General features: G+C 73.3%; 43 protein-coding genes (2 of these 43 running past the window's edge). 16 read left to right on the forward strand and 27 right to left on the reverse strand.

Annotated features, from left to right (window positions below; translation table 11 throughout):
• The 3 genes from DDJ31_RS37465 to DDJ31_RS37475 form a co-directional block, all read right to left on the reverse strand.
• Positions 1 to 7, reverse strand: the start of a protein-coding gene (locus tag DDJ31_RS37465) for a ferredoxin (RefSeq protein WP_127175978.1). It extends 194 nt beyond the left edge of the window; only the first 7 of its 201 coding nucleotides appear in the window; it begins with the start codon at positions 5 to 7; its stop codon lies off the left edge, out of view.
• Between the two features lie 104 nt (positions 8 to 111).
• A complete protein-coding gene (locus tag DDJ31_RS37470) occupies positions 112 to 762 on the reverse strand; it encodes a TetR/AcrR family transcriptional regulator (protein WP_127175977.1) in 651 nt (216 codons plus the stop codon).
• A 42-nt stretch (positions 763 to 804) separates the two neighbouring features.
• On the reverse strand, positions 805 to 2,055 hold the full coding sequence (locus tag DDJ31_RS37475) for a cytochrome P450 (RefSeq protein ID WP_127175976.1): 1,251 nt from the start codon (positions 2,053 to 2,055) through the stop codon (positions 805 to 807).
• 152 nt (positions 2,056 to 2,207) lie between these two features.
• Between DDJ31_RS37475 and DDJ31_RS37480 the strand changes: the two genes are divergently transcribed.
• Both DDJ31_RS37480 and DDJ31_RS37485 read left to right on the forward strand, forming a co-directional pair.
• Entirely contained in the window at positions 2,208 to 3,659 is a 1,452-nt protein-coding gene (locus DDJ31_RS37480) for an MFS transporter (protein ID WP_276319289.1), read from the forward strand.
• A gap of 787 nt (positions 3,660 to 4,446) precedes the next feature.
• Positions 4,447 to 7,674, forward strand: a complete 3,228-nt coding sequence (locus tag DDJ31_RS37485; RefSeq protein ID WP_127175975.1) for an alpha-L-rhamnosidase — start codon at positions 4,447 to 4,449, stop codon at positions 7,672 to 7,674.
• A 153-nt stretch (positions 7,675 to 7,827) separates the two neighbouring features.
• Here the strand turns inward: DDJ31_RS37485 and DDJ31_RS37490 are convergent, their stop codons facing one another.
• From DDJ31_RS37490 to DDJ31_RS37530, 9 genes are all read right to left on the reverse strand, one after another.
• On the reverse strand, positions 7,828 to 8,628 hold the full coding sequence (locus tag DDJ31_RS37490) for a YczE/YyaS/YitT family protein (protein ID WP_206280606.1): 801 nt from the start codon (positions 8,626 to 8,628) through the stop codon (positions 7,828 to 7,830).
• Complete coding sequence (metX, locus tag DDJ31_RS37495; RefSeq protein ID WP_127175974.1) at positions 8,625 to 9,866, reverse strand: homoserine O-acetyltransferase MetX; 1,242 nt, start codon at positions 9,864 to 9,866, stop codon at positions 8,625 to 8,627. The genes DDJ31_RS37490 and metX overlap by 4 nt, the downstream gene beginning before the upstream one ends.
• Positions 9,863 to 10,618, reverse strand: a complete 756-nt coding sequence (locus DDJ31_RS37500) for a gamma-glutamyl-gamma-aminobutyrate hydrolase family protein (protein WP_240677935.1) — start codon at positions 10,616 to 10,618, stop codon at positions 9,863 to 9,865. The genes metX and DDJ31_RS37500 overlap by 4 nt, the downstream gene beginning before the upstream one ends.
• An 8-nt stretch (positions 10,619 to 10,626) precedes the next feature.
• Positions 10,627 to 12,063, reverse strand: a complete 1,437-nt coding sequence (locus DDJ31_RS37505; RefSeq protein WP_240677934.1) for an O-acetylhomoserine aminocarboxypropyltransferase/cysteine synthase family protein — start codon at positions 12,061 to 12,063, stop codon at positions 10,627 to 10,629.
• Entirely contained in the window at positions 12,050 to 13,141 is a 1,092-nt protein-coding gene (locus DDJ31_RS37510; RefSeq protein WP_127175972.1) for a fatty acid desaturase family protein, read from the reverse strand. Before DDJ31_RS37510 ends, DDJ31_RS37505 begins: the two co-directional genes overlap by 14 nt.
• Positions 13,142 to 13,919: 778 nt before the next feature.
• On the reverse strand, positions 13,920 to 14,771 hold the full coding sequence (locus DDJ31_RS37515; protein ID WP_127175971.1) for a phosphotransferase enzyme family protein: 852 nt from the start codon (positions 14,769 to 14,771) through the stop codon (positions 13,920 to 13,922).
• Positions 14,772 to 14,978: 207 nt separating this feature from the next.
• The gene (locus tag DDJ31_RS37520) at positions 14,979 to 15,302 is read right to left on the reverse strand and encodes a hypothetical protein (RefSeq protein WP_240677933.1); all 324 of its coding nucleotides are present in this window, start codon (positions 15,300 to 15,302) and stop codon (positions 14,979 to 14,981) included.
• 146 nt (positions 15,303 to 15,448) lie between these two features.
• The gene (locus DDJ31_RS37525) at positions 15,449 to 15,979 is read right to left on the reverse strand and encodes an HAD domain-containing protein (protein WP_127182408.1); all 531 of its coding nucleotides are present in this window, start codon (positions 15,977 to 15,979) and stop codon (positions 15,449 to 15,451) included.
• A gap of 85 nt (positions 15,980 to 16,064) precedes the next feature.
• Positions 16,065 to 17,501 (reverse strand): M14 family zinc carboxypeptidase, encoded by a 1,437-nt coding sequence (locus DDJ31_RS37530; protein WP_127175970.1) that lies wholly within the window; start codon positions 17,499 to 17,501, stop codon positions 16,065 to 16,067.
• Between the two features lie 521 nt (positions 17,502 to 18,022).
• Here DDJ31_RS37530 and DDJ31_RS37535 point away from each other — a divergent pair.
• From DDJ31_RS37535 to DDJ31_RS37545, 3 genes are all read left to right on the forward strand, one after another.
• Positions 18,023 to 18,928 (forward strand): glycoside hydrolase family 16 protein, encoded by a 906-nt coding sequence (locus tag DDJ31_RS37535; RefSeq protein WP_127175969.1) that lies wholly within the window; start codon positions 18,023 to 18,025, stop codon positions 18,926 to 18,928.
• A gap of 329 nt (positions 18,929 to 19,257) precedes the next feature.
• The gene (gene tkt / locus DDJ31_RS37540; RefSeq protein ID WP_127175968.1) at positions 19,258 to 21,483 is read left to right on the forward strand and encodes a transketolase; all 2,226 of its coding nucleotides are present in this window, start codon (positions 19,258 to 19,260) and stop codon (positions 21,481 to 21,483) included.
• A gap of 172 nt (positions 21,484 to 21,655) precedes the next feature.
• A complete protein-coding gene (locus tag DDJ31_RS37545; protein ID WP_127175967.1) occupies positions 21,656 to 24,853 on the forward strand; it encodes an amidohydrolase family protein in 3,198 nt (1,065 codons plus the stop codon).
• Positions 24,854 to 24,877: 24 nt separating this feature from the next.
• Here DDJ31_RS37545 and DDJ31_RS37550 read toward each other — a convergent pair whose 3' ends face one another.
• A complete protein-coding gene (locus tag DDJ31_RS37550) occupies positions 24,878 to 26,680 on the reverse strand; it encodes a flavin-containing monooxygenase (protein WP_127175966.1) in 1,803 nt (600 codons plus the stop codon).
• Between the two features lie 271 nt (positions 26,681 to 26,951).
• Here DDJ31_RS37550 and DDJ31_RS37555 point away from each other — a divergent pair, with 271 nt between their 5' ends.
• Positions 26,952 to 27,122 (forward strand): hydrophobic protein, encoded by a 171-nt coding sequence (locus DDJ31_RS37555; protein ID WP_127175965.1) that lies wholly within the window; start codon positions 26,952 to 26,954, stop codon positions 27,120 to 27,122.
• Positions 27,123 to 27,303: 181 nt separating this feature from the next.
• Positions 27,304 to 27,717: a PRC-barrel domain-containing protein gene (locus tag DDJ31_RS37560; RefSeq protein ID WP_431026684.1), complete on the forward strand. Its 414-nt coding sequence runs from the start codon at positions 27,304 to 27,306 to the stop codon at positions 27,715 to 27,717.
• 108 nt (positions 27,718 to 27,825) lie between these two features.
• On the opposite strand, the gene DDJ31_RS37565 is transcribed toward DDJ31_RS37560, so the two are convergent.
• From DDJ31_RS37565 to DDJ31_RS37590, 6 genes are all read right to left on the reverse strand, one after another.
• Positions 27,826 to 29,127, reverse strand: coding sequence for a Gfo/Idh/MocA family protein (locus DDJ31_RS37565; RefSeq protein WP_127175964.1), 1,302 nt, complete (start codon positions 29,125 to 29,127; stop codon positions 27,826 to 27,828).
• Between the two features lie 65 nt (positions 29,128 to 29,192).
• Positions 29,193 to 30,350: an ROK family transcriptional regulator gene (locus DDJ31_RS37570; protein ID WP_127175963.1), complete on the reverse strand. Its 1,158-nt coding sequence runs from the start codon at positions 30,348 to 30,350 to the stop codon at positions 29,193 to 29,195.
• 90 nt (positions 30,351 to 30,440) lie between these two features.
• The gene (locus DDJ31_RS37575) at positions 30,441 to 31,940 is read right to left on the reverse strand and encodes a glycoside hydrolase family 36 protein (protein WP_127175962.1); all 1,500 of its coding nucleotides are present in this window, start codon (positions 31,938 to 31,940) and stop codon (positions 30,441 to 30,443) included.
• A gap of 44 nt (positions 31,941 to 31,984) precedes the next feature.
• Positions 31,985 to 33,337: an ABC transporter substrate-binding protein gene (locus DDJ31_RS37580; RefSeq protein WP_127175961.1), complete on the reverse strand. Its 1,353-nt coding sequence runs from the start codon at positions 33,335 to 33,337 to the stop codon at positions 31,985 to 31,987.
• Between the two features lie 33 nt (positions 33,338 to 33,370).
• Positions 33,371 to 34,261: a carbohydrate ABC transporter permease gene (locus DDJ31_RS37585; RefSeq protein ID WP_127175960.1), complete on the reverse strand. Its 891-nt coding sequence runs from the start codon at positions 34,259 to 34,261 to the stop codon at positions 33,371 to 33,373.
• A 14-nt stretch (positions 34,262 to 34,275) separates the two neighbouring features.
• On the reverse strand, positions 34,276 to 35,229 hold the full coding sequence (locus DDJ31_RS37590; RefSeq protein WP_127175959.1) for a carbohydrate ABC transporter permease: 954 nt from the start codon (positions 35,227 to 35,229) through the stop codon (positions 34,276 to 34,278).
• 261 nt (positions 35,230 to 35,490) lie between these two features.
• Here DDJ31_RS37590 and DDJ31_RS37595 point away from each other — a divergent pair, with 261 nt between their 5' ends.
• The gene (locus DDJ31_RS37595) at positions 35,491 to 37,485 is read left to right on the forward strand and encodes a DUF4832 domain-containing protein (RefSeq protein ID WP_127175958.1); all 1,995 of its coding nucleotides are present in this window, start codon (positions 35,491 to 35,493) and stop codon (positions 37,483 to 37,485) included.
• A gap of 73 nt (positions 37,486 to 37,558) precedes the next feature.
• Entirely contained in the window at positions 37,559 to 38,188 is a 630-nt protein-coding gene (locus DDJ31_RS37600) for a DinB family protein (RefSeq protein WP_127175957.1), read from the forward strand.
• A 250-nt stretch (positions 38,189 to 38,438) separates the two neighbouring features.
• Here the strand turns inward: DDJ31_RS37600 and DDJ31_RS37605 are convergent, their stop codons facing one another.
• Together DDJ31_RS37605 and DDJ31_RS37610 are read right to left on the reverse strand one after the other, a co-directional pair.
• On the reverse strand, positions 38,439 to 39,938 hold the full coding sequence (locus tag DDJ31_RS37605; protein ID WP_127175956.1) for a carboxylesterase/lipase family protein: 1,500 nt from the start codon (positions 39,936 to 39,938) through the stop codon (positions 38,439 to 38,441).
• A 2-nt stretch (positions 39,939 to 39,940) separates the two neighbouring features.
• Positions 39,941 to 41,350, reverse strand: a complete 1,410-nt coding sequence (locus DDJ31_RS37610) for an FAD-binding oxidoreductase (protein WP_127175955.1) — start codon at positions 41,348 to 41,350, stop codon at positions 39,941 to 39,943.
• 119 nt (positions 41,351 to 41,469) lie between these two features.
• Between DDJ31_RS37610 and DDJ31_RS37615 the strand changes: the two genes are divergently transcribed.
• From DDJ31_RS37615 to DDJ31_RS37625, 3 genes are all read left to right on the forward strand, one after another.
• Positions 41,470 to 43,197: a helix-turn-helix domain-containing protein gene (locus DDJ31_RS37615; protein WP_127175954.1), complete on the forward strand. Its 1,728-nt coding sequence runs from the start codon at positions 41,470 to 41,472 to the stop codon at positions 43,195 to 43,197.
• 104 nt (positions 43,198 to 43,301) lie between these two features.
• Positions 43,302 to 43,904 (forward strand): hypothetical protein, encoded by a 603-nt coding sequence (locus tag DDJ31_RS37620; RefSeq protein ID WP_127175953.1) that lies wholly within the window; start codon positions 43,302 to 43,304, stop codon positions 43,902 to 43,904.
• Positions 43,901 to 45,364, forward strand: coding sequence for a carotenoid oxygenase family protein (locus DDJ31_RS37625; RefSeq protein WP_127175952.1), 1,464 nt, complete (start codon positions 43,901 to 43,903; stop codon positions 45,362 to 45,364). The genes DDJ31_RS37620 and DDJ31_RS37625 overlap by 4 nt, the downstream gene beginning before the upstream one ends.
• Positions 45,365 to 45,412: 48 nt before the next feature.
• On the opposite strand, the gene DDJ31_RS37630 is transcribed toward DDJ31_RS37625, so the two are convergent.
• Complete coding sequence (locus DDJ31_RS37630; protein WP_171480954.1) at positions 45,413 to 46,039, reverse strand: ScbR family autoregulator-binding transcription factor; 627 nt, start codon at positions 46,037 to 46,039, stop codon at positions 45,413 to 45,415.
• Between the two features lie 522 nt (positions 46,040 to 46,561).
• Here DDJ31_RS37630 and DDJ31_RS37635 point away from each other — a divergent pair.
• On the forward strand, positions 46,562 to 47,290 hold the full coding sequence (locus DDJ31_RS37635) for an HAD family hydrolase (protein WP_127175951.1): 729 nt from the start codon (positions 46,562 to 46,564) through the stop codon (positions 47,288 to 47,290).
• A 147-nt stretch (positions 47,291 to 47,437) separates the two neighbouring features.
• Here the strand turns inward: DDJ31_RS37635 and DDJ31_RS37640 are convergent, their stop codons facing one another.
• From DDJ31_RS37640 to DDJ31_RS37660, 5 genes are all read right to left on the reverse strand, one after another.
• Positions 47,438 to 48,277, reverse strand: coding sequence for a carbohydrate ABC transporter permease (locus DDJ31_RS37640; protein WP_127175950.1), 840 nt, complete (start codon positions 48,275 to 48,277; stop codon positions 47,438 to 47,440).
• The gene (locus DDJ31_RS37645) at positions 48,274 to 49,629 is read right to left on the reverse strand and encodes an ABC transporter permease (protein ID WP_127175949.1); all 1,356 of its coding nucleotides are present in this window, start codon (positions 49,627 to 49,629) and stop codon (positions 48,274 to 48,276) included. Before DDJ31_RS37645 ends, DDJ31_RS37640 begins: the two co-directional genes overlap by 4 nt.
• Before the next feature lie 6 nt (positions 49,630 to 49,635).
• Positions 49,636 to 50,964, reverse strand: a complete 1,329-nt coding sequence (locus tag DDJ31_RS37650) for an ABC transporter substrate-binding protein (protein ID WP_127175948.1) — start codon at positions 50,962 to 50,964, stop codon at positions 49,636 to 49,638.
• Positions 50,965 to 51,001: 37 nt separating this feature from the next.
• A complete protein-coding gene (locus DDJ31_RS37655; protein WP_240677932.1) occupies positions 51,002 to 52,648 on the reverse strand; it encodes a glycoside hydrolase family 13 protein in 1,647 nt (548 codons plus the stop codon).
• 186 nt (positions 52,649 to 52,834) lie between these two features.
• Entirely contained in the window at positions 52,835 to 54,094 is a 1,260-nt protein-coding gene (locus DDJ31_RS37660) for an ABC transporter substrate-binding protein (protein WP_127175947.1), read from the reverse strand.
• A 189-nt stretch (positions 54,095 to 54,283) separates the two neighbouring features.
• Here DDJ31_RS37660 and DDJ31_RS37665 point away from each other — a divergent pair, with 189 nt between their 5' ends.
• The 3 genes from DDJ31_RS37665 to DDJ31_RS37675 form a co-directional block, all read left to right on the forward strand.
• Positions 54,284 to 54,796: a PadR family transcriptional regulator gene (locus DDJ31_RS37665; protein WP_127175946.1), complete on the forward strand. Its 513-nt coding sequence runs from the start codon at positions 54,284 to 54,286 to the stop codon at positions 54,794 to 54,796.
• Positions 54,793 to 55,542: an ABC transporter ATP-binding protein gene (locus DDJ31_RS37670; protein ID WP_127175945.1), complete on the forward strand. Its 750-nt coding sequence runs from the start codon at positions 54,793 to 54,795 to the stop codon at positions 55,540 to 55,542. Before DDJ31_RS37665 ends, DDJ31_RS37670 begins: the two co-directional genes overlap by 4 nt.
• A 67-nt stretch (positions 55,543 to 55,609) precedes the next feature.
• On the forward strand, positions 55,610 to 57,671 hold the 5' portion of the coding sequence (locus tag DDJ31_RS37675) for an ABC transporter permease (protein WP_127175944.1). The gene runs 197 nt beyond the window's last position; the window shows 2,062 of its 2,259 coding nt (coding positions 1-2,062); its start codon is at positions 55,610 to 55,612; its stop codon lies off the right edge, out of view.

Raw genomic sequence — 57,671 nt, forward strand, 5'->3', positions numbered from 1 at the left:
CCTTCATGGGGGTGTCTCCTCTGCTCCGGGGTGGAGGTGGGGGTGGGGGACGTGGTGTCCCGGGGTGGGTCAGGTGATTGCCAGTCGGCGGTGATCTGACGTGACTGACCGTCAGTTGCGGGTGGTGACCGGGGCGGTGAGCAGGCCGACGATCGCGTCCGTGAGGGCGTCCGCCGTGCGGTCCCAGCCGCCGTGGCGCACTGGATCGCCCTGGGCCAGGGCGCGTTCCCGCTCCGCGCAGATCTGCGTGATCAGATGCCGGCCCATCTCCCCGCGCACCAGCCGTACCTCGGCGGGAAGTTCGGCGAGGCAGCGGTGCAGTCCGTCGAGCACCTTGCTCAACCAGGGTCTGGCCAGGGCCTCTTCGGTGACCAGCGAGCGCAGCGCGGGATCGGCCATCACCTGGACGGAGAAGCGGGCGTTCCACGACGGGCTGCCGAGTTCCGCGAGATGCTCGGGCACCGGCCTGACCAGGCAACCGACCCAGTCCCTGACCGCGTCGCTGGCGCCGACCGCGCGGACATGGCGCCCGCGGATCAGGTCCACGCGCTCACCGTGGTCGGTCATGATGGCCCGCAACAGGCCGGTCCTGCCGCCGAAGTGGTAGCTGACGGCGGTGACGTTGCGCTGCCCCGCGGCCTCCGCGATCTGCCGGTTGGAGACGGCGCCGAGACCGTGCTCGGCGAAGAGGCGTTCCGCGGCCGCCATCAGCGCGACCCGGGTGTCGAGTTCGAGGTGGCCCGCGGGGGCGGCGGCGGTCATCGGGTCAGCCGGTCCCGGTGCGGCCCGCGGGGGCGACGGCGGTCACCAGGTCACCGGCAGTTCCCGCAGCGGCGCGGTGAGCAGTCCGCTCTGGCTGCGCAGCGCGTCGGTGCCGACGGCGAGGTCGAGCGTGGGCAGCCGGCGCAGCAGGACGGTGAGCGCGGCCTGGATCTCGGTGCGGGCCAGGGGCTGGCCGAGGCAGGAGTGCGGCCCGGCGCCGAAGGCGAGGTGGGGGTTGGGGCTGCGGCCGATGTCCATCTCCTCGGCGTCCTGCCAGGTGCTCGCGTCCCGGTTGGCGGCGGCGAGGCTGCACACCACGGTGGTGCCCGCGGCCATCCGGCCGCCCGGGAGGTCGGTGTCCTCCTCGGTGTAGCGCATCATGCCGAAGTTGCTGCCGTTCGGGTCGAACCGCAGCGCCTCCTCGACGGCCTGCCGCACCAGCCGGGGGTCGGCCGACAGCCGTTCCCAGCGCCGCCGGTCGGAGAGCAGATGGGCGACCGTCAGGCCGATGTAGCCGGCCGTGGTCTCGTGCCCGGCGAGCAGCAGGGCCTGCCCGGTGGCGACCAGGGCGTCCTCGGAGAGCGGCTCGTCGGTCCCGGCACCGTTGTCAGGGTTATCGGAGTTATCGGAGTTGCCGGGGCCGCCGAGCAGCAGGCTGATGAGGTCGTCGCCGGGGTCGGCGCGCTTGCCGTCGACCAGTCGCGACATGTAGGCGGCGAAGTCGCGGTGGGCGGCGGCCGTCTCCTCGCGGGTGTAGCGGGTGGTGTTGAGGAAGATGTCCGACCACGCCTTGAACCGGTCGCGGTCGTCCTCAGGGACCCCGAGCATGCGGCAGATCACGTAGACGGGGAGCGGGAAGGCGAGCCCGGTGACCAGGTCGGCCGGTGCTCCGTCCGCGACCATCCGGTCGACGAGCCGGTCGGCCATCGCCTCCATGTCGGGGCGCAGCGCCATCATCCGCTTCGCGGTGAACCACTTGCCGATCATCCGGCGCCAGCGTTCGTGGCCGACCGCGTTGAGGGTCTTCGCCATGGGGCTGTTGAACACGTCCTCGGAGCCGCCGGCCGCGGCCCGCGCCGCGTCGGGCCTGGCCAGGCCCTCCCGGCTGAAGCGCGGGTCGGACAGCGCCATCCGGACGTCCTCGTACCGGGTCAGCAGGGCGGCCTCGTCGCCGCTGGGCAGGGTCACCCGGGCGACCGGGCACTTCTCCCGCAGCTCCGGCCACTCGGCGGGGGGCCGCAGCGCGGAGGCGCCCTGTAAGGGATAGGGCAGGGGCGTGCGTTCGTCCGGCATGTCGTGTCTCCTCCGGTCGCGGGACGTGACGACGCCCCCAGTCAAACCCCCGCGGTAGATTAAGTCAATCAACTGAATTAAAGTTGCCTCACGCAACGACGGCCGTGTGGCCGGTCCGCGCCCCTGCCCCGCCCGACTGAGATGAGCCCCTCTTGAACGCCTCCGCAGACGCGTCCCGCGCGAGTCGCGTGGTCGCGGTGCTGGCACTCGCCGGCACCACCGCCGCCATCATGCAGACCTTGGTCACGCCCCTGCTGCCGAGGCTGTCCGACATCCTGCACACCGCCCCGTCGAACGCCGCCTGGGTGGTGACCGTCACGCTGCTCGCCTCCGCCGTCTGCGTCCCGGTCACCGGACGCCTCGGCGACATGCTCGGCAAGCGCCGGATGATGCTCGCCTGCACGGTGCCGCTGTTCGCCGGCTCGGTGATCTGCGCGCTGTCGTCGTCCGTGGTCCCGATGATCGTCGGACGCGGGCTCCAGGGCATGGGGATGGGCATGGTGCCGCTCGGCATCGCCCTCCTGCGCGACGTCGTCCCGAAGGAGAAGCTCAGCTCCTCCATCGCCCTGGTCGGCGCCTCCATGGGGATCGGCGGCGGCCTCGGCCTGCCGATCGCCGCCGCCGTCACCCAGTACGCCAACTGGCGTGTGCTGTTCTGGGGTTCGGCCGTGCTGGCCCTCGTGATCGCCGCCCTGATCCGCTCCGTCGTGCCGGCCGTCCCGGCGACCGCGCGGGGGCAGCGCTTCGACGCCCCCGGCGCGCTCGGGCTCGGCGCCGGACTGGTCATGCTGCTGCTCGCCGTCTCCAAGGGCGCCGACTGGGGCTGGGCGTCCGCCACCACGCTCGCGCTCTTCACCGGCTCCGCCGTGCTGCTGGGCGCCTGGGGCGGGTGGGAGCTGCGCGTCGGCTCCCCGCTGATCGACCTGCGCGCCACCGCCCGCCCCCGGGTGCTGCTGACCAACGTGGCCTCGGTCTTCACGAGTTTCTCGATGTACGCCAGCATGCTGGTGCTGCCGCAACTGCTCCAGTTCCCGGCCGCCACCGGCTACGGCCTGGGCCAGTCGGTGCTCGCGGCCGGTCTGTGGATGGCGCCGGGCGGCCTCATGATGATGCTCGTCTCGCCCCTCGGCGGGAAGCTGACCGACGCCAAGGGCCCCAAGTTCACCTTGATCAGCGGTGCGTTGGTGATCGCCGCCGGATACGGGGTGTCCCTCGCGCTGATGGGGTCCGCGGTGGGCGTCATGGTGGCCGTCATGGTCGTCAACAGCGGTGTCGGCCTCGCCTACGGCTCGATCCCGGCGCTCATCATGGGGTCGGTGCCGCAGTCGGAGACCGCCGCGGCCAACGGTTTCAACACGCTGATGCGCTCGCTCGGCACCTCCGTCGGCGCCGCCGTGATCGGCGTGCTGCTCGCCCAGATGACCACCACCGCGGGCGCCCACACCTTCACCTCCGAGACCGGATTCCGCACCGCGCTGGTGGTGGGCTGCGTCGTGGCGCTGGTCTCCGCGGCCATCGCCGCCGTCATCCCGGCCCCGCGCGAGGCGGCCGACGAGCCGACCCCGGCCGACGCCACCGTCCGGGCGGAGCAGCCGGCGGCTTGATCGGGGCGGGCGGCCGGTGGCCCGACGGTGACGGACGGGCGGCGTCGCGACCGGCGCGCGGCGTCGCGGGTGGCCGGCGTCCCGACCGGCGCGCGGGCGCGGCGTCGCGGGTGGCCGGCGTCCCGACCGGCGCGCGGGCGCGGCGTCGCGGGTGGCCGGCGTCCCGACCGCGACCCGGCGTCCGGTCCCGTGCGGTGCCTGTGACGTCCGGGTGCCGGGGCTGAGTGGCCGCCTCGCCCTCCGGGGCCCCTGCCGATGGCCCGCGTTCTCGACTTCCCGCACGCCGTCGAGCAGCCGCCCGGCGGCGTCAGGTCCCGTGCGGTGCCTGTGACGTCCGGGTGCCGGGGCCGAGTGGCCGCCGCCCGCCCTCCGGACCCCTGCCGATGGCCCGCGTTCTCGACTTCCCGCACGCCGCCGAGCCACCGCCCGGCGGCGTCCGGTCCCGCGCGGTGCCTGTGACGTCCGGGTGCCAGGACCGCGTGGCCGCCGCCCGCCCTCCGGACCCCTGCCGATGGCCCACGTCCTCGACTCCCCGCACGCCGCCGAGCCGCCGCCCCGCCCTCCGGGGCCCCTGACCCCACGGTGATCTGAAACCGTTCAATCCCACCCGCGAAGGAGACGCGCCGTCCGTGGTGCGTCCCCTTCGCGCTCGAAGGTCTGTCAGGAAAGTCGCCGCACGCTCATTGACCCCTTCTCGCGCCCGCCTCTACGGTGACGACGCCCACACTGATTGAATCGATTCAAGTCGATCGGTTCGATTCACCCCCCATATGTGCGAGGTGGCGTAGTGATCAGTCGACGAGAGATCCTGGCGGGCACGGCGGCGGCGGTCGCGGTCGCGGCCACGAGTGCCGTCCCGGCCGAGGCCGCACCCGCCGCTCCTCCCGCCCCGGGACCGACAGGCCGCCCGAAACCGCTGACCGTCACCGCCCCCACCGTCGAGTACGTGCGGCACCCGCTCGGCCTCGACACGGCCCGCCCCCGCCTGAGCTGGCCGCTGGCCTCCACCGCATCCGGCGCCCGCCAGAGCGCCTACCGGATCAAGGTCGCCTCCAGCGCCGCGCGCCTTGCCCGCCCCGACGTCTGGGACAGCGGCCGGATCGCCTCCGCCGACTCCGTCCTCGTCCCCTACGCGGGCCCCGAACTCCGCGCCAGGACACGCTACTTCTGGTCGGTCCGGGTGTGGGACGCAGCCGGCACCGCCTCGGACTGGAGCGAACCCTCCTGGTGGGAGACCGGCCTGACCGGCGCGGACGACTGGTCGGCCCGCTGGATCTCGCCCCCCGCCGCCCTCACCGCCGCCCCCACCTTCCAGGGCGCCGACTGGATCTGGTTCCCCGAGGGCGACCCGGCGGTCGAGGCACCGGCCGCGACCCGCTGGTTCCGCCGCACCGTCGACCTCCCCGAGAACATGGCCGCCGCGGCCCTCGCGATCACCGCCGACAACGTCTACGCCGTCTCCGTCAACGGCACCGAGGTCGCCCGTACCGACCTGGACACGGACAACGAGGGCTGGCGCCAACCCGCCGTGGTCGACGTCCTGTCCCGGCTGAAGCCCGGCCGCAACGTCCTCGCCGTGGCCGTCACCAACGCCACCGCCAGCCCGGCGGGCCTGCTGGCCGCCCTGGAGATCGAGGCCGACTCCGGCGCGTCGCGCGTCGTCACGGACACGGCGTGGCGCACCACGGACAGCGAACCCGCCACCGGCTGGCGCACCGCGGACTTCGACGACACCGCGTGGCAGCCCGCGAGGAAGGTGGCGGCCTCGGGCGCGGGACCCTGGGGCACCCTCACCCCGGCGTCCTACGCCGTGACCCGGCTGCGCCGCCAATTCCCGCTGCGCCGCGTCAAGGTGGAGCGCGCCCGCCTCTACATCACCGCACTCGGCCTGTACGAGGCCCACCTCAACGGAGTCCGGGTCGGCACCGACCAACTCGCCCCCGGCTGGACGGACTACGACACCCGCGTCCAGTACCGCACCCATGACGTCACGGAGTTGCTGCGCACCGGCGCCAACGCCCTCGGCGTGTACCTCGCACCCGGCTGGTACGCCGGCAACGTCGGCATGTTCGGCCCCCACCAGTACGGCGAAAGCCCCTCCCTGCTCGCCCAGTTGGAGGTGACCTACGCCGACGGCAGGACCGAGCGGGTCGTCACGGACACCGACTGGCGGGCCTCGGCGGGACCCGTCGTCACCGCCGACCTCCTCAACGGCGAGACGTACGACGCCCGCAAGGAGACCCCCGGCTGGTCGTCGCCCGGCTTCGCCGACCGGTCCTGGCTGCCCTGCCGCGCGGCCGACGCCACCGTCCCGCGGCACGTCGTCGCGCAGGTCGACGGACCCGTCCGGGTGACCGACGAACTGACCCCGGTCGCGGTCACCCAGCCGAAACCCGGCGTCTTCGTCTTCGACCTCGGCCAGAACATGGTCGGCTCGGTCCGCCTCACCGTCCAAGGCGCCGCGGGCACGACCGTGCGGCTGCGGCACGCGGAGGTCCTCGACCCGGACGGCACCGTCTACACCGACAACCTGCGCACCGCGAAGGCCACCGACACCTACACCCTCAAGGGACAGGGCAAGGAGACCTACGAACCGCGCTTCACCTTCCACGGGTTCCGCTACGTCGAGGTGACCGGGTTCCCCGGCACCCCCACCGCGAAGGCGATCACCGGCCGCGTCATGCACACCGACGCGCCCGCCACCCTCACCTTCGAGACCGGCGACCCGATGATCGACCAGCTGCACGGCAACATCACCTGGGGCCAGCGCGGAAACTTCCTCTCCATCCCCACCGACACCCCGGCCCGCGACGAACGCCTCGGCTGGACCGGCGACATCAACGTCTTCGCGCCGACCGCCGCCTACACCATGGAGTCGGCCCGCTTCCTCACCAAGTGGCTGGTCGACCTGCGCGACGCCCAGACCGCCGAGGGGTCCTTCACTCACGTCGCACCCGACATCGCGGGCGTCGGCGACGGCGCGGCCGGCTGGGGCGACGCGGGCGTCACCGTCCCCTGGGCGCTCTACCAGGCGTACGGGGACCGGCAGGTGCTCGCCGACGCGTGGTCCTCGATCCGCGCCTGGCTCGGCTACCTGGAGAAGCACAGCACCGGACTGCTGCGCCCCGCCGACGGGTTCGGCGACTGGCTGAACCTCTCCGACGAGACCCCCAAGGACGTCATCGCCACCGCGTACTTCGCGCACAGCGCCGACCTCGCCGCCCGCACGGCCCGCGTGCTCGACGAGGACCCCGCCCCCTACGACGACCTCTTCGCCCGGGTCCGCACGGCGTTCCGCACCGCGTACGTCGGCGCCGACGGCAGGATCAAGGGGGACACCCAGACGGCCTACGTGCTGGCCCTGTCGATGGACCTGGTCCCCGACGCCCTGCGCACCGCGGCCGCCGACCGCCTCGTCGCCCTCATCGACGCCCGCGACGGCCACCTGTCCACCGGCTTCCTCGGCACCCCGCGGCTGCTGCCGGTCCTCACCGACACCGGCCACAACGACGTCGCCTACCGGCTCCTCACCCAGCGCACCTTCCCCAGCTGGGGCTACCAGATCGACCGAGGTTCGACGACGATGTGGGAACGCTGGGACTCGCTGCGCCCCGACGGTACCTTCCAGGACAAGGGCATGAACTCCTTCAACCACTACGCCTACGGCTCGGTGGGGGAGTGGATGTACGCGAACATCGCGGGCATCTCACCGGCGGCGCCCGGCTACCGCGAGATCACCGTCCGCCCCCGCCCCGGCGGCGGCCTCGACACGGCCCGCGCGACGTTCACCTCGGTGCGCGGCCCGATCTCCACCGACTGGCGGCGGAAGTCCACCGGCTTCGAGCTGACGTGCTCGATCCCGCCGAACACGACGGCCGAGGTGTGGCTGCCGACGGCGGCCGGCGACACGGTCACCCGCGCACCGGGCACACCGCTGCGCGAGGAGCAGGGCTACCGCGTGTACAAGGTCGCGTCGGGCACCCACACCTTCACGACGAGGTCGGCCCGCCACTGAACCGCGCACATCCCAGGCACCCGCATGCGGAGGTGCCTGGGATGTGCGCGACGCGCCGAGGCGGTGACCCGCTGAGGGGGGAAGGCCGAGAGGGAAAGGCCGAGGGGGGAAGGGGCCCCGGACGACGGCCCCTTCCCCCCTCGGTGACGACTCTCAGGCCGCCTCGGCCTCCGTCCCGGCCTCCTGCGCCGCCCGCTTCTTCTCCGTCCGCCGCTCCAGATCGAACATCGGAATGAAGAGTTGCGCGAGGGGACCGATGGCGACGGCGTAGATGATCGTGCCGACGCCGAGGGTGGCTCCGAGGAGGAAACCGATGGCCAGAACGGTCAGTTCGATGAGCCAGCGCACACCCCTGATGGAGTGTCCGCGCGCCGCCCACCCCGTCATCAGACCGTCGCGCGGGCCAGGACCGAGGCCCGCGCCGATGTACGCGCCGGTGGCGACGCCGTTGAGGACGACGCCCGTGATCAGCACCGTCCAGCGCAGCCACAGCGCCTCGGGCGCCGGCGCCCACGTCAGGTAGAGGTCCATGACGGTGCCGACCAGCAGCACGTTGCACACGGTGCCGAGCCCCGGCTTGTTGCGCAGCGGGATCCACAGCAGCAGCACCAGGGCGCCGATGATGTTGGTCCACATGCCGATGCCGAGACCGACCGTGCGGGACAGGCCCTGACTCAGCGCGTCCCACGGTTCGACGCCGAGCCCCGAGTGGATGACCAGCGCGTCGCTGACCCCGTACAGGGCGAGCCCGACGATCAGCTGCGGGAGCCTGCGGGCCGGGCGGTCGGGGATCAGGGGCCGCTGGATGATCGCGCCGATGCCGCGGGCTCCGCGCCGCCCCGGCGCGGTGGCCGTCCGGTCGGCCGTCGCGCCCGACGCTGCGGGGGCCTTGCCCGCCGTCGCGCCGGATTCGTCTGCTCTCTCGGCACCGAGGCTGTCACGCGTCGATGTCATGGGGACTCCTGGGCTGCTCGGTGCCCCTGGCCTGGGCCAGGGTGGGGGGACAGTTCGAACGGGCAGGCGGCGGGGGCCGCACGGGTCTCCTCGGGCAGTGGTCCCGCGAGCCAACGCGCCACCGCGTCAAGGTATCCCGGCACCTCCATCAGGAAGGCGTCGTGACCCGCCCCGGACGTGTCCTCGTGGAAGTGCGCGGCATGGGCGCCCGCCTTGGCGAGCCGGTCCACGATGTGGCGGCTGTGCTCGACGCCGTACAGCCGGTCCGACGCGAAGCTGAACAGCCGTATGTCCGGCGCCGCTTCGGCGACCTGCTCGTACGGCGTCGCGAAGGCGTCGAAGAGGTCCATGGCGCTGGTGAGGCAGAGGTAGCTGTTCGCGTCGAAGCGGGCGACCAGCTTCTCGGCCTGGTACTCCAGATAGCGCTCCACGGAGAACGGGCCCCACGCCGGTACTCCGGCGGTGGCCGGCGCCCCGGGGGCGGGGTGCGGCGGCGTGGCGCGGTCGCGGGCGAACTTCGCCTGGAGGGAGTCGCCCGACATGTAGGTGAGGTGGCCGATCATGCGGGCGATCCCCAGCCCCGCGTCGGGGCCCTCGCCGTGCCGGTAGCCGCCGTCGAGGAAGCGGGGGTCGCTGCGGATGGCGGCGCGTCCGATCGCGTTGAACGCGAGGTTGTCGGTGGTGAGTTGAGCGGAGGTGGCGATCAGGCCGTAGCGCCGGGCGTCGTACGGGTGGCGCAGCAGCCACTCCAGCGCCTGCATGCCGCCCAGGGAGCCGCCGACGACCGCGTGCAGCCGCCCGATGCCGAGGCGGCGCAGCAACTCCCGGTGGACGGCGACCATGTCGGCGACGGTGACCTGCGGGAACGGCTCCCCGACGGCGTCGCGGTCGGCCGGCGCCGGGCCCAGTGTGCCCGAGCAGCCGCCGAGGACATTGGCGCAGACGACCTGGAACCGGTCCGTGTCGATCGGCCTGCCGGGGCCCACCATCGACTCCCACCAGCCCGGGGCGTCCGTCGGCCGGTGCCGGGTGACGTGCGCGTCGCCGGTCAGGGCGTGGCAGACGAAGACGGTGTCGGCGCCGCTCGCGTCGGGCGGCCCGAACCGTTCGAAGACCACCGGGACGTCGGTGAGGGTCCGGCCGCACTCCAGGCGCAGCGGCCGGTCCGCGCCGAACAGCACCAGACGCTCCGCGCGGCCGGCCTGACGGCCCTGCCGGGGGCGGGCGGTGTCCGTCATCCGCGCCCCCGGGCGTGTGCGGCGGCGGCCGCCCCGAAGGCGGTGAACAGCGGCTTGGAGACCGGGTCGGAGGCGGCGTACCACTCGGGGTGCCACTGCACGGCGAGGGCGAACGCCGACGCGTCCGTCACCGACACCGCCTCGACGACGCCGTCGGCGGCCACCGCCTCCACGGTCAGCCCGGTCGCGAGCCGGTCGATCGCCTGCTGGTGAAGGGAATTGACCCGCACCGTGTCCTGCCCGGTGATCTCGCGCAGCCGTCCGCCCGGCGTCACCGCGATGTCGTGCAGCGGCAGGTACTGCCCGTCCCGCGGCAGACTCAGGTCCTCGCGGTGCGCCGCGCCGATCGGCAGGGCGCCGATGTCCCGCAGGGTGCCGCCGTACGCGACGTTCAGCTCCTGGAGGCCGCGGCAGATCCCGAGGAGGGGCAGCCCCGCCTCGATCGCCAAGGGCGCCAAGGAGAGGGCGAGTTCGTCCCGTTCGGGGGCGCGCGGCCCTGGCGCGGGCGGGGCGCCGTACCGCTCGGGCGCCACGTTCGACTCGTGGCCTCCCAGCACGACGCCGTCGAACCGGTCGAGGACCGACGGCAGCCAGGAGGCGGGCCCCTGCACCAGGACGACCGCGCAGCCGGCCACGTCCTCCAGCGCCGACACGTACACCTGGCGGACCGCCGCGTGCGCCACCCCGTCGAGGTCCTCGCGCACACAGGCGAGCGCGACCAGGGGCGTGCGGGAGGCGGACGGGCGTGTCACGGTCGCGTTCATACCGCCTTCAGCGCCTGGTCGAGGTCGGCGAGCAGATCGTCGATGTGCTCGACGCCGATCGCCAGCCGGATGGAGCCCTGCGTGACCCCGGCCGCGATCTGCTCCTCCTCGGGGAGCTGGGCGTGCGTGGTGGACGCGGGATGGGTGGCCATGGACCGGACGTCGCCGATGTTGGTGACGTGCGAGACCAGCCGCAGCGCCTCGATGAAACGGCTGCCCGCCTCCCGGCCGCCGGTGACCTCGAACTGCACCAGCGGTCCGGTGTTCCCGCGCAGATAGCGGCGGACCCGCTCGGCCTCCGCGCCCTCGGCGAGGGCGGGGTGGATGACCTGCTCGACGAGCGGATGGCCGTGCAGGAACGCGGCCACCGCGGCGGCGTTCTCGCCGTGCACCCGCATCCGCAGCGGAAGCGTCTCCAGGCCCTGGAGCAGCAGGAACGCGTTGAACGGGCTCAGGCAGGGCCCGAGGTCGCGCAGCAGCGTCTCACGGGCCTTGAGCAGATAGCCGCTGCGGCCGAGCCCGCCGCCGAGTTCCTTCCCGGTGCGCGTCCACACGGCGCCGCCGTGCGCGGGGTCGGGCGTCGTCATCAGCGGGTGGCGGTCGGCGTGCCGCTCCCAGTCGAAGGTCCCGCCGTCGACGATCAGCCCGCCGAGGCTCGATCCGTGACCGCCGATGTACTTGGTGGCGGAGTACACCAGGATGTGGGCGCCGAGTTCGACGGGCCGCAGGACGTACGGCAGCATCGTGTTGTCGAGGACCAGCGGCACCCCCTGCTCCTCGGCGACCGCGGCCACCTCCTCGACCGGGAACAGCCGCAGCCGGGGGTTGGGCAGGGTCTCGCCGAAGTAGCAGCGGGTGCGTGCGTCGGTGGCGGCGGCGAAGTTCGCGGGGTCCTCGGGGCTCACGAACCGGGTCTCGATCCCGAACCGGGAGAAGGTGTTCGCCAGCAGGTTCCAGGTGCCGCCGTACAACTCGTTGGAGCTGACGATGTTGTCGCCCGCCTGGCAGATGTTGAGCAGCGCGAGGCTGACGGCGGCCTGCCCCGAGGCGACGGCGAGTGCGGCGGCGGCGCCGTCGACGGCCGCCATGCGCTCCTCCAGCACGTCGCAGGTCGGGTTGTTGAGCCGGGTGTAGGCGTGCCCGTCCTGGAGCAGGTCGAAGATGCCCGCGGCGGCGCCGGTGCTGGGCAGTTCGTAGGCGGCCGTCTGGAAGATCGGGGTCACCATCGGCGGGGTGAGGCCGAGCCGCGCCTGCGACCCGCCGTGCACGACGGCCGACTCGGGCCGGGCGAACTCCTTGGCCGTGAGCGCCGCGCGGCGGGCCGCGCCGTCGCTCCTCGGGGCGTCGGAGACGGCGGAGGAGGCGGCGGAGGAGGCGGCGGAGGAGGAGGTGGCGTCGGTGGTGGGGCCGGCCGGCTGATCAGGCTGCGACATCGTTTCCCTCTTGGATCGGCTTCACGGGCGGGGCGTCCTCGGTCCGGCTCATGTAGCGGACGATGGCCGACATGGTGCTCGGCTGCCCTTCGGGCCCGCGATGGAACAGTCCGCCCAACGCCCGGTCCACGGCCGCGTAGTGGGGGTCGCGGAGCCGGATCTCACGCGTCCTGGCCAGGTTCCAGAACGGGGTGCGCGGGTCGAGGTGGTGCTCCAGGTGGTAGTTGTCGTTGTGGATGCCCGTCAGGAACTTCTCCCAGCCGCGGCTCTTGCGGTTGCGGGTCATGTAGAGGTCGACGTTCGAGTCGCGCACCAGCGGGGTGTGCTCGGAGAGTTCGATGTACCAGCCGAGGATCTGGAAGCTGGTCAGATACGGGATCACCCAGAACAGCAGCAGGCCCCACAGCCAGCCGCCCGACCAGGCGAGCGAGACGACGAGCCCCCAGAACAGCCAGAACCCGGCCCGGTCCAGGGCCCGTTTGCGCCGCTGCGCGGGCGTGGACGCCTCGGCCCGCTTCTCGACGCCCTTGAGGACGCGGTAGCGGTTGCGCACCAGGTAGCGCAGATAGGCCCAGGTCTGCGAGCCGAGCAGCGGCAGGATCACCACCCGGCGGACGTAACTGGCCGTGGCCGAACGGCGGTAGGCGCCCTGCTCGATGAAGAACCGCAGATCGGGGTCGCCTTCGGGGCTGCCGAGCTTGGGGTGGTGGGTGAAGACGTGGGAGACCTTGTAGGCGTAGTGCTGCTGGAAGATCGGGTACGCGGTCAGCAGGGTCCCGGCGAACATCTGGAGCCGCTTGTCGGCGACGCCCACGCCGTGCGCGCAGTCGTGCAGCAGCGTGGACAGCCCGCGCTGCCTGGCCCCGATGACGAGGACGGCGAGCGGATAGAACCAGGGCGATCCGTAGACGCAGACGGCGACGGAGAGCGCCATCCAGAGAACGTCCTCGACCCAGGCGAGCAGGACGTGCCAGTTGTCGGGGCGGTTGAGTTCGTTGAGTTCCCGCTGGACGTCAGGGGGGAACCGGTGCATCCGGTAACGGCGGCCGTCGTACGCCCATGAGCTGTCTGTACTCAACAAAGCTCCCTTTCCCCCCGTCGGACGGCGACTCCGGTGCCGTTCCGCAAACACAGCGAGTTTCCTGATCCGGGGAAGTAAGAACAATAGCGTTTTCAGACAGTGCTAAAAGTCGCCACTGTCTCTGCGGCAGAGGTATGCGCGGACGGGGGCGGAGTTCGGCCCTCGCGCGCGCAGGGAGTCAGCCGCCGAACGGCGGCGACCCTGTCGAACTGCTCGTCGATCCGGTCACGGACGGCCGGTACGCGGGCGCGAGAGCCGGCGTGACCCGGACAGCCTGAGGCCCCTCGGCCCGCCCTCAGGACCGGCGCACGCCCGGAAACCGTGGCGCCGCCGGGAACACCGTGTCTCGAACTGTGCGGCGCCGCCCGGCGATGCGCACCCGGTGCGGCCCCGGGACGTGGGACGCGGCCGTCGGCCACGCCCTCCCCGCGACGTGTCGAGCGGCACGCCCGCTCGGTCACACGGGGCTCCTTCGGCCCGCTCGGAGTATTCGCGCTCAGTGTTCCGTTCACGCGCCCGACATAGTGAGAGACGCAATTCCGGTGGGCGCCAGGGGCGGTGATCCCCTCGTCCGGGAGACGCGCCGCGGGTGCGGCGACGGATCACCGGACGATTTCCCCCCGCGGTTCGCGTTCGGGAATTCGGCAGTGCCCGGGAAGTGCCCGGGAACCGGCGCCGGGGTGAATTGACGGAACCGCCGACCCACGATTCGACCGGCGCCGGGCAATTCCGTCGGCCGCCGTCGGCGCGCCGTTCCCGCCGTCGACGGCGGCTCTCAGCCGGGAGTGCCGAAGCCGCCGAGGGCGCGGGCCGCACGGAGCCGTTCGAGCCACTCGGCGGCCAGCCGGTGGCCGTCGGGGAGCTGGTCGTCCCGCTCCCAGCGCCACGTCGTGACCATCGCGAGCACCAGCGTCCGGCACGCGCGCAGCAGCTCCCGATCGACCCCACGGGCGCGGTCGTCGACCTCGTCGGGGGCGTGGGCGAGGTCGAACTCGACGGGACCGCGGCAGCACGTCTCCAGGTCGATGAAGAGCACACCGTCGTCCGTGGCGAGCACGTTGCCGGGGTGCGGCTCGCCGTGCAGCAGCTGCTCGGCGCCGCCCCGCCCCTCGATGAAGCGGCGCGTCGCGCGCAGGGTCTGGGCGAGCAGCTCCCGGTCCGCGCCGGGGAGCGCCGGAGTGCTCTCGCGGTCCGCCAGGAGCCGCTGGGCCCGCTCGACGCGGTCCGTGAAGTGCGGTGCGGGGACGTCGAGTTCGCGCATCCCGGCGTGCAGCCGCTGGAGCGCGTCGGCGTACTCGGCCGGGGCGACCTGGCGCTCCGGCACGGGCGCGTAGTACGTCCACAGCGTGACCACGAAGCCGTCGCGCTCGTGGACGTCCGGTGCCACCCGGGGGTCGGGAACGGCCACCGGGCAGCCGGACGCGGCGAGCCGTAGGGCGAGGTCCAGCTCGAACCGGGCGACCTGCCGCTCCTCGGGCGCCACCCGCGCCAGGACGTCGCACGGCAGCAGCCGCAGCGTGAGCTTGTTGGAGTTGTGCACGACGACCGCGTCGTCGGCCGGCAGACCGAGGGACGAGGCGATCGACCTGGCCGCGGCCACCGCACGCGCGACCTCTGACACGTCCATCGTGGCTCGGCTCCCGTTCCGTGTGCCGTCACCGCCCCGGCGGCGAGACCCGCGCACCGTACCAAGGGGCGGCGGCCGGCCGCGCGGCCAGGAGAGAGCGGCCGGTGCGGCGGCGGCCGTGGCGCGTCGCGGTGCGGCGGCGGCTCGGAGGCGCCGGGCGGCAGCGCGCCCCCGAGCGGGAGTCGTACGTGATCGGCGGGGGAGCGCCTACACCGCGACGACGTCCTCGTCCCCGTCCTTGCCGGCACCGGCCGACCCGTCGCCGTCGGCGGAGCCGTCGCCCGGCTCGTCCTCCAGCATGCCGAGGAAGCGGCGGATCGCCTCGACGGGCAGGTCGAGTTCCTCCGACGCGGCCTGCTCGCCGCCGAACATCTGCACCGCCTCCGAGATGGCGACGGCGAGTTCGGCCTCGGCCTTGCGGACCTTGACCTCGGCCTTGTCCACGGTGTCGACCACCGCAAGCTGGCGGCGTTGCTTCTCCTGGAGTCGCTGCTTGCGGGAAGGTGTCTTTTCAGGGCTCTGCACAGTCATGACCAAGATCATAATCGGCCGCGCGTCCCTTCCTGAAATCGCCAACTCGCGGCTGAAACGGGCGCGTTCGCGAACCCGGTGACCGGCCGCGGGTGTCGTCGGACGCGCTGCGCGGCGGGCCGGCGCGCGGGCCGGCCCCGACTGTCTCAGCCCGCGCCCGGTGGCGGTGCGGTGCGCCCGATCTCCCGCAACCAGCTCTCGACGGCGGCGAGATCCGGGTCGGTCAGCCCCCGGCGCGGATCGACCCGGTGGAGCAGGGCCCGACCGCGGTGATGGTCCGCGACCCAGGCGCGGTCCCGGTCGGTGATCTCGTCGTCGACCCAGACGAAGGGGCGTCCGGCCGCGAGGGCGGTGAGGGTGCGGGTCTTCCAGTGCAGGCCGTCCCGCCCGTCCCCGTCCGACGGCTCGGGCCAGGACACCACCGGCAGTTCGGGCAGCCCGAGCTGCGGCGCGACGCACTCGTTGGCGTCCGCCATCCAGGTCGTCGCCCACACCAGCACGCACGGCAGCGCCGCCAGCCGCCGCCCGATCGCGGGGTCGATCCTCGCCAGCAGCGGATGGGCGCCCGCCGCCTGCCGCGCCGCGTCCGCCACCGGATACGTCGGGTAGCCGCCCGGCAGCTCCCGCGAGGTGGCGCCGAACGGGACGATCGGTCCGTCGACGTCGAGAAAGAGCAGCGGGCGTGGCGCGCAACCGGTCGTCCCCGCGGGGCAGGCCGTCCCGGGGCCGGGAGTGAGCGGGTCGGCCGGCGGGCGCGGGGTGTCAGCCGAGGTCACGGTCGGTGCCGGGGTCGGGCGCCGGCACGGAAACGCGGGCGTGGTCGGCGGCGGCGAGCAGGGCCGCGTACTGGACGCCGGACAGGGTGGCGATCTCGATGGGCTCCCCGGTGGCCGGCTCCGCCGCCCGCTCCCACTCCTCGTACGCGGTCAGCAACTCGGCGTGCCCGCGCCGGACTTCGGGGGTGGCCGTGCCCGCGACGAGTTCGGCGCCCAGGGCCCGCAGCAGCATCCCGCCGAACCGGACGCGGAAGCTGTGCACGCTCGCCTCGCAGTCGTAGCGCTCGGCGACGGTCGCGGCCCGGTCGGGCAGCGTGTCGGCGCGGGCCGCGTCGAGCGCCGCGAGTTCCGGCAGGGACGGCACGAAGTCGCGCACCGCCCGCAGGAACGGCGACGGGATGGTCAGATCCGGGTCGGCCGCCTCCAGCACGGAGCCGAGGAACGCCCCGGTCTCGGCGAGCGCCACGGACCTGCGCCGTACGACGTCCGCGTACCGCTCCTCGGTGGGCGTGCCGTCGTCGGCGTCCGGGTGGCTCCAGTGCGGGACCTCGGTGACGAAGTAGAAGGTGCCGTGGCGCTCGGCGTACGCGGCGCTCGACGCACCCGCGATCTTCGAGGCGGCGTCGACGCCGAGCCCTTCGAGGTGGTCGTAGGCGTCCCGCATGTCGATGCAGCCGTAGACGGCCGGGGCGTAGAGCGGCACATGGGCGGCCTCGGGTTCGCCGGTGGCGAGCGGCAGGCCGACGGAGGCCGGGATCGCCGCGAGGACGTCGTAGAGCGCGGGGGCGGGCCGGTTCATGTAGTAGTAGACGCCGCCCGCCTCGCAGTTGTGAAGCGTGGTGAGGAACCGCGGTCGGACCGCGTCGATCAGCCGCATCAGGGCGTGCGTCTCGGGCAGCACCCGGTCGAACCACGCCTTCTTGTAGGAGAAGGGGAAGGTCCACTCGACCTGCTCCCGGCCCGCCGGCCGGTAGAAGTGCCTGCCGTAGGCGCGCTTGTCGGTCGGGGTGGCGAACCAGCCCTCGTTGAGCCGGGCCCCGTCGGGGTCGACGCACGGCACGATGTGCCAGGCCCCCTCGAAGTGCGCCCGCAGCCCGGCGTCCTCGCAGAGGGCGGTGGCGAGCCGGAGGGCGGTGACCGCGCCGACCGGCTCGTTGGGGTGCACTCCGCCGACGACGACATAGCCGCCCGCCTCGGCCGCGTCCCCGACGGTGAAGCAGTACAGGGGCTCACCGAGGGTGGAGGTGCCGATCCGCCGCTCGCTCACCAGACCGGGGTGGGCGTCGGCCAACGCACGGAAGGATGCCAGGAGTTCGTCGACGCCGGGATAGGCGTCGGTCGGCGGGACCGTGGTGGCGTGCCGGACCCAGGTGCCGGGCGCGGCCGGTACGGGGGCGGATCGCGTGGACGTCGTGGCTGTCATGCGGGTGCGGATCTCCAGGGTCGGGGGAGAGGGCGGGGCGGTACGGGCGTGCGGGAGGGGCGGTCGGTGGCCGTGGTCACCCGGGCGTGCGCCGGGGCGCCGGTCGCGGCCGGGCAACCGGGTCCAGCGGGAGCTGCGGAACGTCAGGCATGAGACGCATCCTCACACGGAGGCGGAAGGCCCGCGGACGCCCGGGTCGGCGGCCCGCGCCCCCGGCACGGCGGCGCCGCCGACAGAGGAAGCCGCGAGGCCGGCGTCGACCGGGCTCGCGGCGGCGGCGCCGAGGGGCGTAGACACCGGTACGCCACCGCGTCGGACCGGTGGCGCGGAGCGAGCGGACAGCCGGCGCGTCGGAGCCAGGGGGTCCGGTTCACGGCCGTCCCGGGGGATGGCGTCAGGCGGTCCCCCGGACGAGGATGGCGCTCCGCGTCCGGGGCGCCCCGGCACCGCCCGCCTCGCGCGCAGCGGCGCCGTGATCCCGTGGACGGCTCCGAACGGCCGCTCCCCGAGGGAGACTTCGGATGGGTTCACACGCAGTGCCGCGCCACCGCCGTCGCCTGCTGCTGATACCGGTGGGTCTCCTGCTGGTCGCCGGGTTCCTCGGCATCCCCCGGGCCGACGGGGCACCCGCGTCCGCCGACGCCTGCCGAACGGCCGCCGTCAGCCTGCCGCGTGGCGACTGCGGCCCCTTCTGGCAGGTGCTCGCCGAGGACTTCAACGGCGAGAGGGTCCCGCTGGGCGGGTTCAGCGACTGCGACCACCACACCGACACCTCCGCCGCGTACTGCGGCGGGCTCACCGGCCGCTACCGCGACAACTGGTGGGCCTACCCGACGGGTTGGCTCGACACCGCCAACAGCCGGGGCCGCGCGGTGGCGGGTGTCTACCACCCGGAGGACACGGTGAGCGTAGGCCGGGCGGCCGACGGCGACGGCCGGATGACCGTACGGATGTGGCGTCCGGCGGACGGCGGTCCCGTGCACTCCGCCGCGGTGGTACCGCGTGCCGTCATGCAGATGAGGTACGGCAAGTTCAGCGCCCGCATCAGGGTCAGCCGGCTCGCGCCCGGCTACAAGTCCGCGTGGCTGCACTACGGCGGCGGCTGCGAGCTGGACAACCCCGAGGGCGAGTGGACCGGCACCCTCAACGCCTTCTCCCACCCCTGCGGCGGCGGCGCCCAGGGCTCCTACCCCGGCACCGACGACTGGACCCGCTGGCACACCGTCTCCACCGAGTGGACGCCGGGCAGCGTCCGGTTCTTCGTGGACGGCAGGGAGACCGGGCACGACACCCGAGGGGTGCCGGACATCCCGCTGTCCTGGGTGCTCCAGAACGAGAGCGCGCTGGAGGGCCCCGGCGCGGCCCCCGGCAGCAGCGCCCAGCTCGACATCACCTGGGTGGCCGCCTACGCGTACGGGTGGAAGTGACCCCCGAGGACCCCCGAGGACCTCCAAGGCGCTCAGGCCGGCGCGCGTCCCGGCGCGGCCCGCACCGCGCGGCCGGTACGGCGACGCGGTGCGGGCCGAGTGGCGTCCGGCCTTCCCGCAGGTGAGGCGCGGCCGGGCCCGCCGCCCCCGTCTCGCGTAGGACGCCGTCACCCGGGTACCCGACCTGCCGGTTCCGGCTTCGCGCGCCGAGCGGCGCCGCGCCGTCGTCCGTGAGGTTCTCGGCCTGCCGGACAGGGCGGAGGCCGGGGTCGCGGCGACAATGCCGGGAGAACATACTGCGCAAATCGACCCTGTGATGAGGAGCCCGCATGACGAGCGAGAAGTCCGGCAACGGACCGGGGACCGCCGGCCGGGACGGCGGCCTTGCACTGCCCGTGGCCGACCGGGCCGGCTGGGACGCGACCGACGTACGGGCCGTCGACACGGTCAGGCTGCTGGCCGCCGACGCCGTGCAGAAGGTCGGCAACGGCCACCCCGGCACGGCGATGAGCCTGGCGCCCCTGGGCTATCTGCTGTTCCAGAACGTGCTGCGGCACGATCCGGGCGACGACCGCTGGCTCGGCCGCGACCGGTTCGTGCTGTCCTGCGGACATTCGAGCCTGACCCTCTACATCCAGCTCTACCTGGCCGGATACGGCCTCCAGCTCTCCGACATCGAGGCGTACCGCACCTGGGGCTCGGCCACGCCGGGACACCCGGAGCACCATCACACCGCCGGTGTCGAGATCACCACGGGACCGCTGGGCCAGGGCCTCGCGAGCGCTGTCGGCATGGCCATGGCGGCCCGGCGGGAGCGCGGCCTGCTCGACCCCGACGCGGCCCCCGGCACCAGCCCCTTCGACCACCACGTCTACGTGATCGCCTCGGACGGCGACCTCATGGAGGGCGTCACCTCCGAGGCCAGCTCCCTCGCCGGGCACCAGGAACTCGGCAACCTGGTCGTCTTCTACGACTCGAACCACATCTCCATCGAGGACGACACCGACGTCTCCTTCAGCGAGGACGTACCGGCCAGGTACGCGGCCTACGGCTGGCACGTCCAGACCGTCGACTGGAACCGCGCCGGCGGCTACGTCGAGGACGTCGACGCCCTGCTCGCCGCCGTCGAGGCGGCCAAGGCCGAGACGGACCGGCCGTCCCTGATCATGCTGCGCACCCTGATCGGCTGGCCCGCGCCCACCAAGCAGAACACCGGCAAGGCGCACGGCTCCGCGCTCGGCGACGAGGAGGTCGCGGCGACCAAGAAGCTGCTCGGCTTCGACCCCGGGAAGTCCTTCGTCGTCGAGGACGAGGTGCTGGCCAGGACCCGGCAGGCCGCCGACCGCGGCCGCGCCGCGCACGCCCGGTGGCAGGAGGGGTACGACGCCTGGCGGGCGGCCCAGCCGGAGCGCGCCGCGCTCCTCGACCGGCTCAGGGCCCAGCGCCTGCCCGAGGGGTGGACCGACGTCCTGCCCGAGTTCCCGGCCGACCCGAAGGGCATCGCGACCCGCAAGGCGTCGGGCGAGGTGCTCTCCGCCCTCGCCGGCACCCTGCCGGAACTCTGGGGCGGCTCCGCCGACCTCGCCGAGAGCAACAACACCACGATGGAGGGCGAGCCGTCGTTCGTCCCGGCCGACCGGCAGACCAAGCAGTGGAAGGGCGGCCCCTACGGGCGCACCCTGCACTTCGGCATCCGGGAACACGCCATGGGCTCGATCCTCAACGGCGTCGCCCTCCAGAGCCTCACCCGCCCCTACGGCGGCACCTTCCTCACCTTCTCCGACTACATGCGGCCCGCGGTGCGGCTGGCCGCGCTGATGGAGCTGCCCGTCACCTACGTCTGGACCCACGACTCCATCGGCCTCGGCGAGGACGGCCCCACCCACCAGCCGGTCGAGCACCTCGCGGCGCTGCGCGCCATCCCCGGCCTCGACGTGGTGCGCCCCGCCGACGCCAACGAGACGACGGCCTGCTGGCGGGCCATCCTGGAACACACCGACCGGCCCGCCGGGCTCGTCCTGACCCGCCAGAACCTGCCCGTCCTCGACCGGCACAGCGGCGCCTTCGCCCCGGCGGCGGGCGCGGCCCGCGGCGGCTACGTCCTCGCCGACGGCGCCGACGGCACCACCCCCGACGTCATCCTCGTCGCGACCGGCTCCGAGGTGTCGATCGCGCTGGACGCCCGCACCCTCCTCGCCGACGAGGGCGTCGCCGTCCGCGTGGTGTCCATGCCGTGCCGCGAGTGGTTCGCCGCGCAGCCCCTGACGTACCAGGAGAAGGTCCTGCCGCCCGAGGTGCGCGCCCGGGTCAGTGTCGAGGCCGCCGTCGGCCAGGGCTGGCGCGAGGTGGTGGGGGACGCGGGCCGCGTCATCAGCCTGGAGCACTACGGCGCCTCCGCCGACTACCAGCGCCTCTACGACGAGTTCGGCATCACGCCCGCCGCGGTGGCCGCCGCCGCCCGGGACAGCATCCGCGACGCCGCCGCGCCGCCCTACCCGGGCGGCCACCGGGGCAAGGCCGCCCCGCCGGACGGCGGAACCGCCGACCGCGCCTGACACCACGCCCCACCGGCCCACGGCCGGAAGGCGACCACCCCCGGGACACCGGCCCGCCGCGGCCGGCGTCCCGGGGCTCGCCGCGCGGACCGCCACGCCCGACCGACATCACCCGTCCGGCGCGAACGGCGCTGTTGCTCCGGTGGCGGTCGGTGCGCGAGCGTGCTGCGTCATGGACCGCGACCGACGCCACCTCGCCGCCTTCTCCCTCTCCCGACGTCACCTGCTCGCCGCCGTCGGTGCCACCGGCGCCGCCGCCGTCGCGACCGCCCCGGCCGCCGCACGGCCGCTCACCGCCGCCGCGTTGTCGTTCACCGCGGCCACCAACGGCGCGGCGACCCTCTCGCCCGCCGGTGACCGGCTGATCGCCGAGGTCCAGAACGTCCTGTGGGCGCTGCCCCGCGCCGGCGGCCGTGCCGTGCCGCTCACCCCGGCGGGACTCGAACCCAACCGCCCCACGTACGCGCCCGACGGCGGCCTCATCGCCTTCTGCGCCTACCAGGGCGGCGGCTACCACCTGTGGACCGCGCGGCCCGACGGATCGGAGCTGCGGCAGCGCACCGAAGGCCCCTGGGACGACCGAGGCCCCGCCTGGTCGCCGGACGGCACCCGGATCGCCTTCGCCTCGGAGCGCGCCGGCGACCCGGTGACCGGCGGCCCCTACCGCATCCACGTCCTGGACCTGCGCACCGGCGCCGTCTCCCGCGTCACCGGGCTCGACGGGCAGGACGGACCCCACCAGGACGGCCCCTGGGAGGACTTCGACCCGAGCTGGACGCCGGACGGCGCACACATTTTGTTCGTCAGGGGCCGGGCCGTCGCCACCGCGACCGGCACCGGGCTCGACGCCCGTACCGTCGCCGCCGTCCCGGCCGGGGGAGCCGGACCGGTCGTCGTCCGCCACACCGAGCCGGCCGCCGCGCAGCTGATGACGCCGGCCCTGGCGCCCGACGGCCGGCGCCTGGCCCTCCTGCGGACCACCCCCGCGCCCGCCGCCTCCTGCACCCTGCTCGTCGACGGCGAACCGGTCACCGTCGGGGGCGACCTCGCCGCCGTCCCCCCGCGCTGGACGGCCGGCGGCGAACTGCTGCTCACCGTCGACGGCCGCTTCACCCTCGTCCGCCCGGGGGAGCCGGGACGGCCGGAGACCATTCCCTTCGAGGGGACGCTCCCCGTCGACCGGCCGCGCTACCGCATCAAGCGCTACGACCTGGGGGAGGGGCGGGTGCGGGCGGTGCGGGGCATCCATCTGCCCGCGCTCTCGCCCGACGGCCGCCGGGTGGCCTTCGCCGCCCTCAACTCGCTCTGGCTGGCCGACACATCGGGCGGCCGGCCCCCGCGGCGGCTGCGCGCCTCGCCCGCGACCGCCTACCCGCTGGGACCGGTGTGGGCGCGCGACGGCCGCTGCCTGCTGTACGCCGACGACCGCGACGGACTCCTCGGCGTGTACCGCCGCGACCTGGCCACCGGCGAGGAGCGCGCGCTCGCGACCGGCGGCCGGGTGCATCCGGCGCTCTCGCCCGACGGCACCAGGCTCGCCTGCCTCGACATGTCGGGGCGGCTCCTGGTCCGCGACCTGGAGCGCGGCACGGAACGCGCCCTCGTCGACGCGCTCGGCGGCGGCGGGCTGCCCGGCCGCCCCAGCTGGTCACCCGACGGGCGCCACCTCGCCCTCTGCGACCGCAACCGGCTCAACCTCCGCTTCAGGGAGGGCTACAACCTCGTCCGGGTGGTGGACACCACGACCGGCGCCGACCGGCTGCACGCCGTCGCACCGCACACCTCGCTCGCCGACCGCTACGCCTCCGGTCCCGTCTGGTCGCCCGACGGACGGTGGATGGCGGTGATCGTGGAGTCCGCGCTCTGCCTGCTGCCGGTCGCGCCCGACGGCACCCCGCGCGGCCCGCTGCGCACCCTCACCGACGAACCGGCCGACCACCCCTCCTGGTCGGGCGACTCCCGCACTCTGCTCTATCTGTCGGGCTCGAAGCTCCGCCTCATCGGCGCCGACGGCGGGCCCGCCCGCACCGTCCGCGTCCCGCTGGAACGGCGCACCCCCGCGCCCGCCGACACCGTGGTGCACGCGGGACAACTCTGGGACGGCACCGGGGAGAGCGCCCGCGACGACGTCGACATCGTCGTGCGCGGCGGCCGGGTCACCGACGTCGCACCGCACCGCGCCGCCCGCCGCGGAGCGTGGCGGCGGATCGACGCCTCGCGGCACACGGTCGTCCCCGGCCTCTGGGACACCCACACCCACCCCTGGCAGAGCACCTACGGCGCACGCCAGACGGTCGGCCAGCTCACCTACGGCATCACCACCGCCGTCTCCCTGGGCGGCTTCGCCCACGAACAGGCCAGGATCCGCGAGGCGGTGGCCGCGGGCCAGCTCGCCGGACCCCGGCTGCTGACCACCGGCGAACTCCTCGACGGCGCCAGGGTCGCCTACAGCATGGGACGCGCCCACCGCACCCGCGCCGGACTGCGCCGCTCCCTGGAACGCGGCGCCGCCCTCGACTGGGACTTCGTCAAGACCTATGTGCGAGCGCCCGGCTGGCTCATGGAAGAGGCGGCGCGCTTCGCCCACGACCGGCTCGGCGTGCGCGCGGGCAGCCATCTGCTGTCGCCCGGTGTGCAGCTCGGCCAGGACCTCACGACCCACCTCCAGGCCACTCAGCGGGGCGAGTCGGGCCACGCGGTGACCGCGACCGGACACGCCTACCAGGACGTGCTGGAGATCTACGGCGCGCGCGGCGTCGGGTTCGGTCTCATCGCCACCCCGTTCACCTCGGCGCCGCTGCTCGGCGCGGACCCGGGGCTCGCCGACGACCCCCGGGTCACCGCCGTGATGCCCCCGTGGGACTCGGCCGCGGTACGCCAGTCGGCCGGGGCGCCGCCCACCCCGGCGCAGCTGGCCACCCTGCGCACGGAGACCGACGTCTACCGGCGGGTCCTCGCGGCGGGCGGCCTGGTCGCGCTCGGCACCGACGCCCCGCTCGTCCCGGTCGGCCTCTCGCTCCACCTGGGGCTGCGCGCCCTGCACCGGGGCGGCCTGTCACCGGCGGCCGCTCTGCGCACCGCGACCGTGATGCCCGCCCGTCTCTTCGGGCTCGACCAGGACCTCGGGACCGTCCAGGCGGGCAGGATCGCCGATCTGACGGTGGTGGACGGCGACCCGTTCACCGACTTCGACACGCTGGTGCGGACCGTGTCGGTGCTGCGGGGCGGGGTGCCGTACACGGCACGGGAGCTGGTCGCGGCGTTCACCACCCGGGCGCGGCGCGCCGCCGCCGATGCCGGGGGCGGCGAGGACTGGCTCGCGGTGGGCCGTCTGATGCGCCGGGAGGGATGCTGCGACCAGGGCGTCTGAGCGCGGCGGAGCGGGCCGTCGCCGTCACTCCGGGCGCAGCAACTGCTCCATGCCCCCGCCGGTCCGCCAGGCGCGCAGCAGCTCGTGGAAGGCCAGCGGGCCGTCCGCGTAGGTTTCGTAGTGCTCCGGCGGGTTCCCGTCGTTGTTGTAGTAGCCGGGGGTGCACCGCGCGTGGAAGGAGTGCAGGTCCACCGCCTTCTCGCGGAGGGTCGCCGCCCACTCCTCCTGCGCCCACTCGCTCGGCTCGACGCGGCGGACCCCGCGCCTGCGGGCCTCGGCGATGATCGCGGCGATGTGCACCGACTGCTCGTCGATGCCGTGCAGGTGGTTCGCCGTGCCCGCCTTCTGGAGCCTGCCCTGGTGGAAGAGGTTCGGGAAGCCGTGGGTGGTGAAGCCGTGCAGGGTGCGCGGCCCGGTCTTGGCCCAGCTCTCCAGCAGCGGGACACCCCCGCGGCCCTCGATCGGGAGGGTGTCGGAGAGCGCGCCGGTGACCACGTCGTAGCCGGTCGCGAGGACGACGCAGTCCACCTCGTAGGCGGTGTCCCCGACGACCAGCGCCGTCTCGGTCATCCGCTCCACGCCCCGGGTGCCGGCCGTGTCGACGAGGGTGACGTCGGGCCGGTTGAACATCTGCAGATAGCTGTCGCTGAACGTGGGCCGCTTGCAGAGGTAGGGGTACCAGGGCTTGAGCAGCTCGGCCGTCGCCGGGTCGTCGACCAGCGCGTCGACGCGGGCGCGCAGCTCCGCCATCTTCGCGAAGTCGGCCTGTTCGTAGGCGTGTTCACGCTCCTCGGGCGGGACGTGGGCGAACCGGTCGGTGGGGATCACCTTCTCGTGCAGGTGCCCGGTGCTGGTCCAGCCGTCGGCGACGAGGTCCTCCTCGACGGGCCGGCCCGCGAGCACCCGGGCGAAGTTCTCCTGCCGCTGACGCTGCCAGCCGGGGCGCAGCGAGGCCGCCCAGCCGGGGTCGGTGGGCCGGTTGCCGCGCACGTCGACGGAGGACGGGGTGCGCTGGAAGACGTAGAGGTGGTCGGCGGCCCCGGCGAGCCGTGGGGCGACCTGGGCTCCGGTCGCGCCGGTGCCGACGAGGGCGACGCGCTTGCCCGCGAGGCCGGTGAGCGGGCCGCCGTCCTCGCCGCCGGTGTAGGCGTGGTCCCACCGGCCGGTGTGGAACATGTGGCCGGTGAAGGTCTCGATGCCGGGGATGCCGGGCAGCCGCGCGTCACCGAACAGGCCGGTGGCCAGGATCACGTGACGGGCCCTGATCCGGTCGTCGCGGTCGGTGCGGACGGTCCACTCCGACTCGGTGTCGTCCCAGCTCAGGCCGGTGACGCGGGTCTGGAGGCAGGCCCTGTCGTAGAGCCCGAAGCGGTCGGCGACGGCGCGTGCGTGGCGCCGGATCTCCTCGCCCGGCGCGTACTTCCACGTCGGCATGGTGCCGGTCTCCTCCAGCAGCGGGAGGTAGACGTACGACTCGACGTCGCAGTGGACGCCGGGATAGCGGTTCCAGTACCAGGTGCCGCCGAAGTCGGCGCCGCGCTCGACGATCCGCACGGACTCCGCGCCCGCCTGCCGCAGCCGGGCGCCGGCCAGCAGCCCGCCGAAGCCGCCGCCCACGATCAGGGTCTCGACGCGGTCGGTGAGCGGCGCCCGGGTGAAGTCCGGGTCGGCGTAGGGGTCGGCGTCGAACGCCCCGGTGGGCGGCAGGTACTGGGCGGCGCCGTCGGGGCGCAGCCTGCGGGCGCGTTCGGCGCGGTAGCGGGCGCGCAGGGCGTCGGCCTCGGCCGGCTGGACGCGGGCGGGGGAGGGAACCGTCGGCTGGGACATGCGAGGACTGTACTGATCGACCGGTTCGCCTGGTTCGCCCGTCTCGGCCACCAACGCCCCGTCCGTGCAGGTGAGTTGCGGCTCCGGCCCGATTCCCGGCCGCCGGTGACCGGGGGGCGTCAGGTTGACGGCGCCGGCCTAGGCGTGAGGGGCACGGACGGGGGCACACGGCGTGCGGCCGAATGCCCCACAGATCGTCAAAGAAACGCGGCTTTTGTATGTTTGTAAAGACGATGTGAGAGCACACGGTGTCCAGGAGGTAGTCAACACAATGGTTCCTTTGATTCTGGTTCTTCTTCTGGCCCTGATCCTCTTCGGCGCGGGTTTCGCGCTGAAGGCCCTGTGGTGGATCGCGGTCATCGTGCTGGTGGTCTGGCTGCTCGGCTTCGTGATCAGGCCGGGCGCGGGAAGCGGCGGCAAGGGCCGCTGGTACCGCTGGTGACGCGAGCCGCCCACGGGAAGCGGCGCCGCCCGGCGCCGTGAGGGCGGCTCAGGACCGCGGATCGCCGCGGATGTTGTTTGGGAAAGCCCGCCCGGGACACCCGGGCTCTGTCGCCGGAACGGACGCACGGTGCGGACCCGCACCGACCGACCGGAAGCGACCGATACACGGAGGTACCACCATGACCGAGAACATCTGGGACTACCCGGCCAGCGCTGGTCACACTCCGGACGTTGACCTGACGGGTTACAAGGTCGAGGCCACCGACGGCCACATCGGCAAGGTCGACAAGCACTCCAACGACGTGGGGTCGCAGTACATCGTCGTCGACACCGGTGTCTGGATCTTCGGCAAGGACGTCCTGCTCCCCGCGGGCACCGTCGTCGGGATCGACGCGGAGTCCAAGACGGTGCAGGTGGCGCGCACCAAGGACGAGATCAAGAGCGCGCCGGAGTTCGACAAGGACAAGCACCTGGGCGACGCCGGCTACCACGACCAGGTCGGCACCCACTACGGGACCACCCATTCGGGCGGCGCCGCGACCCCCGGCACGCCGGGCGCGGACCCCTCGACGCTGGGTCGCCCGATGATCTGAGCGTTCCCCGCTCACCTTCGGGTGCGGCCGGGGCGGACCGCGCACAGCGGTCCGCCCCGGCCTCGTCGTGTCCGCGGCGCCCCGCGGGCGGGCGCGGGGCGAGGCCGCTCACGGACGCGGGTCCCGTGCCTCGCCCCCCGCGCCGCGGCCGGCCTCGGCGACGGCCTGATGGCCACCGAGCGGACGGGGCGCCGGACCGGCCTGGTGGTGGTCGAAGTAGGCGAGGAGCGCCGGGTCGAGCGCGGGCACGTCGACGGGTGTCCCGTGCGCGCGCAGCGAGGTCGTCGCCGCGGCGGCGGCCGCCACCGCCTCCCTGGCCGCCACCGGCGAGGTCTCCGTCGGGCCGCCGGCCGCGGCGAACCGCAGGAACTCCTCGACCAGCGACCGGTCGGCGCCCCCGTGCAGGCCCTCGGCGGCCGCCGCGACCGGGACGACCAGATCGGCGTCGTCGCGGAAACCGGAGCGGTGCCGGTTCCAGACCTTGATGGTGGCCGGGTCGCCGTCGATGCCGTCGCCGAAGTTCTCCAGCCGGCCCTCGTCCCCGATGACGGTGTAGTTGCGCCAGTAGTCGGGCGTGAAGTGGCACTGCTGGTAACTGGTCAGCACCCCGTTGTCCAGCCGCCCCAGCATCATGCTGAGGTCCTCCACGTCGATGACCGGGTTGAGGTCGCGCAGCTTCGACGGCGGCCAGATCTCCGGGTCGAACCAGTCGGGCATCCGCTCGTGCTCGGGCGGCGCCTGCTCCGCCCGGCGCGGATTGCCGCCGTAGACCGCGAGGGTGCCCTGCGCGACGACGTTGCGGGTGTAGCCGCCCGCGAGCCAGTGCATGACGTCGAGGTCGTGCGCGCCCTTCTGCAGGAGCAGCCCGGTGGTGCGGGCCCGTTCGGCGTGCCAGTCCTTGAAGTAGAAGTCGCCGCCGTGCCCGACGAAGTGCCGGCACCACACCGCGCGCACCCTGCCGATCGCCCCGGTGTCGATCAGCGCGCGCACCTGCCGCAGCATCGGCAGGTGCCGCAGGTTGTGCCCCACGTACAGGCGGGTGCGGGTGCGGAAGGCGGCCGACAGCAGCGCGTCGCAGTCGGCGAGGGTGATCGCGAGCGGCTTCTCCACGAACACCGCGATCCCGGCCTCAAGGAAGAACAGCGCGGGCTGGGTGTGCAGATCGTCGGGGGTGAGGACGAACACCGCGTCCAGGTCGTCGTCGAGCATCTCCTCGTACCGCTCGCGGACGGTGACGTCGGCGCCGAACAGCCGGCGGGCGTCGCCTTGGCCCCTGGGGCTCGGGTCGGCGCAGGACACGACCCGGGCGAGCCCCGGCCGGTTCGCGAGCGTGGCCAGGTCGGCGCGCTGTCCGACTCCGACCACCCCGACGCGCAGTTCGCGTTCCTGGGGCTCGGCACGGTCGTCCATGGGTGAGGGTCCTCTCTCGTGGTGCGGCGCGCTGCGGGACGCGGTCGGTCCCGGCGGCCTGACGGTCAGCGGCGCGGAGCCGTGGGGGCCGCGAGCCCGTCGCTGAGCAGGCGGCTGTCGACCTCGTCGAGGGCCAGCCGCACACCGCCCAGGGCCACGCTCTCGTCGCCGAGCGTGGAGGCGCGCAGCTCGGGCAGCCGCAGGCAGTGTTTGGTGAGTTCCTGGCGCAGTGGTTCGAGGACCACGTCCGCCGAGCGGGAGAAGCCGCCGCCGTACACCACGACCTGCGGGTCCAGGGCGAGGACCAGCGCGGCGACGCCGATGGCGAGGTCGCGGGTGTAGCGGCGGACGGCGGTGCGCGCGTCCCGGTCGCCGTCCCTGGCCGCCTGGAACACCCAGGCCGCCGCCTCGCCGGGCGCCGCACTCGCGGGCACCCCCGGGCAGGACTCCAGGTGACCGGGCGCGTTCAGCCAGCGGACGGCCTTGAGGGCGCCGATCTCGCCCGCCGCGCCGCCGTGGCCCCGGCGCAGGGTGCCGTCCAGGATCAGGCCGGCGCCGGTGCGCAGACCGGCGAGCAGGAAGACGATGTCGTCGGCGTCCGGCGCGACCCCCTTCCAGCGTTCGGCGACGGCGGCCAGCTTGCAGTCGTTCTCCACCTGGATCGGGCAGGAGAACCGGGTGCCGAGGTGGGCGACGGGATCGGCCGCGTTCCAGCCGGGCAGCGGGGTGAACAGCGAGGTCCGGCCGCTGGCGTCGACCGGTCCCGTCACCCCCGCGGTGACCGCCCAGATGTCGTCGGGCGTCATCCCGGCGCCCGCCAGCACCTCGTCGATCACCTCGTCGACGGCCGCGAGCCGCGCCTGCGCGTCCGCCTCGGGATCGGCCGGGCGGCGCACGGTGCGGACGAGGTTGCCCTCCAGGTCGCTGAGCATGACGAGGATCTTGTGGACCCCGATGTCGATGCCCAGCACATGACCGGCGTCGGCGCGGAAGCGGAAGCGGCGGGCCGGGCGCCCCACCACACTGTTGGCGCCCGGCTCCTCCACCTCCGCCCAGCCGTCCGCGACCAGGGACTGCACCAGCACATCGACGGCGGGCCGGGACAGACCGGCCCGGCCCGCGAGTTCGGTCACCGTGGAGGGCGCGTTGCCGCGCAGCGCCCACACGATGGACAGCTGGTTCATCTCGCGCATCCGGGACAGATCCGTTCCGGTCGTCGCCATCTGGTGCTCCCTGAAGGGGGCGGGTCCCCGCCGCTGGATATTGCTGAGCAGTTTACTAATTCATGGCCTTGGCCGTATCGGCATTCCGGCTCAGGCGATGGGGTAGCGCTGCTCCGACTCGGGCTCGACGGCCGGCCCGAAATCGACCTCCCGTCCGTCGAGCGTGTAGCGGTAGCGGCTCAGCCGGCGCACCTGCGGTCGGGCGGCCAAGTAGCGGGTCATCTCCTCCAGTTCGTCGGGGTGCAGCCAGCCGGGCGGGTCCGAGACGGCCCGGAAACCGCAGATGTCGGCGAGGTCGCGCAGCCACCGCTGCTGCTGCTCGGTGAGCAGGTTGAGACGGCTGCGGAAGTAGACGACGTCCGGGTCCACCTCGAGCAGCGGGGACTGCCACAGCCGGTGCACGGTGTTGACGACGGCGTTGCGGGCCAGGGCGTCCGAGGGGTCCTGGGTCGCGTAGTGCTCCCACAGCGGCGCCACGTCGGGGCCGCTGCGGATGCCGTCGACCAGGCCGAGCGAGGGCAGCAGCGGGGCGCCGCTGCCGAGCAGGTAGGCGTCGGGGCCCGCCTCCTCGCGGATGATCCGCAGGCCGAGCCGGTACGCCTCCTCGCGGCCGAGGTCCTCGGCGCGCGCCCCGACAGCCGTGCCCGCGCCGATGAAGTCGAGCTTGAGGTAGGTGAACCCCCACTCCCGGGTGACCCGGCGGATGGTCTCGCGCAGATGGTCCTGCGCCGCCGGGTGGGTGAGGTCGAGGGCCCAGTAGCCGGTGCCCCAGTTGTGGCCCGCGACCACCGGCTCGCCGTGCTCGTCGCGCAGCAGCAGCTCGGGCCGGTGCCGGGCGGTCTCGGACTCGGGGTGGAGGATGAACGGGGCGATCCACAGGCCGGGCCGCAGCCCGGCGTCCGTGATCCGGTCGGCCAGCGCCTTCATCCCGGACGGGAATTTGGCGTTGGCCTCCCAGTCGCCCACGGCCAGCTCCCAGCCGTCGTCGACCTGGACGACGTCGAAGGGCAGGCCGCGCAGGGCGGCGATGTCCTTGGTGAGCTGCTGTTCGGTGATGTTCTCGTAGTACGCGTACCAGCTGCACCACACGTTGCCGGCCCGCTTGTCGCTGCGGCCGAGCCGTTCGGCGAGGTGCCGGGCGTAGGCGCCGAACACCTCCTCCTCGCTGCCGAGGGCGAGGAACCACGGTGCGTCGCCGCGCTCGGACCACCCGGCGAGGGTGTCGCGGTCCGCGGTGAGCCGCGGCACGTCCAGGCCGAGCGAGCCGAGCAGCAGCACCTGTCCGTCGGCGCCCTGGAGGGCGGCCACGGCGGACGAGTGGTGACGGGCCGGGTCGTCCCAGACGGTGTCATCGGCGGTGAGACGGCGTTCGGCGCTCTCGATCCGCAGCGGGCTGTCGGACAGGCGACGCCAGCCGCAGGGGCTCCAGGAGTTGTGCCCGTGCCGGTAGAACAACGCGTCGCCCAGACCGTGCAGGACGGCCACGCGGCCGGGGGGCAGCAACAGTCCGCCGTCGACGACCTGGGGCGGGGCGTCGTCCTCGAGGGAGAGGGCGAGGGTGCGACCGCCGAGGTCTGCGAGCTGGGCCATGGAACTCCTTGCGTGTGTGGGGAGTGGGACCGCCGGTGGGGCGGCTACTTGAAGAGACCGTTGACCTTGTCGTTGACCGACTTCAGGGCGGCCTCCGGCTTTGCCTGCCCGAGGATCGCCGACTGGATGGCGTCCTGGACGAGCGGGTTGATCTCGGTGCCGTGCTCGGTGACCGGCAGCTGGAAGGTGCCGCCCTTCGTGGTCGTCGAGTCGGTGAAGGCGCTCACGTCGTGGCCCTTGGCCTGATGGGCGGCGAGTGCCTTCTGGGTGCCGGACTTGAGGGCCGGGAAGACGACGGCCCGCTCACCGACGAGGTTCTGGCACTCGGGGGAGGCGAGGAACTTGACCCACTTCCACGCCTGTTCCTTGTGCTCGGTGCCGGCGTAGATGGCGTCGGAGAGGCCGTTGATGGCGCTCTTGCGCCCGACCGGGCCGGTCGGCAGCGGCGCGAACGCGAACTTCTGCTTCGCCTTCGGGTCGGTGAAGGTGGAGATGGTCCAGGACCCCGCGACCATGATCGCGCCCTTGCCCGCGGCCAGCAGCTCGGAGTTGGCCACCGAGGACTGCTTGTCGAAGCGGGGCGAGTAGCCCTTGTCGATGAGGTGCTTGAACCAGGCGATGGTCTCGGCGAGCTTGGGGTCGTCGTACTTGTAGTGGGTGCCCCACGGGTTCTTGTCGAGGTAGGTGAAGCCGTTGGAGGCGGCCAGGTCGCCCCAGCCGTTCTGGCCCTGGGAGCCGTCGGCCCACTCGGGCAGGAACCCGTACGTCGCCACCTTGGTCTTGTCGAAGTCCGGGTCGAGGCCGTTGCGGCCCTTGGTGTCGACGGTGGCCTTGGCGATGGTCTTCTCGAACGTGCCGCCGTCGGACGGATTCCAGGTCAGGTCGGACAGCGCGGCGGCGTCCACCCCCTGCTTCTTCAGCTGGGTGGTGTTGTAGGCGAGCGCCATGGTGTCCCAGTCCTTGGGCAGCCCGTAGCGCTTGCCGTCCTTGACCCAGGTCTCGGTGAGCCCGTCCTGGTAGGCGGAGAGGTCCACCTTGTCGCGGTCCACCAGGGGCTGCAGGTCGAGGAGCTGGTTGCTGGTGGCGAACTGCGGGTAGTACGACGCCTGGTTCGTCCAGACGTCGGGGGCGTCGCCCGAGGTGAGCTGGGTGGTGAGGTTCTGCCAGTACTGCGCCCACGCGGTCTGGGTGATCTTGACGGTGATGTCGGGGTTGGCCTTCTGGAAGGCCGTCGCGCACTCCTGGTAGGCGGGCAGCTGGCGGTCGTCCCACAGCCAGTAGTCGAGGGTCGTGCGGCCGCCGGCGCTGTCGTCGCCCGAGCCTGAGCAGGAGACGAGGGAGACGGTGGCGGACAGACAGAGCAGAGCGGCGCCGATGCGCAGGTGCTTGGAACTCATCGCGGGACCTCTTTGGCGGGTGCGGTAAGGGAGTTACTTGATGCCGGTGAAGTTGAGCGACTCGACCAGACGGCGGCCGAGCACGATCAGCAGCACGAGAACGGGGAGGACCGAGAGCGTCGAACCGGCCATCAGACCGGTCCAGTCGGGCTGGGTGTTGGGCGACTGCTGCTGGAAGATGCCGAGCGCCACGGTCAGCACCCGGGTCTGGTCCTCACGGCCGGTCAGCAGCGGCCACAGGTAGTCCTTCCAGGACCACACCGTGGTGGTGAGCCCGATGGTGATCAGCGGGCCGCGGCTCATCGGCATCACGATCCGCCAGAAAATGCCCCAGGCGCCGACGCCGTCGAGGGTGGCCGCCTCCTCCACGTCACGGGGGATCGACAGGAAGAACTGCCGCAGGAAGAAGACCGCGAACGGCGTCATCAGCACGCTCGGGGCGACCATGCCGGCGAAGGTGTTCAGCAGGCCGAGGTTCTTCACGAGGACGAAGTTCGGCAGCACGGTGAAGATCGGCGGCACCATCAGCGCGGCGATCAGCACCCCGAAGACCAGGTCCCGGCCGGGGAAGCGCAGCCGGGCGAAGGCGTAGCCCGCCATCGCGCAGAACAGCGTCTGGAGGACGGCGATCAGACCGCTGTAGACGACGGAGTTGAGCAGGTAGCGCAGGAAGTCCACCTGGGCGCCCGAGCCGCCGGCCGCCCGCGCCTCCTCCTCGCTGGTCAGGCCGAGCACCCGCAGGAAGTTGATCATCGTGGGGTGGTCGGGGACCAGCCCGGTGGAGTCGGAGTAGATGTCGGCGGCCGGGGTGAGGGAGGTGCGGATCATCCAGTAGAACGGGAACACGGTCAGCAGCAGCGCGATGCCGAGCAGCGTCCACGCCACGATCCGGCCGGCGGAGAGCTTGGTACGAGGGCGGTTCATGGGGTGCCTCCTCATCAGGCCAGGTCGGAGCGGGAGGCGCGGAGAAGGCGCATCTGGACCGCGGTCAGCGCGGCGAGGATCACCGCGAGCACCACGGCCACCGCCGAGGCGTAGCCCATGTGGAAGTTCGTGAACGCCTGCTCGTAGATGTAGAAGTAGATGACCCGGGTGGCGCTGACCGGGCCGCCCTTCGTGGTCACCGCGATCGTGTCGAAGATCTGGAACGAGCCGATCAGTGACACCACGAGCACCAGGGCGAGGACGGGCCGCAGCAGCGGCAGCGTGATGCGCGTGAACATGCGCCACTCGCCCGCGCCGTCCAACGAGGCGCTCTCGTAGAGGTGATGGGGGATCTGGAGCATCCCCGCGTACAGCAGCAGCGCCGTGTAGCCGGTGTACGCCCAGGTGTTGACCGCCGCGACGGTCGGCATCGCCCAGGTCGGCGAGGTGAAGAAGCCGGTGGTGCCGAAGCCGAGGGCGTCGAGGATGTGGTTGACGAAGCCGAGGTTGGCGTCCAGCAGCCACATCCACAGCAGGCCGACGGTCACGTTCGGCACCAGCCAGGGCACCAGGAGCATCGCCCGCAGCGCCACCGACCGGGTGAGGCGGTGCATGAGCGTCGCCAGCAGCAGGCCCAGCACGGTCTGCGACCCGATGTTGAGCACCACGTAGTAGCCGGTGACCTTCAGGGCGTTGAAGAACTGGTCGTCGCCGATCAGGTCCCGGTAGTTGTCCATCCCGGTGAAGGACGGATCGCTGAGCAGGTTGTAGTCGGTGAGCGAGTAGTAGAACCCGCGCACCGTCGGATACGCGTAGAACAGCGCGAACCCGATCAGCGCCGGGGCCAGGAACAGCCAGGCGGCCTTGCGGTCGTCCCGGCTGCGGCGGGACCTGGCCGGCGCCCGGTCCGCGACCGGATCAGGACCGGCGCCCTTCTGCGGTGGCGCAACTGCGGTGTCCGCGCCCATGGTTCCCCTTCGAAGAGATCTGCGCCGCACCTCTTGTCAGTGGGGCACCGTGGACACATATTGATGAGCAACAGCGAAACTTTGTCAATGCTGGCTCATAACAAATCAGGTGCAGGCCCCCGAAACGCTCACTCCCGACCGGCCGCCGCGACCCCGAAAAAGGTTGCGTCCACGCAGGTCGGAACGGGTGTGAAGGGCCTGTGACGACGTCCGGCCCGCTACCGGACGCCATCTCACCAGTCGACACCGGAGGTTGACACCGTGCGCACCTACGCGCAGCGACGCGGCAGAGGAATCCTGGCCGCTCTCTGCTCCACCGCCCTGGCCCTGGCTCTCGCGGCACTCCCCGGCACGTCCCAGGCCGCGCCCGCGACGACGACCGCGGCATCGGCCGCGCAGGGCGCTCCCGCCCGCCCGGCGCCGGGACCCGACCCCGACCCCGCACTGCCGGTCCACACCCTCACCCGCGCCGACGCCCCGCTCGACAACCCGCTCAAGGGATTCGCCCGCTTCTACCAGCCGGGGGCCGACCAGAACACCGGCTACCCGCACGCGCTGACCTGGAGCTACTTCGGCCTGTCCGAGGTCATGAAGAACTCCTCGAACTGCGCGTCCTACGACTGGACCGTCCTCGACAACGCCCTCAACGAGACCGCGTCCTACGGCAACCAGGCCGCCCTGCGCTTCTACATCGAGTACCCGGGCGGCTCCGGCAGCCACCCCGCCAACGCGATCCCGCCGTGCTTCGCCGGACACGTCGCCAACCGCACCAACGCCTACTGGAACACCACCAGCCCCGACTACGACAGCGCGTACCTCCTCGACGCGCTCAAGAACTTCATCGCCGCCTTCGGCGCCCGCTACGACAACGACCCGCGCATCGGGTTCATCCACATGGGCCTGATCGGCCTCTGGGGCGAGTGGCACACCTGGCCCTACGACACCGACACCTCGGGCGACTCCTACCCGAACTACATGCCGACCGACGCCCACGGCGCCCAGATCGTGCAGGCCTACAACAGCGCCTTCACGCACACGAAGATCGAGGTCAGATACCCGGAGTCGGCGGGCGGCGTCGCTGACGGCCTGCCCGCCGTCGGGTACCACGACGACTCCTTCTGCTACCGCGAGGGCTCTCCGGCGGCCGGCGTCACCCTGCCGGTCTCGATGGGCGGAGCCGGCTACTCCCAGCTGCAGAAAGCCCTCGACCGGGGCGTGGAGAACCGCTGGACCACGGCCTCCATGGGCGGTGAGGTGCGCCCCGAGATCCAGCCCACCGCCTTCGACAACTGGCCGGGCGGCTCCTCAGACGTGGACAACATGAAGGCGTGCCTCGAACTGGAGCACACCACCTGGAAGATGAACGAGGGCAGCGCGAGCTACGACGCGAACAACGCCAAGGTGGGCGCCGCCGTCCGGCTGATGGGCTACGACCTGGGCGTCGACCGCGCCTACTTCCAGGACACCGCGCAGGGCACCACCAAGATCGGCGTCCGGATGACCAACAACGGGGTGGCGCCGTTCTACTACCCGTGGACGGTGAGCCTCGGGCTCAAGAACGCCTCCGGCACCGTCGTCAAGACCTGGACCACCCCCTGGGACCTGCGCAAGGTCATGCCCGCGAAGATCCGCGCCTTCCCCGACTGGGGCGTCGGCTCCGACCCCACCTACCTCGACTACGGCTACGCCCAGTACTTCGACACCTCCGTCGACCTCTCGGCAGTCGCCTCCGGCAGCTACCAGCTCGTCATGAAGGCCAAGAACCCGCTGGAGAACGTCAGTTCCGCCGCCAAGAAGCTCCGCTTCGCCAACGCGACCCAGAACGCCGACGGTTGGCTCGGCCTCGGCTCCATGACGGTGGGCACCTCGGCCGGCGGCTCGCACAGCTACGAGGCGGAGGCCACCGCCAACACCCTCACCGGCACGGCGGTCAGGGCCGGTTGCGCCGGCTGCTCGGGCGGCTCGAAGGTCGGCTACGTCGGCAACGGCGCCACCCTCACCTTCAACGGCGTGGACGGCGGCAGCGGCGGCACCAAGACCGTCACCGTCCAGTACACGACGGCGGAGTCGCGCTCGGCCACCGTCCGGGCCAACACGGGCACGGCCAAGACGGTCACCTTCCCGCCGACCGGTGACTGGACGACCACGGCGACCACGACGGTGACCCTGGACCTGGCCGCGGGAACGGGGAACACCATCACGATCGCCAACAGCTCGGGCTGGGCCCCCGACATCGACCGCATCACGGTCACGTAGGTTCCCGACCCCCGCGGCGCCGGTGACCGACCGGCGCCGCGGGGTGCCCGCCCGCCTGCGCCACACTGACCCCATGAACCCGACGGATCCCAAGGCCGACCTGCGCACCTCCCTCCAGTCGGCCCGCGACGCGCTGCTCTGGAAGCTCGAAGGGCTCACGGAGTACGACGCCCGCCGCCCGCTGACACCCACCGGAACCAACCTCCTCGGTCTCGTCAGACACCTCGCCGGGGTCGAACTCGGCTACCTCGGCGACACCTTCGGCCGGCCGTCGGGCGAACCCCTGCCGTGGCTGGCCGAGGACGCCGGACCCAACGCCGACATGTACGCCGCCGCCGACGAGTCCCGGGAGTCCGTCGTCGCCCTCTACCGCCGGGCGTGGGCGCACGCGGACGCCACCCTCGACGCGCTGGCCCTGGACACCGTCGGCACCGTCCCGTGGTGGCCGCGGGGAGCGGACGAGGTGACGCTGCACCACGCGGTGGTCCGCGTCGTCGCCGACACCCACCGGCACGCCGGGCACGCCGACATCCTCAGGGAACTCCTCGACGGCGCCGCCGGGTTGAACAAGGACAGGCGGAGCCTGCCGCCGGGTGACGCGGCAGCGTGGGAGCACCACCGCGCCCGGGTGGAGCGGGCGGCGGTGCAGGCGCACCGGGCGAAGGACCTGGACGAGCCGGCCACCGGCACCGCGCCGAGCTGACCAGCGCCGCCCGAACCGGCGGACTTGTCAACGGGCTCTATCCGTCAGATAGTTGGAGCTTTCGGGCGACAGTGGGGGCGGACATGGGACGGCGAAGCGACGATTCGACCTGGCGGACCGCCGGACGGCCGAGGGGATCGGCCGTCCGGATCCTGCGGAAGGCCGCGGGAAGGGGAGGACCCGCGCCCGCGGGCGCACCCTCCGGTCAGCGGTGACCTGACCCCGCCGACGGGGGCGGCCCGCCCTGTGCTCAGCGCACACCGCGCCAGAGGTCGCGCTCCGGGCCGTCCGCCGTCTCCGTCAGGCTCCACTCGGTGTCCAGGCGCCGCACCGCCGGACGGCCGGTGGTGAAGCGCGGCCAGCCGGGATCGCCGTCGCGGGCGAACGCCACCCACGCCGCGTGCGTGTCACGGGCCAGCGCCCGCACCCCGCGATCCGCGCCGGGCACACCGAGGACCCCGGTGCCGACCCGGCCCACGATGTCGAACACGAAGGGCAGCTCGATGCCGTGGCAGGCGCCGAGACGGCCGTCGGCGGCGGGGGAGCGCCAGGCGAACTCGTAGCGCCAGGTGCCGCCCGGCCGGCCGGCGTGCGCCTCGGCGAGCCGCGCGGTGGGCACCGCGAACATGTAGTCCGTGCCGATCGCCGACAGCACCTCACCCGGCGTCACGCCCCGGCCCGCCGCCCGGTAGGCGGCGATCAGCCCCTCCGGGTCGGGGTGCAGCCGGGCCGCCGCCGCGCGCAGCATCGGCTCGGTGACGGGCGGCGACGGCAGGGCGACGAGGTAGAGGTTCATCTCCTCGCGGTTGGAGCCCACCAGCAGGTCGACGCCGTCGGCGGCGCCCTCGCGGACCGCGTCCACGGGCTGCCCGGTGAGCAGATCGCCGTCCACCACGGGACCGAATCTGCTCAGGCCCATCAGCGGGTCGCGCACCCCGTCGACGGCGAGGTCGAGGCCGGCCGCCGACACCTCCGCCACCGCCTCGACGAGCGCCTCGTCGGGCAGCGCGGCGAACGCCGGCACCGTGGCCGGCACCCCCAGCCGGTCGGCGACGGCCGCCGTGACCAGGTCGGCCTGGGCCGGGGTGAGCGCGTGCGAGGCGCCGCCGCTCTGGCTGACCGCGCGCCGGAAGAGTCCGGCGGGCGCGGCGGCCAGCAGCGCGCCGACGCTGAGGGCGCCCGCCGACTCCCCGAAGACGGTGACGGCGCCGGGGTCGCCGCCGAACCGGTCGATGTGTGCGCGCACCCACGCGAGGGCGAGGATCTGGTCGCGCAGACCGCGGTTGTCCGGGGCGCCCGGCAGCCGCAGGAAACCGGGCACGCCGACGCGGTAGTTGAGCGTCACGAGGACCACCCCGTCACGGGCGAACCCGGTCCCGTCGTACCCGGCCGCACCGCCCGCGCCGCCGGTGAAGGACCCGCCGTGCACGAACACCATGACGGGCAGCCCGTCAGCGCCGGGGTCGGGCGTCCACACGTCGACGGTGAGGTACTCCTCGCCCGGCACCCAGCCGGGTCCGACGAGGACCGACAGGTCGGGCAGGCCCGGCACGTCGGTGCGCGGCTGCGGCGCGGTGGGCCCGGGGGAGCGGGCGTCCCGCTCGCCGCTCCAGCGCGCCGGGCGCGGCGCCGCGAACCGCCCCGCGCCGAGGGGCGCCTCGGCGTACGGGACGCCGCGGAAGACGGCGACGCCGTCCGCGCGGGTGCCCCTGACCGACCGGCCCGCTCCGAGGTCGACGACGGCATCCATGGTCAGGAGTCCTTCCGGGACGACGACACGACTTTGCCGGGGTTCAGGATGTGCATCGGGTCGAGGGCGTCCTTGACCGTGCGGTTCAGGGCCAGCACGGCGGGCCCGAGTTCGTCGCGCAGCCCGTCCCGCTTGAGCAGCCCCACGCCGTGCTCCCCGGTGACGGTGCCGCCGAGGGCCAGCGCCTCCGCGATGATCTCGACGAAGGCGGCCTGGGCGCGGTCCCGGGCCCGCTCGTCGCCCGGCGGGGTGATCAGCAGGGGGTGGAGGTTGCCGTCGCCCGCGTGCGCGATGTTCGCGATCAGGGTGTCGTGCCGGGCGGCGATCGCGTCGACGCGCCCGAGCATCTCCGGGACGGCGGCCTTCGGCACGCAGATGTCCTCCGTCAGGACGGGACCGAGCCGTTCGAGCGCCGGGTAGGCGAGCCGCCGCGCCTCGAACAGGGCCTCCGCCTCGTGCTGGTCGGTGGAGCGGACCGCGTAGGTGGCGCCCGCGCCCTCGAAACAGGCGAGCATCGTGTCCGCCTCCAGCTCACCGGCCGGGCCCGGGGCGTCGGACCGGCCCAGCAGCACCACCTCGGCCTCCGTCGACAGACCCATGTGCTTCCACGCGTCGACGGCCGCCAGGCAGTGCCGGTCGATCAGTTCGAGCGCCGACGGCGTGACGCCCGCCTCGGCCACCGCGGCGACGGCCCGGCCCGCGTCCACGACGGACGCGAAGTGCCCGGCGACCGTGTGCTCGGGCTCACGGCGCGGCCGCAGCCGCACGGTGACCTCGGTGATGACACCGAGCGTGCCCTCCGAGCCGACCAGCAGGGACGTCAGGTCGTACCCGGCGACGCCCTTCGCGGTCCTGCGCCCCACCCGCACCAGTTCCCCGGTCCCGGTGACGAACTGCAGGCCGAGGACGTAGTCGCGGGTGACGCCGTACTTGACGCAGCACAGCCCGCCCGCGTTGGTGGCGACGTTCCCGCCGATCGTCGACCAGCGGGCGCTCGCCGGATCGGGCGGGTACCACAGCCCGTGCTCCGCGCAGGCGGTGCGCAGATCCTCGTTCACCACACCCGGCTCGACGACGGCCAGCCGTTCCAGCGGGTTGATCTCGGTGATCGCCGTCATCGCCTCGGTGGAGAGCACCACACACCCGTCGACGGCGTTCGCCCCGCCGGACAGGCCGGTGCCCGCGCCCCGCGTCACCAGCGGCACCCCGTGGTCCAGGCAGACCCGCACCACCGTCCGCACCTCCTCGGCGGTGCGCGGCCGCACCACGGCGGCCGGCAGCCCGTGCGGCGCCCACTCCGCCTCGTCGTGGGCGTAGCTCCCGGTCACCTGCGGGTCGGTGAGGACCCGGCCGGCGGGCAGCAGCCGGTTCAGTTCGTCGGCCGGCTCACGCGGCCCCGCATCGTTGCGCATGCCAACGACCCTACGGATGATCACGTCCCCCGCTCAATGGACGGGATGCCTACCATGGGGCCATTCCGGTGGTGGAACCATCCATCCCGGCCAGCCCACGGCGGTGAGGGACGGCGGGCATGACGGGCGGAACCTGGCTCGACCTGCTGCTGCGCGACGCGGCGGCCGAGGACCTGCTGCGCCACGGCGCCGACCTGGCCCGCTCCAGCGGCACGGGCACGGCCGACCGGGAGACGGCGAGCGCCCTGCGGCTGCGGACGCTGCTGCACCAGCGGGCCGGGCGGGCGGCCGACCTCGGCGCGCTCAACGACATCGCGATCCGGCTGGCCGCCCTCACCACCCCGCAGGCGCTGCTGCCGGAGATCGTCGACCAGGCCCGCCGGCTGCTCGGCGTCGACCTGGCCTACCTCGGCCTGGTCGAGGAAGGACTGCTGCGCCTGACGGCGGCCGCCGGCGCCCTCACCCCCGAGCTGACGGACCTCACCGTCCCGCTCTCCCGCGGCCTCGCGGGCGAGGTCCTCGCGCACACCGCGCCCCGCTGGAGCGCCGACTACCGGACCGACCCCCGCTTCCGGCACGACGGACCCGCGGACGCCGCCGCGAGCGCCGAGCACATGCGCGGCCTGCTCGGCGTCCCGCTGCGCCTCGACGGCCGGGTCCTCGGCGTGCTGTTCGCGGGCGACCGGCGGCGCCGCGACTTCGCCGAGCACGAGGTGACGCTGCTGAGCGCGCTCGCCGCGCACGCCGCACCCGCCGTCGGCACCGCCCGCGAGGCCGCCGCCCTGACCGCCGACAACGCCCGCCTCACCCGGCGCTGCGCGGAGCTGGAGCGCGTCCTGCGCTGGGACCAGCGGCTGACCCAAGTAGTGCTGCGGGGCGGCGGGGTGGAGGAACTGCTGCACGAGATCCGCGCCCTGGCCCGCGGCGAGGTCGGCTTCGTGACGTCCCGCCCGCCGCCGCCGCGGGGGCCGGGCGGGACGGTGGTGCCGGTGGTGGCGGGGGAGCGGACCTTCGGGGCGCTCGTCCTCACCGGCTCCGCCGCACCCGACGACCCGCTGCTGCTGGAACGGGCCGCGCCCGCGCTGGCGCTCGCGCTGCTCGCGGAGGGCGCGGTCGCCGAGGCCACCCGCCGCACCCGGGACGTGCTGCTGCTCGCCCTGCTGACCACACCCTCCGAGCGCCCGCAGGACATGCGTCTGGCGGGGCTCGACGCGTCGACTCCGTACGCGGTGCTGGTCGCGGACCCGGCGTCGGCCCGCCCGCGGATCGAGCGGCTGCCGTGGCCCGCGGGGACCGTGATGGCCGAGCACGGCACCCGTCTGGTCGTCGTCGCCCCCACCACCGCCCCCGAACAGCTCCAGCGGGAGTGGCCGCAGGGCCGGGACGCGCCGACCGCGGGCATCGCGGGCCCGGCCCGCGGCGGGCGTGAACTGGCCCGCTGCTTCGTCGAGGCGCGAGGGACCCTGGACGCGCTCCAGACCCTGGACCGGCACGGCCAGACCGCGACGGCGGCCCAGCTCGGCCTCTACCGGATCCTCCTCGACCACACGGGCCGACAGGATCTGGAGGCGCGTTTCCGGCAGCTCCTCGGCCCCGTCCTCGCGGAGGAGGCCCGCCGCAAGGTGCCCCTGCTCGACACGTTGCACGCCTACCTCACCCACGGCGGCCGGGCCCGCGCCACCGCCGACGCGCTCGCCGTCCACGTCAACACCCTCTACCAGCGCCTGTCGACCCTGGACAGCGTCCTCGGCGCCGGCTGGCGCTCCCCGGACCGCGCCCTGGAACTGCACGTGCTGCTGCGGCTGCGGTCGGCGACGCCCTGGCCGGCCGGCGGCGACACCCCCTGAGCGGCGGGGCACGGCAACGGATGCGGTGAGCCGGGGCCGAGGCCACGATGGACGGGGGGCCGCCCCGACCGCGCGCCCCGCCCCGGCCCGACAGGAGGTGCCCCGTGGCAGGCACCGGCTCGACCAGGCGAACGGGCAACCTGTTCTTCGCCTTCGCCCCGTGGATCGTCTTCGACGTCGTGGCGGGCCCCAGCACCTGGAAGTACGCGGCCCTCTCCGCCCTGGTGGCCTCGGTCGTGCTCAACGGTCGCGGCCTGCGGCGGGGCCACTTCAAGATCCTGGAGGCGACCGGCATCGTCTTCTTCGCCGTCCTGAGCGTGCTCGCCCTCGTCCTCGACCACCAGGACCTGGTCTGGCTGGAGACCTACGCGCAGCCCCTGTCCAGCGGCGTCATCGCCGTGGTGTGCCTGGGCTCGCTGGCGTTCGTGCCGTTCACCAGCCAGTACGCCCGTGAGTCGACCCCGCGTGAGCGCTGGGACTCGCCCGCCTTCCGGCACATCAACCTCGTCCTGACGTCGATGTGGTCCGCGGTGTTCGTGGTGACGGCGGTGCTCGGCCTGGTCGCCGTCCACGCCGGGAGCGGCTCGGACTGGCTGAACTGGGTGATCCCGATCGCCCTGCTGGTGATCGCGGTCCGCTTCACCGAGCGCTACCCCGACCGGTACGTCGCACGGCAGCGCTCCTCGCAGCGAGGGAGCGTCCCATGACCACCGACCGCACCGCCTTCGACCCGACCCGCGTCGCCCATCTCTCCGGCCGCTTCGCGCCCGTGACCGAGGAGGTCGACGCGGTCGACCTGGAGATCGAGGGCCGGCTCCCCGACGAGCTGGACGGCCTGTACCTGCGCAACGGGCCCAACCCCCGCTTCACCCCGATCGGTTCGTACCTCTATCCGCTCGACGGCGACGGCATGCTGCACGGCGTGTGGATGTCGGGCGGCCGGGCCCGCTACCGCAACCGGTTCGTCCGCACCCCGGGGGTCCTCGCCGAGGAGAAGGCGGGCCACGCCCTGTGGGGCGGACTCGAATCGATGATCACGCCGGACGCCGAGCAGGTCGGCCCGGACCTCGCGGGCACCTTCAAGGACCTGCCCGACATCAACGTCGTCCGGCACGCGGGCCGGCTGCTCGCCCTGGCGGAGTCCGCCTGCCCGTTCCGGATCTCCCCCGGGCTGGAGACGGTCGGCCGGGAGACCTTCGACGGCGCGCTGCCCGCGGGCATCACCGCCCACCCGAAGGTCGACCCGGTCACCGGGGAGATGGCGGTCTTCCGCTACGACCTCGAACCGCCCTGGCTGACCTGGTCGCTCATCGGTCCGACCGGCACGGTCGTCGCGGGCCCCACACCGGTGCCCGGGGTGGACGAGCCGCTGATGATCCACGACATGGCGCTGACCGCCCGCCACCTCGTCCTGGTGCTGGCGCCCGCCTACTTCGACCTCGCCGCCGCCCTGCACGGCGGCTCCCTGATCGACTGGCGGCCGGAGAGCGGCACCCGCGTCGCGCTCGTCCCGCGCGACGGCGGACCGGTCCGCTGGGCGGGCGACGAGGCCTTCTGGACGTGGCACACGGTCAACGCGTACGACGCGTCCGACGTGTCCCACGACCAGGCCGACCCCCGCGTCGTCCTCGACTACGTCCAGTGGCCGCGCCTCGACCTCGGCCCCTCCGCCGACCGAGCGGGCGCCCGCTCGGGACCCGAGGCCGGCCGCGGTCTGGTCCGTGCCGTCGTCGACCCGGGGACCGGGCGGGTGCACCGCACCCTGGTGGACGACGCCCGGGTGGAGTTCCCGCGCGTGGACGACCGCAGGATCGGGCGCAGGCACCGCCGGATCGCCGTGGCCGCCGACAGCGGCACCACGGAAGGACTGCTGCCGGGGGAGTTCGACGCGGTGCGCTGGTACGACACGGACCACCCGCAGGACGGGCCCGTCGAGTGGCACGGCGGGAACCTCTCCCTGGGCGAGCCCGCGTTCGCCGCCGAGCCAGGCCGGCCGGGCGAGGACGACGGCTACTGGCTGACGTTCGCGACCGACCGCACCGACGGCAGCAGCAGTCTGCTGGTCATCCCGGCGCGGGACCCCGCGTCGGGACCCGTCGCCCGGCTGCGCATCCCGGTCCGGGTGCCGCTCGGACTGCACGGGGTGTGGCTGCCCACGCAGGAGTGAGCGGCCCGAGCGCTGTTCGAGCGGGGCGGCACCGGCTCCGCGCGCCGGTCAGGCGGCTCTGCTCACGGCCTCGGCCGGGTCCGTGCCGCGCTGGAGCGAGGGCAGCGTCAGGCCCCACCAGTCGGTCAGCCGGTCCGTGACGGTCTGCGGCCCCTCCAGCGCCTCGGTGAGGGTGCACAGGCCGAAGAAGGCGCGGACCAGGGTGCGGGCGGTGGCCGCGGGCCTGACGTGGTGCGCGAGATGGCCGGTGGTCCTGGCCTGGGCGAGCAGCCGGGTGGCGGCGGTGGTCCACAGGGCGAACGGGTCGGGCAGCTGGGCGTCGATGGTGTCGCGCTCGGCCCAGAGCCGGGCGCCCGCGCGCGTGACAGTGTCCTCGGCCAGCGCCCGCGCGATCTCGTAGCTGAGCGCGACCAGGCGTTCGAGAGGCGGAACAGCGGGGTCCGTATACGGCGCGGCCAGCGCGGGCCAGGTGGCGAACCGGTCCTTGACCACCGCGAGGGCGAGCCCCTCTTTGCTGGCGTAATGGAAGTAGATGGCACCGCTGGTCCGGCCGGACCGGGCACTTATGTCGTTCACGCTGGTACCGGCGTATCCCTGTTCGGCGAAGAGACAGGCGGCTGCCTCCAGGAGTGATCGGCGGGTTGCCCTGGCCCGTTCCTGCAACGTCCTGTCCACCTTCGCTCAACGTTCCCGTGACGGGCGGAGTGTAGTGCGCCCGCGTACGCCGGGAGCAATTCTCGCCGTCGCTGCGCGATAATTGCTTATTTCTTTCGAAGGTGAATGCTTGCGGGTGATCATCGCCCTTTTTGGCCCCATCCGTGGCAGGGATTTTTATTTTCCTTGACCGAGTGCCGAATTCGGTCCGACCCTTGCATGTGCGACTCAACTGGGCGGCCGGCAAGCGGGGTTGGCCGACGGTCGCCCAGGTGCTCCACCGTCGCGCACGGATCGCTGTTACACCTGCCCAAGACCCCTGTCATCACTCAATGTAGTGATTGCGTCACGCAGAGCGACAGAAATAACGTAGCGGTTGCGATGTTTCCCGTTTGGGACGGAATGCCCCAGGTGCAGACCGCTCCGCCCGGACGACGGCGCCGAAGGACGTAGACGGTCCGCGCGTGTCCGGCACGGGGAACCCCGTACACCCGAACCGCGGTCCCGCCACGAGCACGACCGCCACTCCCCCCAGGAGCCCCCGTGACCACACAGGCATCCTCTCTCCTCCATTGGTCCCCGCAAGCCGTCGTCTTCGACTGCGACGGAACCCTGATGGACACCGAACGGCACTGGCAGGACGCCCGGACCAGGGCCTTCCAGTCGTTCGGCCTGACGACTCCGCCGGGATTCGCCGACCGGGCCAAGGGGGTGCACTACATCGACTGCGGACGCCTGATGGCCGAGGAGGTGCAGAAGCCGGAGTTGACCGACGTCCTGACCAAGGGACTCCTGGACCACTTCCTCGACCTCGTCACGGACGACCCCGCGACGATGCCGGGCGCGGCCGAGTTCGTCCGGCTGCTCTCGGGCCGGCTGCCGCTCGCGGTGGCCAGCAACTGCCCCCTCGAGGTGGTCGAGGAGAGCCTCGGACGGGCCGGCCTGCGCCGCCACTTCGAGCACATCGTCGTCCCCACCGACGCCACCCGCACCCCGGACGCCACCCCCGCGGCGGCCGGTGCCAAAACGGTACGCCCGAAGCCGTGGCCCGACGTCTACGCCACCGCGGCCCGGCTGTGCGGCGCGGCGCCGGAGACGGCCCTGGCCATCGAGGACTCCCTGACCGGCGTCGAGTCCGCGCGCCGCGCGGGCCTGCGCGTCCTCGGGGTGGGGCCGCGCCCCGCCGAGCAGGACGCGGCTCGGGCCGACCTGTGGGTGACGGCGCTCAACGACCCCGACCTCCTCACCTGGGTCAGGGAACACGTCCTGTGACGGACCGGCGGAACCGACGGGCTGACCGACCGACGCGCTGACGCGCTGAAGGACCGACCGGCCGGCGCAGATCCGGTGCGCACGGCGGCGGCCGCGCGGTCCGGACCTGCTCCGGTCCGCGCGGCCGCCGTGGCCCGTCGCCCGGGGCTACTTGACCGAGCCGGCCATGACGCCCTGGACGAAGTGCCGCTGGAAGGCGAAGAAGACCACCAGCGGCACGATCAGGGACAGGAAGGCGCCCGGCGCCAGCACGTCGATGTTGCTGCCGAACTGCCGGGTCTGGGACTGCAACGCCACCGTCAGCGGCTGCGCCGAACTGTCCGCGAACAGCAGCGCCACCAGCATGTCGTTCCACACCCACAGGAACTGGAACACGGCGAGCGACGCGAGGGCGGGCCGGGCGACCGGCAGCACCAGTTGCCGGAAGATGCGCCACTCGGTGCCGCCGTCCATCCGGGCCGCCTCCAGCATCTCCTGCGGTATCTCGGCGAAGTAGTTGCGCAGCAGGAACACCGCGAACGGCAGTCCGTAGGCCACGTGGAACAGCACCACGCCGGGGATCGAGCCGAACAGGCCCAGCTGGCCGAAGAGTTTGGCGACCGGCAGCAGACCGATCTGCACCGGCACCACCAGCAGCGCCACCACGACGAGGAACACCGCGTCGCGCCCGGGGAAGTCCAGCCACGCGAAGGCGTACCCGGCGAGCGCGGCGAGCACCACGACCAGCGCGGTCGTCGGCACCGAGATCAGCACCGTGTTCCAGAACGCCTGCGTCATCCCCGAGTTCTTCAGCAGCGACCCGTAGTTGTCGAAGGAGAGCTGGCCGGGGGCGAGCAGCGCCGTCCACCAGCCGCCCTTCGCGGTGTCCTCGGCGGAGCGCATCGACGACAGGAACAGCCCGCCCAGCGGGGTGAGCCAGATCAGCCCGATGAGGACGAGGAAGGCCTGCACCAGGCCGCTGCTCAGGCCGCGCCGGACGGCGGTCATCGCTGACTCCTTCGGAAACGCCGGACGTTGAAGACCATCGCCGGTACCACAAGCAGCAACAGCAGCACCCCGAGCGCGCTGCCCAGGCCCTGGTCGTTGCCGCCGCCGAAGGACACCAGCCACATCTGGGTGGCCAGCACCGTGGCGTCCTCCTGCACCGGTCCCGGCGCGATGATGTACACGAGGTCGAAGACCTTCATCACGTTGATGACGAGGGTCACGAACACCACCGTCAGCACGGGGGCGAGCAGCGGGACGGTGATGCGGCGGAAGATCTGCCACTCGTTGGCGCCGTCCATCCGGGCGGCCTCCAGCGCGTCCCGCGGCAGGGTGGCGAGCCCGGCCCCGATCAGGACCATCGCGAAGCCGGTCCAGATCCACAGATAGGCGCCGATGATGGCCGGTGTGACGAGGGTCGGACCGAGCCAGGAGATCCCGTCGTAGGGCTGCGCGAAGTTGGCGGCGGGCAGCGCCACGCTGTACGTGCCGGGACCGAGCCCGGTGAGGGCGAAGGAGCCGTCGGGCGCGGTGGTCGTGGACGCGACGGTCCTGCCGTCGCGGACCGCCTCGACCTTCAGGCCGGGCAGTCCCCTCTCACCGCGGTCGATCGCGCCCTGGGTGCCTCCGCCGCCCGGCACGAAGTCCAGGTAGGCGACGCCGCGCAGTTCACCGGGGGCCGCCGCCCGCGCGGCGGCCGGTCTCGCGTCGGAGGGCAGCTCCGCGGGGAGCACCCCGACCAGCGGGAGCGTCACCGTGTCCCCGGGCGACAGGCTCGCCCCGGTGCGGTAGGAGCCGTCCTCGCCGTGGGTCAGGCCCTGGCCGTCGCGGGCGCGGGCGGTGGGATAGGGCGAGGTGCCGGCGAAGACGTCGTGGACGGAGACGACCGCGGCGTTCAGCACACCCCGGTCGGGGTCCTCGTCGTAGGCCAGCCGGAAGATGATGCCGGCGGCCAGGAACGACACCGCCATCGGCATGAACATCAGCAGCTTGAACGCGGTGCCCCAGCGGACCTTCTCCACCAGCACGGCGAGGATCAGACCGAGGCCGGTGAGCAGCACGGGCGCCACCACGACCCAGATCACGGTGTTGCGGACGGCCTTGAGGGTCGCCGGGTCGTGGAACATCTCCGTGTAGTTGTCGGCGCCCACGAACCGGGTGCCCGAGGCGTCGAAGAAGCTGCGCCCGATGGAGAACAGGACGGGGTAGACGACCAGCGCGCCGAGCAGCAGCAGGGCGGGCAGCGCGAACAGCACGGCGACGGCGCGGCCCCGCAGCCCGGCCCGCCGCTTGCGGGCCGCGTCCGGAGGCGGCGGGGCCGGCCGGGACGCGTCGTTGACGAGGGTGGCGGTCATGGCCGGTCAGTCCTTGTAGGCCTTGGCCGCTGCGGTCTCCAGCGCGGCGGCGGTGGCCTTCGGGTCGGACGGGTCGCGCAGGAAGTCCTGGAGCAGCTTCCACTCGCCGACGCCCTTGGTGCCGCCGAACGCGGCCGGCGCCTGGTCGGACATGTCGAAGCGGACGGTGTCGCCCGCCGCGATCAGGGACTTGGCGGTCGCGCGGGTCACGTCGTCGCCGTAGGCGCCCAGGTCGAGCTTCTTGTTCGGGGAGAGGAAGCCGCCCTGCTTCGCCCAGAGGGCCGCCGCCTCGGGGGAGGCCAGGTACTCGAGGAGCTTCATGCCGGCCGCGCGGTGCTTGCCGTCCTTGAGGACGACGGCCGCGTCACCGCCGCTGACCACGGGGGCGGTGTTCCCGTCGACCCCGGGGAAGGGGAAGAAGTCGGCGTCCTTGCCGATCTCCTTGCCGAACTGGTCCTTGGCGACCCCGGCGACGAAGTCGCCCTCGTAGACCATGCCGGCCTCGGGCTTGGGTCCGAAGACCTTCTCCACGGAGCCGGGGAAGTCGGTGTTGAGGGCGCCCTTCTGGCCGCCGGCCAGCAGCTGCTTGTCCTTGAACAGCGTGCCGAGCGTGGTCAGGGCCTTCACCACGCTGTCGTCGGTCCACTTCAGCCGGTGCGCGGCGAGGGCGTCGTACTTCTCAGGTCCGGCCTGCGAGAGGTAGACGTTCTCGAACCAGTCGGTGAGGGTCCAGCCGTCCTGGCCCGCGACGGCGAAGGCGGCGAGACCGGAGTCGGAGACCGCGCGCCCGGCCGTCAGCATCTCGTCGAAGCTGGTGGGCGGCTTGACCCCGGCCTGTTCGAGGGCCGTGGGGCTGTACCAGACCGTCGACTTGTGGGCGGCCTTGAAGTACAGGCCGTACAGGGTGTCGTCGACGCTGCCGTAGTTCTTCCACACGCTCGCATAGTCCGAGCCGACGGACGTCCGCACGCTCTTGGACAGCGGCTGGAGCCAGCCCTCGCGGGCGAACTGCTGCAACACGCCGACCTGCGGGACCATCACCACGTCCGGGGCGTCGCCGCCCTCGATCTTGCTGCCGACGACGGTCGACACGTTGTCGCCCGTGGAGACGAACCGGGTGGCGGCGCCGGTCTTCTCGGTGAAGGCGTCGAGCACCTTCTGGAAGTTCTTCAGCTCGCTGCCCGACCAGACCCCGGCGACGGTGACCGTCTGGCCGCCGAGGGACTTGTCGCCGCCCCCGGCGGAGACGTCCCCGCCACCGCCGCAGGCGGTCGCGGCGAGGGCCAGCGGCAGGAGGACACTTCCGGTGAGCAGGGGAACACGTCGTCGCATCATCGTTGATGACCTTTCAGCGGGTGAGGTGCCGGGCATGTCAGACGGCGGTGTCGCCGGTGATCCACCAGGCGGTGGTGGAACCGGCGAGGACGCCGGGGGAGCAGGGGCCGCTGGCGAGCAGCGGGGTGCCGGCGACGGGCGCGGGCGCGGGGGCGGTGGTGAAGTTGACGGCGCAGACCAGGCCGTCACCGCGGACGAAGGCGAGGACGCCGGGCGGTGTGTCCAGCCAGCGCAGCGTGCCCTCGCCCAACTGGGGCAGCGAGGCGCGCAGTTGGAGGCCGTCGCGGTACAGGTGCCAGAACGAGCGGGTGTCCGCGAGGGCCCGGTCGGTGGCGTGCTCGGCGAACCACTCGGGCTGCGGCAGCCACGGCTTGGCGCCCTCCATCGCGGAGGTGAACCCGAACGGGGAGGCCTGGCCCGACCAGGGCAGCGGCACCCGGCAGCCGTCGCGGATCCGGGCGCGGCTGCCGGTGCGGCGGAAGATCGGGTCGGTGAGCACGTCGTCGGGCAGGTCGACGACCTCGGGAAGGCCCAGTTCCTCGCCCTGGTAGATGTACGCGGCCCCCGGCAGCGCCAGCATCAGCAGGGCGGCGGCGCGGGCCCGCGCCGACCCGAGGCCGCTGCCCTCGGTGGCGGGCTCGCCGTAGCGGGTGACGGTGCGGACCTGGTCGTGGTTGTTGAGGACCCAGGTGACGGTGGAGCCGGTGCCCGCGATGTCCTGCATGGCCTCGGAGATGACCTTGCGGAACGCGTCGACGTTCCAGGGGGCGCTGAGCAGGTCGAAGAAGAAGGCCTGGTGCAGCTCGTCGGGGCGGACGTAGCGGGCGTGCTCGCGGGCGGTGGGCACCGACACCTCGCCGACGAGGAGCCGTTCGCGGCCGTCGCGCCCGGTGTACTCCTCGCAGACGGACCGCCAGCGCCGCCACACGTCGTGCACCTCGGGCTGGTTCCAGGCGAGCGGGTTGACGGAGTCGCGGGCGCGGGCGTCCGCCTCCGGGTCGGGCGAGTCGGGCAGCCGCGGGTGCTTGAAGAGTCCGGCGGCGACGTCGATGCGGAAGCCGTCCACGCCCCGGTCCAGCCAGAACCGCAGGACCTCCTCGAAGGCGGCCGCGACCTCGGGGTCGCGCCAGTTCCAGTCGGGCTGCTCGGGCGTGAACATGTGCAGGTACCACTGTCCCGGGCGGCCGTCGGCCTCGGTGACCCTGGTCCAGGCGGGGCCGCCGAACATGGCGTGCCAGTTGTTGGGCGGGAGCGCTCCGTCGGGGCCGCGTCCCTCGGCGAAGTGGAACCGGGCGCGGGCCGGGTCGCCCGGCCCGGCGGCGAGCGCCGCGCGGAAGTCCGGGTGCTCGTGGGAGCAGTGGTTGGGGACGATGTCGAGCAGGACCTTCACGCCGAGCAGCCGGGCGCTCTCCATCAGCAGGTCGAACTCGCCGAGGTCGCCGAAGACCGGGTCGACGTCGCGGTAGTCGGCGACGTCGTAGCCGTGGTCGTGCTGCGGCGAGGGGTAGAACGGGCTCAGCCAGATGCCGTCGACGCCGAGCTTCTTGAGGTAGGGCAGTCCGGCCCTGACCCCCGCCAGGTCGCCGATGCCGTCGCCGGTGCTGTCCAGGAAGCTGCGGACGTAGACCTGGTAGATCACCGCGTCGCGCCACCAGTGGTGCGCGTCATTGCGCTGGGAAATCACCCCGAGTACCTGTCTGTGCGTCGTGGTCGTTATGCATGCATGTTAGGTAGCGATGACGCGCAGATGTCAATGGATACGACCGCAGTACCGAACAGCTGCCCTTTAAATGGGCTTATTTCGCCCCACTCGGGCCGTGGGAGATGAACGGACGTACCTAACACGTAAGTTGGCTGGGTGGCGTGCGCGCTACCGCCGGGTGACGGCGGCCAGTTCCTCGGCCAGCCGGCGCACCGCGGCGTCCGGCGTCTGGCGTCCGGTCAGGGCGTCGTGCACGACGGCCTGCACCACCAGGCTGACCTGGTCGTAGCGCGGGCTCTTGGGGCGCGGGGCGGCCGACAGCACCGCGTCGCGCAGCACCCGCAGATACGGGAACCGCCGCACCAGCGCCGGATCGTCGTAGAGCGCGGCCCGCACCGGCGGCAGCGCGCCCAGGGTCAGCACCCGCCGCTGCACCGGCTCGCTGGTCAGATAGCCGATCAGCCGCTTCGCCGAGTCCGGGTGCCGGGTGTGCGCGGTGACGGCCAGGTTGGAGCCGCCCAGCACGCTGGTGCCCGGCCCGTCGGGACCCGGCAGCCGCACCGCCCCGACCCGGCCCGCGACCGCGGAACCCGCGCTGTCGGCGGCGACATAGGCGTAGGGCCAGTTGCGCAGGAACAGCAGCCTTCCGTCCTTGAACGCCTGCTTGGACTCCTCCTCCGTGTACGTCAGCGACTCCCGCGGTATCCAGCCCTCCCGCACGCCCCGCACCAGGAACCCGATGCCCTCACGGGCCGCGGCGGAGTCGACGGTGACCCGTCTGCCCTCGTCACCGAGGATGCTGCCGCCCGTCGAGTAGACCGCCTCCGCGGCGTTCACCGTCAGCCCCTCGTACGGCAGCATCTGGCCCGCGTACCCGTCGAGACCGTGCCGCGGCGCGACCGTCCTGGCGTCCCGTTCCAGCTCCGCCCAGGTGCGCGGCGGCGGCAGCCCCTCCTCGGCGAGCACGTCCGCGCGGTACAGCAGCAGTCCCGCGTTGGTGACGTACGGGACCGCGTACAGCCGCCCCTGGTAGGTCGCCGTGTCGACGACCGGCCGCAGGAAGGTGTCCAGCGGGAAGCGCTCGCGCGGCAGCGGGCGGATCCAGCCCGCGGCGGCGAACTGCGAGGTCCAGTCGACGTCGATGTTGAGCACGTCGAACCGGCCGTTGCCGCCGCGCAGGTCCGTCTCCATCTGGGCGCGGGTCTCGTCGGTGGAGTTCGGCAGCTCGACGAGGGTGACCCGCTCGCCGGGGTGCGCGCGGTTCCAGCCCGCCAGCAGGGGTTGCAGATAGCCCGTCAGATCCCCGGCCGTGGCCAGGGTCAGCGGACCGCGGCCCGACTCGTCGGACCGCGCGCCCGCGGCCACGTAGCCGGACAGCAGCACGGCCAGCACGAGCAGCCCCCGGCCGGCGGCGCGTGCCCCGCGCATGGGTCCCCTCCCGCTCGGACGGTGCCGGGCCTCACGCCCCGTGCCGGGCCCCTTCGCCGCGGCGGCAAAAGCATGTATACCTGTTAGGTATGCGTGATACTAGGGGCTCCGGCTTTTTGGCCACCGGCGCACCGGCCCGCGGCCGCCGGGATCGCCGGACCCGACACGGAGACGAGGTGGAGAGCGTAAGTGCGGCTGCCTCTCCTGGCCCTGCTGGCGCGTGGCCCCGCCCACGGCTACGAACTGAAACAGGATCTTGAACAACTGCTGGGTGCCGCATACCCTCAGCCCAATGTCGGTCAGATCTACGTCACCCTGGGCCGTCTCGACAAATCGGGACTGATCGAGGGCGAGGAGGTCGAGCAGTCGAGCCGGCCCAACAAGAAGATCTACCGTCTCACCGACGCCGGGCGTGAGGCGCTGGCCGCCTGGTTCGAGGAGACGTCGGAGGAACCCAGGGTCCGGGACGAGTTCTTCATGAAACTCGCCCTCGCCCCGCACACCGGACTCGCCGACCAGATCGCCCTCATCAACAGACAGCGGCGCCAGTACCTGAATACGATGCGCACCCTGTCCAAACTCGCCGCCGACGACCGCGGCAACCGCATCTCCGCCCTGCTCATCGAGGGCGCGATGCTGCACCTCCAGGCCGACCTCGACTGGCTGGAACGGTGCCAGGAGGAACTGGAGGAGCCGCAGTGAGTGACAGCCCCCCTCCTCTGGTGGTGGCCGAGGCCCTCACCAAGACCCACTACGGCGAAGGCGCGCCCGCCCACGCCGTGCGCGGCGTCGACCTCACCGTCCGCCGGGGCGAGTTCGTCGCCGTCACCGGCCCCTCGGGCGCGGGCAAGTCGACCCTGCTGCACCTGCTCGGCGGCCTCCAGAAGCCCGACTCGGGACGGCTGCGCCTGGACGGCGGGTCCGCCGACGCCTGGAGCGAGGCCCGCTGGGCGGTGGAGCGCAGGACCCGCATCGGCATCGTCTTCCAGTTCTTCAACCTGGTCTCCGACCTCTCCGTCGCCGACAACGTCGAACTGCCCGCCCTGCTCGCCGGCACCGCCCCGCGCCAGGCCCGCGCCCGCCGCGCCGAACTCCTCACCGAACTGGGCATGAACGGCAAGGAGCGCAACATGCCGGGCGAGCTGTCCGGCGGCGAACAGCAACGGGTCGCCCTCGCCCGCGCCCTGGTCAACCAGCCCGACCTGCTCCTCGCCGACGAACCCGCCGGCAGCCTCGACAGCCGCGGCACCCGCGAGGTCACGAGGCTGCTGACCCGCTTCCACGGACGCGGCCAGACCATCGTGCTCGTCACCCACGACGCCCGGCTCGCGACCGCCGCCGACCGCGTCATCAGCTTCTTCGACGGACGCATAGCCGACGACGTCGAACTCGACGCGGGCCCGCTGCGCGCCACCGGCACCTCCGGCGTGCTCGAACTGAGGGACTGAACCGCGGTGGACCACCGACAGACGACCGCGCGACACCAGGCGCCGCCCGAACGGAGGCGGTGACCCGATGCGGGCCATGACGCGCTGGGCACGGGCCGACCTGCGCAGACACCGCGGCGAGGCGCTGTTCCTCGTCCTCGCCACCGTCGGCATCGTCACCTCCCTGCTGCTGGCCACCGCCCTGTTCGCCTACGCCACCAACCCCTGGCAGCGGGTGTTCACCCGCTCCGACGGCGCCCACGTCTGGCTCCACACCAGCGCCACCGCGCAGACCGGACGGCTGGCGGACCTGCACGGCGTCGACGCCGTCTCCGGCCCCTACCCGACCGAGTCGGTGACCCTCACCGCGCACGGCACCCGCGCCGCCGCCGAACTGCGCGCCACCACCGCGCTGCCGAAGGTCGGACGGCCACTGATCGTCTCCGGGCGCTGGCTGCGGGCCGGCGAGCCCGACGGAGTGGTCCTGGAGAGCAGCCTCGCCCGCGCCCTGCTGGCCGGCCCGGGAGACACCGTCACCCTGCCGGGCACCGCCAGGACCCTCACCGTCCTCGGCGTCGCCGACAGCGCCGAACCCCGCTACGGCCGCGGCGAGCGGCCCGGCCTCGTCTGGGCGCCCCCGGCCGCGGTCCGCGCCCCCGACGGCCAGGTCACCGGGTTGCGGCTGGCCGACCCCGACGGCACCGACTACCTCGTCCAGCGGGCGGTCACCGTCCTCGGCGCGGGCGCGGTCGGCGAGGTGTCCACCTGGCGGCAGGCCCGCACCCAGGCCCAGGGCGACAACCGGCTGCTCGGCCAGGTCCTCGCCCTCTTCGGCCTGGCCGCCCTGCTCGCCGCCTGCCTCGCCGTGCACGGCGCGATCGCCACCCGGGTGCGCAACCACCTGCGGGACATCGCCGTCCTGAAGGCGATCGGCTTCACCCCCGGCCAGGTCGTCCGCGTCTTCGTGCTCCAGCACCTCGCCTACGCCCTGCTCGGGGCCGTCGTCGCCGCCTCCCTCGTGCAGGGCCTCGGCCGCCACGTCCCCGGCCGCATCGGCGAGGCCGTCGGGATCTGGCGGCTGCTGCCCGGATACGCCACGGGCCTGCTCGCCGTGTCCCTGGGCACCGTGCTGTTCATCGGCGCCACCACCGCGCTCGCCGCCTGGCGGGCCGGGCGGGTGCCACCGGTCCCGGCGGTGCGGGCCGCGGCCCGCACCGGCACCGGCCTCTCCGCGCTCGGCCTCTCCGCCCTCGGCCGCGGGCTGCCGCCCGCCCTCGTCCTCGGCGCCCACCGGGTGCTCTCCCGCCGCTCGCGGTCACTGGCCACCGTGGGGCGGCTGGCGCTGCCGCTGCTGCTGATGGTGGTCGCGATGAGCACCTGGAGCACCATCGGCCACATCCGCGACGACCCCGACAGGACCGCGCTGACCGTCCACTCCGCGGGCCTCGGCGAGGCCGCGACCCGGGCCGTGCTCGGCGGCGACCCCAGGATCGCCGCCGTCTACCCCGGCGTCGAGGTCAGCGCCCTGGTCCCGGGGCAGACCGCCACCATCGCGCTGCGCGGCGTCGGCACCGACCAGGAGCCCTACCCCTTCCCCCTGGCCGAGGGCCGCGCCCCGCACGGCCTGGACGAGGCCGTGGCCGGACAGGGCCTGCTCGACCTGCTCCATGTGCGGGTGGGGGACTGGGTGCGCATGACCGTCGGCGCCGACCCGCAGATCCTGCACATCGTCGGCCGCTCCGTCGAACCGGAGAACGCCGGACGGGTCATCTCCACCTCCCTCGACAACCTGCGGGCCGACGACCCCGAACTGCCCGCCTCCCGCTACGAGTTGCGGCTCACGCCAGGAGCCGACCCGGACGCGGTCGCCGCCGCCGTCACCGACCGGTCAGGCGGACGCCTCGACGTGTACGCGGTGCCCCAGCCGGCCGACGGGCTCAGCGCGCTGCGCCCGGTCATCGCCGGGCTGATCGCGATCCTGGCCTTCATCGGCCTCGTCGAACTGCTCACCGCGATCGGCGCCACCGTCCGTGACGGGGAGCGGGAACTGCTCGCCCTGAAGGCGATCGGCCTGTCGCCGCGGCAGATCACCGCGATCACCGTCGCCGCCACCGTGGGCACCGTCCTGGCGGCGAACGCCGTCGGCCTGC

The organism is Streptomyces griseoviridis, from assembly GCF_005222485.1.
GTDB lineage: Bacteria > Actinomycetota > Actinomycetes > Streptomycetales > Streptomycetaceae > Streptomyces > Streptomyces hintoniae.

What these genes read in the sequence shown, in the direction of transcription:
- DDJ31_RS37470 (WP_127175977.1), bottom strand. Translation starts at nt 762, where the DNA reads ATGACCGCCGCCGCCCCCGCGGGCCACCTCGAACTCGACACCCGGGTC.
- DDJ31_RS37475 (WP_127175976.1), bottom strand. Translation starts at nt 2,055, where the DNA reads ATGCCGGACGAACGCACGCCCCTGCCCTATCCCTTACAGGGCGCCTCC.
- DDJ31_RS37490 (WP_206280606.1), bottom strand. Translation starts at nt 8,628, where the DNA reads ATGACATCGACGCGTGACAGCCTCGGTGCCGAGAGAGCAGACGAATCC.
- metX (WP_127175974.1), bottom strand. Translation starts at nt 9,866, where the DNA reads ATGACGGACACCGCCCGCCCCCGGCAGGGCCGTCAGGCCGGCCGCGCG.
- DDJ31_RS37505 (WP_240677934.1), bottom strand. Translation starts at nt 12,063, where the DNA reads ATGTCGCAGCCTGATCAGCCGGCCGGCCCCACCACCGACGCCACCTCC.
- DDJ31_RS37515 (WP_127175971.1), bottom strand. Translation starts at nt 14,771, where the DNA reads ATGGACGTGTCAGAGGTCGCGCGTGCGGTGGCCGCGGCCAGGTCGATC.
- DDJ31_RS37520 (WP_240677933.1), bottom strand. Translation starts at nt 15,302, where the DNA reads ATGACTGTGCAGAGCCCTGAAAAGACACCTTCCCGCAAGCAGCGACTC.
- DDJ31_RS37530 (WP_127175970.1), bottom strand. Translation starts at nt 17,501, where the DNA reads ATGACAGCCACGACGTCCACGCGATCCGCCCCCGTACCGGCCGCGCCC.
- DDJ31_RS37535 (WP_127175969.1), top strand. Translation starts at nt 18,023, where the DNA reads ATGGGTTCACACGCAGTGCCGCGCCACCGCCGTCGCCTGCTGCTGATA.
- tkt (WP_127175968.1), top strand. Translation starts at nt 19,258, where the DNA reads ATGACGAGCGAGAAGTCCGGCAACGGACCGGGGACCGCCGGCCGGGAC.
- DDJ31_RS37545 (WP_127175967.1), top strand. Translation starts at nt 21,656, where the DNA reads ATGGACCGCGACCGACGCCACCTCGCCGCCTTCTCCCTCTCCCGACGT.
- DDJ31_RS37550 (WP_127175966.1), bottom strand. Translation starts at nt 26,680, where the DNA reads ATGTCCCAGCCGACGGTTCCCTCCCCCGCCCGCGTCCAGCCGGCCGAG.
- DDJ31_RS37555 (WP_127175965.1), top strand. Translation starts at nt 26,952, where the DNA reads ATGGTTCCTTTGATTCTGGTTCTTCTTCTGGCCCTGATCCTCTTCGGC.
- DDJ31_RS37560 (WP_431026684.1), top strand. Translation starts at nt 27,304, where the DNA reads ATGACCGAGAACATCTGGGACTACCCGGCCAGCGCTGGTCACACTCCG.
- DDJ31_RS37565 (WP_127175964.1), bottom strand. Translation starts at nt 29,127, where the DNA reads ATGGACGACCGTGCCGAGCCCCAGGAACGCGAACTGCGCGTCGGGGTG.
- DDJ31_RS37570 (WP_127175963.1), bottom strand. Translation starts at nt 30,350, where the DNA reads ATGGCGACGACCGGAACGGATCTGTCCCGGATGCGCGAGATGAACCAG.
- DDJ31_RS37575 (WP_127175962.1), bottom strand. Translation starts at nt 31,940, where the DNA reads ATGGCCCAGCTCGCAGACCTCGGCGGTCGCACCCTCGCCCTCTCCCTC.
- DDJ31_RS37580 (WP_127175961.1), bottom strand. Translation starts at nt 33,337, where the DNA reads ATGAGTTCCAAGCACCTGCGCATCGGCGCCGCTCTGCTCTGTCTGTCC.
- DDJ31_RS37585 (WP_127175960.1), bottom strand. Translation starts at nt 34,261, where the DNA reads ATGAACCGCCCTCGTACCAAGCTCTCCGCCGGCCGGATCGTGGCGTGG.
- DDJ31_RS37590 (WP_127175959.1), bottom strand. Translation starts at nt 35,229, where the DNA reads ATGGGCGCGGACACCGCAGTTGCGCCACCGCAGAAGGGCGCCGGTCCT.
- DDJ31_RS37600 (WP_127175957.1), top strand. Translation starts at nt 37,559, where the DNA reads ATGAACCCGACGGATCCCAAGGCCGACCTGCGCACCTCCCTCCAGTCG.
- DDJ31_RS37605 (WP_127175956.1), bottom strand. Translation starts at nt 39,938, where the DNA reads ATGGATGCCGTCGTCGACCTCGGAGCGGGCCGGTCGGTCAGGGGCACC.
- DDJ31_RS37610 (WP_127175955.1), bottom strand. Translation starts at nt 41,350, where the DNA reads ATGCGCAACGATGCGGGGCCGCGTGAGCCGGCCGACGAACTGAACCGG.
- DDJ31_RS37615 (WP_127175954.1), top strand. Translation starts at nt 41,470, where the DNA reads ATGACGGGCGGAACCTGGCTCGACCTGCTGCTGCGCGACGCGGCGGCC.
- DDJ31_RS37625 (WP_127175952.1), top strand. Translation starts at nt 43,901, where the DNA reads ATGACCACCGACCGCACCGCCTTCGACCCGACCCGCGTCGCCCATCTC.
- DDJ31_RS37640 (WP_127175950.1), bottom strand. Translation starts at nt 48,277, where the DNA reads ATGACCGCCGTCCGGCGCGGCCTGAGCAGCGGCCTGGTGCAGGCCTTC.
- DDJ31_RS37645 (WP_127175949.1), bottom strand. Translation starts at nt 49,629, where the DNA reads ATGACCGCCACCCTCGTCAACGACGCGTCCCGGCCGGCCCCGCCGCCT.
- DDJ31_RS37650 (WP_127175948.1), bottom strand. Translation starts at nt 50,964, where the DNA reads ATGATGCGACGACGTGTTCCCCTGCTCACCGGAAGTGTCCTCCTGCCG.
- DDJ31_RS37660 (WP_127175947.1), bottom strand. Translation starts at nt 54,094, where the DNA reads ATGCGCGGGGCACGCGCCGCCGGCCGGGGGCTGCTCGTGCTGGCCGTG.